General features: G+C 72.2%; 52 protein-coding genes and 2 pseudogenes (1 of these 54 cut by a window edge). 29 read left to right on the top strand and 25 right to left on the bottom strand.

The features are described from left to right. The 5 genes from G3I78_RS27075 to rhaI all read right to left on the bottom strand — a co-directional run. Window positions 1-1,285, bottom strand: partial view of a LutB/LldF family L-lactate oxidation iron-sulfur protein gene (locus G3I78_RS27075; protein WP_164429107.1) — the 5' portion only. It extends 203 nt beyond the left edge of the window; only the first 1,285 of its 1,488 coding nucleotides appear in the window; its start codon is at window positions 1,283-1,285; the stop codon falls past the left edge of the window. Continuing rightward, a complete protein-coding gene (locus G3I78_RS27070) occupies window positions 1,282-2,037 on the bottom strand; it encodes a (Fe-S)-binding protein (RefSeq protein ID WP_164429105.1) in 756 nt (251 codons plus the stop codon). The genes G3I78_RS27075 and G3I78_RS27070 overlap by 4 nt, the downstream gene beginning before the upstream one ends. A gap of 71 nt (window positions 2,038-2,108) precedes the next feature. Then, window positions 2,109-3,545: a rhamnulokinase family protein gene (locus tag G3I78_RS27065; protein WP_164429103.1), complete on the bottom strand. Its 1,437-nt coding sequence runs from the start codon at window positions 3,543-3,545 to the stop codon at window positions 2,109-2,111. Further along, entirely contained in the window at window positions 3,542-5,581 is a 2,040-nt protein-coding gene (locus G3I78_RS27060; protein ID WP_164429101.1) for a bifunctional aldolase/short-chain dehydrogenase, read from the bottom strand. The genes G3I78_RS27065 and G3I78_RS27060 overlap by 4 nt, the downstream gene beginning before the upstream one ends. Window positions 5,582-5,695: 114 nt before the next feature. Next, complete coding sequence (rhaI, locus tag G3I78_RS27055) at window positions 5,696-6,856, bottom strand: L-rhamnose isomerase (protein WP_164429099.1); 1,161 nt, start codon at window positions 6,854-6,856, stop codon at window positions 5,696-5,698. 275 nt (window positions 6,857-7,131) lie between these two features. Here rhaI and G3I78_RS27050 point away from each other — a divergent pair, with 275 nt between their 5' ends. The 11 genes from G3I78_RS27050 (at window position 7,132) to G3I78_RS27000 (ending at window position 18,546) form a co-directional block, all read left to right on the top strand. Beyond that, entirely contained in the window at window positions 7,132-8,649 is a 1,518-nt protein-coding gene (locus G3I78_RS27050; protein ID WP_164429097.1) for a sugar ABC transporter ATP-binding protein, read from the top strand. Then, window positions 8,646-9,686, top strand: coding sequence for an ABC transporter permease (locus tag G3I78_RS27045; protein ID WP_164429095.1), 1,041 nt, complete (start codon window positions 8,646-8,648; stop codon window positions 9,684-9,686). The genes G3I78_RS27050 and G3I78_RS27045 overlap by 4 nt, the downstream gene beginning before the upstream one ends. Then, a complete protein-coding gene (locus G3I78_RS27040; protein ID WP_164429093.1) occupies window positions 9,679-10,689 on the top strand; it encodes an ABC transporter permease in 1,011 nt (336 codons plus the stop codon). The genes G3I78_RS27045 and G3I78_RS27040 overlap by 8 nt, the downstream gene beginning before the upstream one ends. A gap of 53 nt (window positions 10,690-10,742) precedes the next feature. Next, on the top strand, window positions 10,743-11,822 hold the full coding sequence (rhaS, locus tag G3I78_RS27035) for a rhamnose ABC transporter substrate-binding protein (protein WP_164429092.1): 1,080 nt from the start codon (window positions 10,743-10,745) through the stop codon (window positions 11,820-11,822). 17 nt (window positions 11,823-11,839) lie between these two features. Next, a complete protein-coding gene (locus G3I78_RS27030) occupies window positions 11,840-12,160 on the top strand; it encodes an L-rhamnose mutarotase (RefSeq protein ID WP_164429090.1) in 321 nt (106 codons plus the stop codon). Window positions 12,161-12,192: 32 nt separating this feature from the next. Continuing rightward, the gene (locus G3I78_RS27025) at window positions 12,193-13,617 is read left to right on the top strand and encodes a BNR repeat-containing protein (protein WP_164429088.1); all 1,425 of its coding nucleotides are present in this window, start codon (window positions 12,193-12,195) and stop codon (window positions 13,615-13,617) included. 82 nt (window positions 13,618-13,699) lie between these two features. Next, the gene (locus G3I78_RS27020) at window positions 13,700-14,725 is read left to right on the top strand and encodes a LacI family DNA-binding transcriptional regulator (RefSeq protein ID WP_164429086.1); all 1,026 of its coding nucleotides are present in this window, start codon (window positions 13,700-13,702) and stop codon (window positions 14,723-14,725) included. Between the two features lie 101 nt (window positions 14,726-14,826). Then, complete coding sequence (locus tag G3I78_RS27015; RefSeq protein WP_164429084.1) at window positions 14,827-16,128, top strand: alpha/beta fold hydrolase; 1,302 nt, start codon at window positions 14,827-14,829, stop codon at window positions 16,126-16,128. 28 nt (window positions 16,129-16,156) lie between these two features. Continuing rightward, a complete protein-coding gene (locus G3I78_RS27010) occupies window positions 16,157-16,900 on the top strand; it encodes a PIG-L deacetylase family protein (protein WP_164429082.1) in 744 nt (247 codons plus the stop codon). A gap of 92 nt (window positions 16,901-16,992) precedes the next feature. Further along, on the top strand, window positions 16,993-17,604 hold the full coding sequence (locus G3I78_RS27005) for an FxLYD domain-containing protein (protein WP_164429080.1): 612 nt from the start codon (window positions 16,993-16,995) through the stop codon (window positions 17,602-17,604). A 54-nt stretch (window positions 17,605-17,658) separates the two neighbouring features. Continuing rightward, on the top strand, window positions 17,659-18,546 hold the full coding sequence (locus G3I78_RS27000) for a sigma factor (protein ID WP_164429078.1): 888 nt from the start codon (window positions 17,659-17,661) through the stop codon (window positions 18,544-18,546). 1 nt (window position 18,547) lies between these two features. Here the strand turns inward: G3I78_RS27000 and G3I78_RS26995 are convergent, their stop codons facing one another. After that, window positions 18,548-18,748 carry a DUF5999 family protein gene (locus G3I78_RS26995; RefSeq protein ID WP_164429077.1) on the bottom strand — a complete coding sequence of 67 codons (201 nt, stop codon included), beginning with the start codon at window positions 18,746-18,748 and terminating at the stop codon, window positions 18,548-18,550. Between the two features lie 145 nt (window positions 18,749-18,893). On the opposite strand from G3I78_RS26995, the gene G3I78_RS26990 reads away from it, so the two are divergent. After that, the gene (locus G3I78_RS26990; RefSeq protein WP_164429075.1) at window positions 18,894-19,721 is read left to right on the top strand and encodes a pentapeptide repeat-containing protein; all 828 of its coding nucleotides are present in this window, start codon (window positions 18,894-18,896) and stop codon (window positions 19,719-19,721) included. Here the strand turns inward: G3I78_RS26990 and G3I78_RS26985 are convergent. Then, window positions 19,683-21,197, bottom strand: a complete 1,515-nt coding sequence (locus tag G3I78_RS26985; RefSeq protein WP_164429073.1) for a cytochrome P450 — start codon at window positions 21,195-21,197, stop codon at window positions 19,683-19,685. The two genes, G3I78_RS26990 and G3I78_RS26985, sit on opposite strands and share 39 nt — an antisense overlap. Window positions 21,198-21,304: 107 nt before the next feature. Here G3I78_RS26985 and G3I78_RS26980 point away from each other — a divergent pair, with 107 nt between their 5' ends. Further along, on the top strand, window positions 21,305-21,913 hold the full coding sequence (locus tag G3I78_RS26980; protein WP_164429071.1) for a TetR/AcrR family transcriptional regulator: 609 nt from the start codon (window positions 21,305-21,307) through the stop codon (window positions 21,911-21,913). Between the two features lie 90 nt (window positions 21,914-22,003). Next, complete coding sequence (locus G3I78_RS26975) at window positions 22,004-22,729, top strand: DUF2470 domain-containing protein (protein ID WP_164429069.1); 726 nt, start codon at window positions 22,004-22,006, stop codon at window positions 22,727-22,729. On the opposite strand, the gene G3I78_RS26970 is transcribed toward G3I78_RS26975, so the two are convergent. The 4 genes and pseudogenes from G3I78_RS26970 to G3I78_RS26955 all read right to left on the bottom strand — a co-directional run bounded on the left by G3I78_RS26970 (window position 22,697) and on the right by G3I78_RS26955 (window position 27,079). After that, a complete protein-coding gene (locus G3I78_RS26970) occupies window positions 22,697-23,905 on the bottom strand; it encodes a lactonase family protein (RefSeq protein ID WP_164429067.1) in 1,209 nt (402 codons plus the stop codon). The genes G3I78_RS26975 and G3I78_RS26970 overlap by 33 nt on opposite strands. A gap of 92 nt (window positions 23,906-23,997) precedes the next feature. Then, window positions 23,998-25,019 (bottom strand): annotated as a pseudogene (locus tag G3I78_RS26965) (hypothetical protein). 30 nt (window positions 25,020-25,049) lie between these two features. Next, window positions 25,050-26,327: an aromatic acid exporter family protein gene (locus G3I78_RS26960; protein ID WP_164429065.1), complete on the bottom strand. Its 1,278-nt coding sequence runs from the start codon at window positions 26,325-26,327 to the stop codon at window positions 25,050-25,052. 164 nt (window positions 26,328-26,491) lie between these two features. After that, window positions 26,492-27,079 (bottom strand): ABATE domain-containing protein, encoded by a 588-nt coding sequence (locus tag G3I78_RS26955; RefSeq protein ID WP_239158071.1) that lies wholly within the window; start codon window positions 27,077-27,079, stop codon window positions 26,492-26,494. A gap of 141 nt (window positions 27,080-27,220) precedes the next feature. Here G3I78_RS26955 and G3I78_RS26950 point away from each other — a divergent pair, with 141 nt between their 5' ends. Both G3I78_RS26950 and G3I78_RS26945 read left to right on the top strand, forming a co-directional pair. Next, window positions 27,221-28,225, top strand: a complete 1,005-nt coding sequence (locus tag G3I78_RS26950; protein WP_164429062.1) for a zinc-binding dehydrogenase — start codon at window positions 27,221-27,223, stop codon at window positions 28,223-28,225. A gap of 106 nt (window positions 28,226-28,331) precedes the next feature. Continuing rightward, window positions 28,332-29,261 (top strand): DUF3626 domain-containing protein, encoded by a 930-nt coding sequence (locus G3I78_RS26945; protein ID WP_164429060.1) that lies wholly within the window; start codon window positions 28,332-28,334, stop codon window positions 29,259-29,261. Here G3I78_RS26945 and G3I78_RS26940 read toward each other — a convergent pair. Continuing rightward, window positions 29,180-29,788, bottom strand: coding sequence for a PAS domain-containing protein (locus G3I78_RS26940; RefSeq protein ID WP_164429464.1), 609 nt, complete (start codon window positions 29,786-29,788; stop codon window positions 29,180-29,182). The genes G3I78_RS26945 and G3I78_RS26940 overlap by 82 nt on opposite strands. Window positions 29,789-29,977: 189 nt before the next feature. On the opposite strand from G3I78_RS26940, the gene G3I78_RS26935 reads away from it, so the two are divergent. From G3I78_RS26935 to G3I78_RS26920, 4 genes are all read left to right on the top strand, one after another. Next, complete coding sequence (locus G3I78_RS26935; RefSeq protein ID WP_164429058.1) at window positions 29,978-33,142, top strand: cytochrome P450; 3,165 nt, start codon at window positions 29,978-29,980, stop codon at window positions 33,140-33,142. A gap of 31 nt (window positions 33,143-33,173) precedes the next feature. Next, complete coding sequence (locus G3I78_RS26930) at window positions 33,174-34,160, top strand: aminoglycoside phosphotransferase family protein (protein WP_164429049.1); 987 nt, start codon at window positions 33,174-33,176, stop codon at window positions 34,158-34,160. Window positions 34,161-34,224: 64 nt separating this feature from the next. Next, window positions 34,225-35,529 carry an ROK family transcriptional regulator gene (locus G3I78_RS26925; RefSeq protein ID WP_164429047.1) on the top strand — a complete coding sequence of 435 codons (1,305 nt, stop codon included), beginning with the start codon at window positions 34,225-34,227 and terminating at the stop codon, window positions 35,527-35,529. Window positions 35,530-35,611: 82 nt separating this feature from the next. Next, window positions 35,612-35,860: a hypothetical protein gene (locus G3I78_RS26920; RefSeq protein ID WP_164429045.1), complete on the top strand. Its 249-nt coding sequence runs from the start codon at window positions 35,612-35,614 to the stop codon at window positions 35,858-35,860. Between the two features lie 17 nt (window positions 35,861-35,877). Here G3I78_RS26920 and G3I78_RS26915 read toward each other — a convergent pair. Further along, window positions 35,878-36,473, bottom strand: a pseudogene (locus G3I78_RS26915) (NAD-dependent epimerase/dehydratase family protein); the annotation flags it as partial. An 81-nt stretch (window positions 36,474-36,554) separates the two neighbouring features. Between G3I78_RS26915 and G3I78_RS26910 the strand changes: the two are divergent. Beyond that, entirely contained in the window at window positions 36,555-37,238 is a 684-nt protein-coding gene (locus tag G3I78_RS26910) for a M15 family metallopeptidase (protein ID WP_164429043.1), read from the top strand. An 11-nt stretch (window positions 37,239-37,249) separates the two neighbouring features. Here the strand turns inward: G3I78_RS26910 and G3I78_RS26905 are convergent, their stop codons facing one another. The 4 genes from G3I78_RS26905 to G3I78_RS26890 all read right to left on the bottom strand — a co-directional run bounded on the left by G3I78_RS26905 (window position 37,250) and on the right by G3I78_RS26890 (window position 41,424). After that, the gene (locus G3I78_RS26905; RefSeq protein WP_164429041.1) at window positions 37,250-38,209 is read right to left on the bottom strand and encodes an SDR family NAD(P)-dependent oxidoreductase; all 960 of its coding nucleotides are present in this window, start codon (window positions 38,207-38,209) and stop codon (window positions 37,250-37,252) included. A 304-nt stretch (window positions 38,210-38,513) separates the two neighbouring features. Beyond that, complete coding sequence (locus G3I78_RS26900) at window positions 38,514-39,683, bottom strand: aromatic acid exporter family protein (protein ID WP_164429462.1); 1,170 nt, start codon at window positions 39,681-39,683, stop codon at window positions 38,514-38,516. An 8-nt stretch (window positions 39,684-39,691) separates the two neighbouring features. Then, window positions 39,692-40,348 carry an HAD family hydrolase gene (locus G3I78_RS26895; protein WP_164429039.1) on the bottom strand — a complete coding sequence of 219 codons (657 nt, stop codon included), beginning with the start codon at window positions 40,346-40,348 and terminating at the stop codon, window positions 39,692-39,694. A gap of 38 nt (window positions 40,349-40,386) precedes the next feature. Beyond that, a complete protein-coding gene (locus tag G3I78_RS26890) occupies window positions 40,387-41,424 on the bottom strand; it encodes a PHP domain-containing protein (protein WP_164429037.1) in 1,038 nt (345 codons plus the stop codon). A gap of 135 nt (window positions 41,425-41,559) precedes the next feature. Between G3I78_RS26890 and G3I78_RS26885 the strand changes: the two genes are divergently transcribed. Next, the gene (locus G3I78_RS26885) at window positions 41,560-41,796 is read left to right on the top strand and encodes a hypothetical protein (RefSeq protein ID WP_164429035.1); all 237 of its coding nucleotides are present in this window, start codon (window positions 41,560-41,562) and stop codon (window positions 41,794-41,796) included. A gap of 9 nt (window positions 41,797-41,805) precedes the next feature. Here the strand turns inward: G3I78_RS26885 and G3I78_RS26880 are convergent, their stop codons facing one another. Beyond that, window positions 41,806-43,026 (bottom strand): RICIN domain-containing protein, encoded by a 1,221-nt coding sequence (locus G3I78_RS26880; protein ID WP_164429033.1) that lies wholly within the window; start codon window positions 43,024-43,026, stop codon window positions 41,806-41,808. 111 nt (window positions 43,027-43,137) lie between these two features. After that, entirely contained in the window at window positions 43,138-43,701 is a 564-nt protein-coding gene (locus G3I78_RS26875; RefSeq protein WP_164429031.1) for a VanZ family protein, read from the bottom strand. A 216-nt stretch (window positions 43,702-43,917) separates the two neighbouring features. Here G3I78_RS26875 and G3I78_RS51270 point away from each other — a divergent pair, with 216 nt between their 5' ends. Continuing rightward, complete coding sequence (locus tag G3I78_RS51270; protein WP_239158070.1) at window positions 43,918-44,418, top strand: monovalent cation/H+ antiporter complex subunit F; 501 nt, start codon at window positions 43,918-43,920, stop codon at window positions 44,416-44,418. Then, a complete protein-coding gene (locus tag G3I78_RS52180; RefSeq protein ID WP_164429005.1) occupies window positions 44,415-44,615 on the top strand; it encodes a hypothetical protein in 201 nt (66 codons plus the stop codon). The genes G3I78_RS51270 and G3I78_RS52180 overlap by 4 nt, the downstream gene beginning before the upstream one ends. Here G3I78_RS52180 and G3I78_RS26860 read toward each other — a convergent pair whose 3' ends face one another. Beyond that, window positions 44,616-45,278 (bottom strand): DUF4230 domain-containing protein, encoded by a 663-nt coding sequence (locus G3I78_RS26860; protein WP_164429029.1) that lies wholly within the window; start codon window positions 45,276-45,278, stop codon window positions 44,616-44,618. Between the two features lie 152 nt (window positions 45,279-45,430). Between G3I78_RS26860 and G3I78_RS26855 the strand changes: the two genes are divergently transcribed. Then, on the top strand, window positions 45,431-46,624 hold the full coding sequence (locus tag G3I78_RS26855; protein WP_164429027.1) for a cytochrome P450: 1,194 nt from the start codon (window positions 45,431-45,433) through the stop codon (window positions 46,622-46,624). Here G3I78_RS26855 and otr(A) read toward each other — a convergent pair. Next, window positions 46,607-48,463, bottom strand: a complete 1,857-nt coding sequence (otr(A), locus tag G3I78_RS26850; RefSeq protein WP_164429025.1) for a tetracycline resistance ribosomal protection protein Otr(A) — start codon at window positions 48,461-48,463, stop codon at window positions 46,607-46,609. The two genes, G3I78_RS26855 and otr(A), sit on opposite strands and share 18 nt — an antisense overlap. A gap of 199 nt (window positions 48,464-48,662) precedes the next feature. Here otr(A) and G3I78_RS26845 point away from each other — a divergent pair, with 199 nt between their 5' ends. After that, complete coding sequence (locus G3I78_RS26845; protein WP_164429023.1) at window positions 48,663-49,616, top strand: ribose-phosphate pyrophosphokinase; 954 nt, start codon at window positions 48,663-48,665, stop codon at window positions 49,614-49,616. 66 nt (window positions 49,617-49,682) lie between these two features. Here the strand turns inward: G3I78_RS26845 and G3I78_RS26840 are convergent, their stop codons facing one another. Further along, window positions 49,683-50,063, bottom strand: coding sequence for an anti-sigma factor antagonist (locus tag G3I78_RS26840; RefSeq protein ID WP_343243856.1), 381 nt, complete (start codon window positions 50,061-50,063; stop codon window positions 49,683-49,685). A 233-nt stretch (window positions 50,064-50,296) separates the two neighbouring features. Next, window positions 50,297-50,734: a MarR family transcriptional regulator gene (locus G3I78_RS26835; protein ID WP_164429019.1), complete on the bottom strand. Its 438-nt coding sequence runs from the start codon at window positions 50,732-50,734 to the stop codon at window positions 50,297-50,299. A 103-nt stretch (window positions 50,735-50,837) separates the two neighbouring features. Here G3I78_RS26835 and G3I78_RS26830 point away from each other — a divergent pair, with 103 nt between their 5' ends. Together G3I78_RS26830 and G3I78_RS26825 are read left to right on the top strand one after the other, a co-directional pair. Then, entirely contained in the window at window positions 50,838-52,292 is a 1,455-nt protein-coding gene (locus G3I78_RS26830) for an aldehyde dehydrogenase family protein (RefSeq protein WP_164429017.1), read from the top strand. Between the two features lie 23 nt (window positions 52,293-52,315). After that, window positions 52,316-53,422 carry an NAD(P)-dependent alcohol dehydrogenase gene (locus G3I78_RS26825; protein WP_164429015.1) on the top strand — a complete coding sequence of 369 codons (1,107 nt, stop codon included), beginning with the start codon at window positions 52,316-52,318 and terminating at the stop codon, window positions 53,420-53,422. A gap of 1 nt (window position 53,423) precedes the next feature. Here the strand turns inward: G3I78_RS26825 and G3I78_RS26820 are convergent, their stop codons facing one another. Further along, window positions 53,424-54,374, bottom strand: a complete 951-nt coding sequence (locus G3I78_RS26820; RefSeq protein WP_164429013.1) for an NADP-dependent oxidoreductase — start codon at window positions 54,372-54,374, stop codon at window positions 53,424-53,426. Window positions 54,375-54,444: 70 nt separating this feature from the next. Here G3I78_RS26820 and G3I78_RS26815 point away from each other — a divergent pair, with 70 nt between their 5' ends. Next, on the top strand, window positions 54,445-55,395 hold the full coding sequence (locus G3I78_RS26815) for a helix-turn-helix domain-containing protein (protein WP_164429011.1): 951 nt from the start codon (window positions 54,445-54,447) through the stop codon (window positions 55,393-55,395). A gap of 144 nt (window positions 55,396-55,539) precedes the next feature. On the opposite strand, the gene G3I78_RS26810 is transcribed toward G3I78_RS26815, so the two are convergent. Then, on the bottom strand, window positions 55,540-56,044 hold a 505-nt coding region (locus G3I78_RS26810; protein WP_164429009.1), incomplete at its 5' end, for a TetR/AcrR family transcriptional regulator.

Here is a 56,044-nt window from a genome sequence, read left to right as displayed (position 1 = left end):
GGGCCGCCCGCATCGCCGCACGCTCGGCCGCGTGCCCCTTGGCGGGCTTCAGCACCACCTTGTTGCCCTCACGGACCACCGGCCCGCCCTGCACGACCCGCTCCCGCAGATGCACCAGCACCTCGGGGATGTCGATGGCGACCGGGCAGACCTCGTAGCAGGCCCCGCACAGACTCGACGCATACGGCAGGGAGGCGTCGATCTCGCTCGCCGTGCCCCGGAGTTGGGGGCTCAGGATCGCGCCGATCGGACCCGGGTAGACCGAGCCGTAGGCGTGGCCCCCCGCCCGCTCGTACACCGGGCAGACGTTCAGACAGGCCGAGCAGCGGATGCACCGCAGCGCCTGGCGGCCGACCTCGTCGGCGAGGGTGTCGGAGCGGCCGTTGTCGAGCAGGACGAGGTGGAAGTTCTGCGGGCCGTCCTCGTCCGTGGTGCCGGTCCAGGTGGACGTGTACGGGTTCATGCGCTCGGCCGTCGAGGAGCGGGGCAGCGTCTGGAGGAAGACCTCCAGGTCCTGCCAGGTCGGCACGATCTTCTCGATGCCGACGACCGAGATCAGCGTCTCGGGCAGGGTCAGACACATCCGACCGTTGCCCTCGGACTCCACGACCACCAGGGTCCCGGTGTCGGCGACCATGAAGTTGGCGCCGGAGACGCCGACCTTGGCGCGCAGGAACTTCTCCCGCAGGTGCAGCCGGGCCGCCTCCGCCAGTTCGGCGGGCGTGTCGGTCAGGCCCTCGGGGGCCGGGCGGCCCCACTCGCTCATCTCGCGCTCGAAGATGTCCCGGATCTCGCCCCGGTTGCGGTGGATGGCGGGGACGAGGATGTGCGAGGGCCGGTCCTTGCCCAACTGCACGATCAGCTCGGCGAGATCGGTCTCGTAGGCGCGGATCCCCGCCTCTTCCAGCGCCTCGTTCAGCCCGATCTCCTGCGTGGCCATCGACTTGACCTTGACGACCTCCGACTCGCCGGTCATCTTGACGAGCCGGGTCACGATCTCGTTCGCCTCGTCGGCGTCGGCGGCCCAGTGGACCGTGCCGCCCGCCGCCACGACCGACTCCTCCAACTGGACGAGATAGCGGTCGAGATGGGCCAGCGTGTGGTCCTTGATCCGCTTGCCCGCCTCGCGCAGCTCCGCCCAGTCGGAGACCTCGGCGACGGCGTTCGCCCGCTTGGCGCGGATCGTGTGCGTGGCATGGCGCAGATTGCCGCGCAGCGTCTGGTTGCTGACCGCCTCGTGCGCGGCCTTCGGGAAGGCCGGCATCCCTACGAACGTTCCGCTCATACGGCCGGTTCCTCCTCCGTGCTCGCCAGGATCTCCGCGATGTGCACCGGCCGCATGCCCGACTCCAGCCGGCCCATCGTGCCCCCGATGTGCATGAGGCAGGAGTTGTCGGCCGCGCACAGCACCTCGGCGCCCGTCGACTCGGCGTTGCGCACCTTGTCCGCGCCCATCGCCGCCGAGACATCGGAGTTCTTCAGTGCGAAGGTGCCACCGAAACCGCAGCACTCGTCGGCACCCGGAAGCTCCTTCAGCTCAAGCCCCTTGACCGCCTGGAGCAGCCGCCGGGGCCGGTCGCCGAGCCCGAGACCGCGCAGTCCGTGACAGGTCGGGTGGTAGGTCACCGTGTGCGGGTAGTACGCCCCGACGTCCGTCACCCCCACCACGTCCACCAGGAACTCCGTCAGCTCGTACGTCTTCGGCACCACCGGCGCCAGCGTCGCCGCGAGGCTCTCCCCGCGCCCCTCGGCCCGGGCCCGCTCACCCATCCGCGGATACAGCTCCCGCACCATCGCCCCGCACGAACCGGACGGCGTCACGATCGCCTCGTACTCCCGGAAGACATCGGAGAAATGCCGGGCCAGCGGTTCCGCCTCATGCCGGTAGCCGGTGTTGTAGTGCGCCTGCCCGCAGCAGGTCTGGGACATCGGGAAGTCCACGTCGACGCCCAGCCTGGTCAGCAGTTTCACCACAGCGCGCCCGGTGTCCGGATAGAGCGTGTCGTTGACACAGGTCAGGAACAGGGCGACACGCATCGCGGCTCCTTGTGGTCGATCATCGGATGAGTGAAGCGTAGTCCGGGGGCGAGGCCCGGGGGAGACCCCGGTCAGGCCCCGGCGAGCCGGGCCTGCGCCTCGCGCCACCGCCCGGTGTCGCCCTGGGGCTCGTACCGGGTGAGCGGCTGGGTCCGGGTGAGCAGTTCGCGCCCGCCCGCGAGGTCGCCGACGAGCCCGTGGGCCCGCGCCTGGACCAGGACGTTCCCGAGCGCGGCGGCCTCGGTCGGCCCCGCCACCACCGGCAGCCCGCAGGCGTCGGCGGTCAGCTGGCAGAGCAGCGCGTTGCGCGTCCCGCCCCCGACGACGTGCACGACGTCCACGGGGTGGTCGGCCAGCCGCTGCGCCTCCTCGACGGCCTTGCGGTGAGCGAGGGCCAGCGAGTCGAGGATGCACCGGGTGACGTCGGCGGGCGTCCGCGGCACCGGCTGCCCGGAGGCGCGGCACGCCTCGGCGATCCGTTCCGGCATCCGGCCCGGTGCGAGAAAGGCCGCGTCCCCCGCGTCCACCACCGACCGCAGCGCCGGCACCTTGGCCGCCTCCAGCAGCAGCTCGCCCAGATCCGGGTCGCCCCAGGCCCGTACGCACTCCTGGAGCAGCCACAGCCCCATGATGTTCCGCAGATACCGGACCGTGCCGTCGAGCCCCAGCTCATTGGTGAAGTTGGCGGCCCGGCTCTCCTCCGTCAGCACCGGCGCGTCCAGTTCGAGTCCGGCGAGGGACCAGGTGCCGGTGCAGATGTAGGCGAACCGCTCACCGACCGCGGGCACGGCGGCCACCGCGGAGGCGGTGTCGTGCGAACCGACGGCCGTGACCGGGACGGGCCCTCGCAGACCCGCTTCCTCCAGCACCTCGGGCCGTAGCAGCCCCGCCGGGTCGCCCGGTTGCCGCAGCGGCGCGAACAACTCCAGGTCGATGCCCAGCCGTTCGGCGATCCCGTACGACCACTCGCGCGTCCGGGGATCGATCAGCTGGGTCGTCGAGGCGTTGGTCAGCTCCGTGCCCTGCTCGCCGGTGAGCCAGTAGGTGAGCAGGTCGGGGACGAGCAACAGCCGCTCGGCGCCCGCGAGTTGATCGGCCACGAGCTGGTACAGGGTGTTGAAGGGCGCGTACTGGAGCCCGGTCGCCCCGTACAGCTCCGGCGCGGGCACGGACGCCCACACCTTCTCCGCGACGCCCTCGGTGCGGGAGTCGCGGTAGTGCACGGGGTTGCCGAGCAGCCTGCCGTCCGCGTCCAGCAGCCCGTAGTCCACGGCCCAGCTGTCGATGCCGACGGAGTCGACCTGCCCGGCCGCCCTGAGCCCGTCCAGGACACCGCCGTAGAGCGAGAGGATGTCCCAGCGCAGCCCCTCCGGGAGGCGCACCGGACGGTTCACGAACCGGTGCGCCTCGGACAGCTCCAGGCTGTCCGGGCCGACGCGGCCGACCATGACACGTCCGCTGGACGCGCCGAGGTCGACCGCGGCGTACGACTTCACGGACCCGCTCATCGCAGGAAGGCGGCCGCGACGCCGGCGTCGACGGGGACGTGCAGACCGGTGGTGTGGGTCAACTCCCCACCGGTCAGGGCGAAGACGGCGTTGGCGACATGCTCGGGGAGCACCTCGCGCTTGAGGATGGTCCGCTGGGCGTAGAACTCGCCCAGCTTCTCCTCCTCCACGCCGTACACGGCCGCCCGCTTGGCGCCCCAGCCGCCGGCGAAGATGCCCGAGCCGCGCACCACGCCGTCCGGGTTGACCCCGTTGACGCGGATGCCGTGCTCACCCAACTCGGCGGCCAGCAGCCGGACCTGGTGAGCCTGGTCGGCCTTGGTCGCGGAGTAGGCGATGTTGTTGGGGCCGGCGAAGACGGCGTTCTTGGAGGCGATGTAGACGACGTCGCCGCCCAGCTTCTGCGCGATCATCACCCGGGCCGCCTCACGCGAGACCAGGAACGAACCGCGCGCCATGATGTCGTGCTGGAGGTCCCAGTCGCGCGCCGAAGTCTCCAGCAGGGGCTTGGAGATGGAGATACCGGCGTTGTTGACGACCAGGTCCACCCCGCCGAACGCGAGCAGGGCCGCCTTGAAGGCCGAGGCGATCTGCTCCTCGTCCGTCACGTCCACGGTCACCGCGACGGCCTTGTCCGACCCACCCAGCTCCTCCGCGACCGAGGCCGCGTTCTCGGCGTTGAGATCGGCGACGACGACACACGCGCCCTCGGCGACCAGCCGCTGCGCGATGGCCTTGCCGATCCCGCTGCCGGCCCCGGTCACGAGCGCGACCCGCGTCGCGAGCGGCTTGGGCTTCGGCATCCGCTGGAGCTTGGCCTCCTCAAGGGCCCAGTACTCGATGCGGAACTTCTCGGACTCCTCGATCGGCGCGTACGACGAGACCGCCTCGGCGCCCCGCATCACGTTGATCGCGTTGACGTAGAACTCACCCGCGACCCGGGCGGTCTGCTTGTCCTTGCCGAAGGAGAACATGCCGACACCCGGGATCAGCACGATCGCCGGGTCGGCGCCGCGCATGGCGGGGGAGTCGGGCAGCGCGTGCCGCTGGTAGTAGGCGGCGTACTCCTCGCGGTACTCGGCGTGCAGTGCGTCCAGCCGCGCGACGGCCTCCTCCAGCGGAGCGGTCGGCGGCAGGTCGAGGACCAGCGGCCGCACCTTGGTGCGCAGGAAGTGGTCCGGGCAGGAGGTACCGAGCGCGGCGAGCCGCGGGTGCTCGGCACGGGCCAGGAACTCAAGGACCGGCGCGGAGTCGTTGAAGTGCCCGACCTGCGGCTTGTCCTGGGAGGCGATGGCCCGGACGTACGGCGCGAGCGCGGCGGCCCGCTCCTTCCGGTCGGCCTCGCCGAGGGCGCCGTACCCCTCGACGACCGGCCCGAAGGGCTCGGCCTTGCCGCGCTCCTCCAGGAACCTCTCGGCGGTCCTGATGATGTGCAGCGAGTTCTTCTCGCACTCCTCGGCCGTGTCACCCCACGCGGTGATCCCGTGTCCGCCGAGCACGACCCCGATCGCCTGCGGGTTGGCCGCCTTGATCGCGGCGATGTCCAGCCCCAACTGGAACCCGGGCCGCCGCCACGGCACCCACGCCACGGTGTCCCCGAAACACTCGGCGGTCAGCTTCTCCCCGTCGGCCGCACAGGCGAGCGCGATACCGGAATCGGGGTGCAGATGATCGACATGAGCCGCCTCGACGAGCCCGTGCATGGCGGTGTCGATGGACGGAGCGGCACCCCCCTTCCCGTGCAGGCAGTAGTCGAACGCGGCGACCATCTCGTCCTCGCGCTCCACACCCGGATACACATCGACGAGCGCCCGCATCCGATCGAGCCGCAGCACGGCGAGCCCCGCCTCGGTCAGCGTCCCGAGATCCCCGCCGGACCCCTTGACCCACATCAGCTCCACATCACCCCCGGTCACGGGGTCGACGGAGGTGCCCTTGGCGGACGCGTTGCCACCGGCGTAGTTGGTGTTGCGGGCATCGGAGCCGAGCCGATGGGAACGTGCCAGGAGAGCGGCGGCTTCGGGATGGGTTGCCATGAATTTCGGTTCCTTACTGGGGATAGGGCGGGGATATGCCTTTAGGGGCGCGGGGAACTGCGCGACCAGCCACAGACGGCCGGCAGCCCGCAGACTTCAGGACGAGGCAGACGCTTACGCCCCCCAACCGGCCTGATGTCCACCCACTCGCTCGGACACGATCTTCTCGGCCCACCCGGACCGCTTGTACGCAGCGATGGGGTTGGCATCGAGCCCCATCTCCTCACGCACCTCGCCAAGCAGCGGCCGCACATCCGTGTTGTACGCGTCCATCAACACCGCGTTCGCCTCAAGAACATCCCCCTCGCGCTGAGCCACACCAAGAGCATCCCGGTCGACCAGCAGAGCCTTCGCCGTCGCTTCCTGCACGTTCATCACCGACCGGATGATCGCCGGAATCTTCGCCTCGATGTTGTGGCACTGGTCGAGCATGAACGCCACGTCGGACGAGAACCCGCCCCCACGCACCACCTCGTACATGATCCGAAACAGCTGGAACGGATCAGCCGCCCCCACCATGAGGTCGTCGTCGGCGTAGAACCGCGAGTTGAAGTCGAACCCGCCGAGCTTCCCCTCCCGCAGCAGCGTGGTGACGATGAACTCGATGTTGGTCCCCGGAGCGTGGTGCCCGGTGTCGACGACGACCTGCGCCTTCTCGCCGAGCTTGAGGCAGTGCGCGTACGCCGTCCCCCAGTCCGGCACGTCCGTGGAGTAGAAGGCGGGCTCGAAGAACTTGTACTCGAGCAGCATCCGCTGTCCGTCACCCAGACGGTCGTACACCTCGGAGAGACCTTCGGCGAGCCGGTCCTGCCGGGCGCGCAGATCGTCCTGGCCGGGATAGTTCGTCCCGTCGGCGAACCACAGCTTCAGGTCCCGGGACCCGGTCGCGTCCATGATGTCGACGCACTCCAGCAGATGATCGAGGGCCTTCCGGCGCACCGCGGCGTCCGGATGGCAGATGCTGCCGAGCTTGTAGTCGTCGTCCTGGAACGTGTTCGAGTTGATGGCGCCCAGCTTCACGCCCCGCTCGGAGGCGAACTTCGCCAGCGCGGCGTAGTCCTCGACCTTGTCCCAGGGGATGTGCAGCGCCACGGTCGGGGCCACGCCGGTGAACGCGTGCACCTGCGCCGCGTCCTCCAGTTTCTCCTGCGGGGTACGCGGTACGCCCTGCTGGGCGAACACCTTGAAGCGGGTCCCCGAGTTCCCGTACGCCCACGACGGCGTCTCGACGGCCTGTGTCTTGAGCGCGGCCTTCACCGCGGCGAGCTCGGTCACTTGAGGGCTCCTGTGACGTCGGGTCCGAAGGGCTGTGTGAACTGCTTCTCTGTGAAACGATTCAAGACGGGAAAATATGAGGACCCGGCAAGGGTGTCAACCCCTGCGACCAAGGCTGTTGCTCGTGACCCGGCTGTGACCTGAGTTCATCGAAAGATTTTCGACACGGACCCATTGACGTGACATGCGCTCCATGCCTAACGTCCCGGCAACCAAGTTGAAACCTTTCACGACGCCGTGAGGGCCGTCCCGCCGGCGTCGTCGAGGAGCCCCCAATGACCCACCCGTCCACCACGGGTCCGGCCCCGGTTCTCGCGCTCAGGGACATCTCGAAGTCCTTCGGCGCGGTTCGCGCCCTGCGGGACGTCTCCCTGGAGCTGTTTCCCGGGGAGGTGCACGCCATCGCCGGCGAGAACGGCGCGGGCAAGTCGACCCTCATCAAGACCCTCGCGGGAGTGCACCGGCCGGACGCCGGCCAGGTGCTGCTCGACGGCGAGCCGGTCGCCTTCCACGGTCCCGGTGACGCCCGCGACGCCGGCATCGCCGTGATCTACCAGGAGCCCACGCTCTTTCCCGACCTGTCGATCGCCGAGAACATCTTCATGGGCCGCCAGCCCAAGCGCGCCCTCGGCCGGATCGACCACAAGGCCACGCACGCCGCGACCCTCGCCCTGATGCAGCGCCTCGGTGTCGAGCTCGACCCCGACCGCCCGGCGCGCGGACTGTCCATCGCCGACCAGCAGATCGTCGAGATCGCCAAGGCGCTGTCCTTCGAGGCCCGCGTCCTGATCATGGACGAGCCGACCGCGGCCCTGACCGGCAGCGAGGTGGCCCGCCTCTTCGGCGTCGTCAAGACCCTGCGCGAACAGGGCGCCGCGATCCTGTTCATCTCGCACCGCCTGGAGGAGATCTTCCAGATCTGCCAGACGGTCACCACCCTGCGCGACGGCGCCTGGATCTCCAGCGAGCCGATCGACGGCATGACCGAGGACGACCTCGTCCGCCGCATGGTCGGCCGTGATCTCGAAGAGCTCTACCCGAAGCAGGACGTACGCGCCGGAGAGGTCGCGCTCACCGTGAGCCGGCTGACCCGGGAGGGCGTCTTCACCGATGTCTCGTTCGAGGTCAGGCGCGGCGAGATCGTCGGACTCGCGGGGCTCGTCGGCGCGGGCCGCACCGAGGTCGCCCGAGCGGTGTTCGGCATCGACCGCTGGGACGCCGGCGAGGTCTCCGTGGACGGCAGGACACTGGTCAACGGCGCCCCCTCGACCGCGATGGCCGCGGGCCTCGCCCTGGTCCCCGAGGACCGGCGCGCCCAGGGCCTGGTGATGGACATGTCCATCGAGCGGAACATCGGCCTCACCGGCCTCCGTACGACCGTCAAGGCCGGCCTGATGGACCGCGGCGCCGAACGCAGCCGCTCCCTCGACTGGGCCGTCAAGCTCCAGGTGAAGTACGCCCGGATCGCCGACACCGTCAACACCCTGTCGGGCGGCAACCAGCAGAAGGTCGTGCTCGCCAAGTGGCTGGCCACCGGCCCCAAGGTGCTCATCGTCGACGAGCCCACCCGAGGCATCGACGTCGGCACCAAGGCCGAGGTGCACCGGCTGCTCAGCGAGCTGGCCGCCGACGGGGTGGCCATCCTGATGATCTCCTCCGACCTGCCCGAGATCCTCGGCATGGCCGACCGCGTGCTCGTGATGCACGAGGGCCGCCTCACCGCCGAGATCCCGCGCTCCGACGCCACCGAGGAAACCGTGATGGCCGCAGCCACCGGGAGGGCCGCCGCATGACGGTGACGACTCCCAACCAGGCCCCTGTGACCGACGTACCCAAGTCCAGCGGCACCCGCCTGGTCGACCGTGTCTTCAAGATGCGCGAGCTGGCCATCCTGGTCGTCTTCCTGGTGATGATCGTCGTCACCCAGATCGGGAACAGCGACTTCCTCACCGAGCAGGGCATCAAGGACCTGCTGCTGAACGCCACGATCCTGGTCCTGGTGGCCACCGGCCAGTCGCTGGTCGTCATCACCAGGAACGTCGACCTGTCGGTCGGCTCCACCCTCGGCATCAGCGCCTTCGCCGCCGGCACCTATCTGCACGGCGGCGGCAACGCGGTCGTCGCGATCCTCCTCGCGGTCCTGCTGGGCATCGGCTTCGGCCTGCTCAACGGCCTGCTCGTCAGCCTCGGCCAGGTGCCCGCGCTCGTGGTCACCCTCGGCACCCTCTACATCATCCGCGGCATCGACTCGATCTGGGTCGGCTCCCGCCAGATCACGGCCGCCGACCTCCCCGACGGCTTCGTCGACTTCGGCTCCGGCGGCATCTCCGCGGTGCCCTACCTGGCCCTCATCGCACTCGCGGTGCTCATCGCCACCGCCTACTACCTCAAGCACTTCGGCAGCGGACGCGAGCTGTACGCGCTCGGCTCCAACCCCGAGGCCGCACGGCTCGCCGGCATCCCGGTGCGCAAGCGGATCCTCGCCGCCTACACCTTCTGCGGCGGCCTCGCAGGACTCGCCGGCGCGATGTACCTCGCCCGGTTCGGCAACGTCGACTCCGGGACCGGCAACGGCTACGAACTGACCGTCGTCAGCGCGGTCGTGGTCGGCGGCATCGTCTTCACCGGCGGCTCCGGCAGCGTCTACGGCGCGGCCCTCGGCGCCCTCCTGCTGACGTCCATCAACAGTGTGCTGCCCGCTCTCGGCGTCAGCTCGGTCTGGGTGCTCGCGATCAACGGCATCCTGCTCATCCTCGCCATCGCGGTCGACCGGGTCGTCGCGCTGCGGGTGGCCTCCGCCCTGAAGAAGAGGAACGCCCGCCATGCCTGACTCCCTGACGCGTGCGATCCGCTGGGACACGGTGGTCGGCGCGCTCCTGATCGTCGTCCTGCTGCTGTCCTTCGGCACGGTCGACGGCTTCGGCAACGCGCTGAACCTGTCCTTCCTGATCGGCAACACCCTGCCGATCGCGCTGATCGCCCTGCCCATGACCCTGCTCGTGGTCTCCGGCGAGATCGACCTGTCCGTCGCCTCCACCGCCGGTCTGTCCGGAGCGGTGATGGGCGCCCTGTGGAACCAGGGCCTGACGATCGAGGCGATCATCCCGATCTGCCTGCTGCTTGGCGTGGTCTGCGGTCTCGTCAACGGGCTGCTCGTGACCCGGCTCGGGCTGCCCTCCCTCGCCGTCACCATCGGCACCCTCGCCGCCTACCGGGGCATCGCGCAGATCGTGCTGGGCTCCGACGCGGTGACCGACTTCCCGACGCAGTACCTGGACTTCGCGGCCGGGCGGATCGGGGACACGTTCCTCCCGCAGGCCTTCCTGCCGTTCCTGGTGCTCTTCGCGATCGCCGTGGTCGTCCTGCACGCCACGCCGTTCGGCCGGTCCACGTTCGCGACCGGAGCCAGCGAGGAGGCCGCGCGGTTCGCCGGCATCCGGGTCAAGCGGCAGAAGCTGATCCTGTTCACGGTGACCGGCCTGATGGCCTCGCTCACCGGCATCTTCTGGGCCCTGCACTACGCCAGCGCCCGCTACGACAACGCCACCGGTCTCGAACTCTCCGTCATCGCCGCGGTGCTGCTCGGCGGCATCGACTTCGACGGCGGCAAGGGAACCCTGGGCGGCGCCATCGCCGGTGTCTTCCTGCTCGGCGCCCTCCAGAACGTGATGAGTCTCCAGGACGTCTCCGCACAGTCGCAGATCGTCGTGACCGGCGTCCTGCTCGTCCTCTCCGTGCTCGGCCCGCGGGTCGCACGGCAGATCTCGGTTGCGAGGGCCGGCCGCCGGGCCGCCTCGACGCCGGCGTCCAAGGCGCCCACACCGGCCGCGTAGGCCGGGCGCACAAGGAAACCTCGTATCCGCTCACCTCGTAAGGAAGTTCCGTCATGCGCAAGTCATCGCTCCGCCGTACCTGTGCGGCCCTCGCCGCCGGCACCTCCCTCGCCCTCGCCCTGACCGCCTGCGGCGGCACCACCAAGAAGGACGTGGAGAACGACGGCGCCTCGGCCGCCTCCACCGCCAAGGCCGACCCGAACGCGGCGACCAAGAAGGGCCTGACCGTCGGGTTCCTGCCCAAGCAGGTCAACAACCCGTATTTCACCTCCGCCGACAAGGGCGGCGAGGCGGCCCTGAAGGAGCTGGGCTCCAAGTACAAGGAGGTCGGTCCCTCCAGCGCCACCGACACCGCCGGTCAGGTCTCCTACGTCAACACGCTCACCCAGCAGCAGGTCAACGCGATGGCCGTGTCCGCGCAGGACCCGGGCGCCCTGTGCACCGCGCTCAAGCAGGCCATGAGCAACGACATCAAGGTCGTCACCTACGACTCCGACACCAAGCCGGAGTGCCGCAACGCCTTCGTCTCGCAGGCCTCCGCCGAGGACCTCGGCCGTACCGAGGTGCAGCTGCTCGCCGAGCAGATCGGCTACAAGGGCGAGATCGCGATCCTGTCCGCCGCGCAGACCGCGACGAACCAGAACACCTGGATCGACTTCATGAAGGACGAGCTGAAGGACGCCAAGTACAAGGACATCAAGCTCGTCAAGGTCGCGTACGGCAACGACGACGCCCAGCAGTCCTTCCAGCAGACCCAGGGCCTGCTCCAGGAGTACCCGAACCTGAAGGGGATCATCTCCCCGACCACGGTCGGCATCAAGGCCGCCGCCCAGTACCTCTCCGGCTCCAAGTACAAGGGCAAGGTCAAGCTGACCGGCCTCGGCACCCCCAACGACATGCGCAAGTACGTCAAGAACGGCACCGTGGACGCCTTCGAGCTGTGGGACCCGGCGAAGCTCGGCGCGCTGGCCGCGCAGACCGCCGTCGCCCTGTCCTCCGGTCAGATCACCGGCGCCGAGGGCGAGACCTTCAAGGCCGGCGGCACGACGTACACCATCGGCAAGGACGGCGTGATCAACCTCGGCAAGCCGACCGTGTTCAACGCCAAGAACATCGACCAGTTCAACTTCTAGTACGGGAGCGGTACTTCATGCAGCGCGTCTGTTTCCTGCTCAAGGTCCGCCAGGACAAGCTCGCCGAGTACCGCGAACGCCACGCCGCCGTGTGGCCCGAGATGCTCGAAGCACTCTCGGCCACCGGCTGGCACAACTACTCGCTCTTCCTGCGCGACGACGGCCTGCTCGTCGGCTATCTGGAGACCGAGGACTTCGCCGCCGCGCAGGCCGGCATGGAAGCCACCGAGGTCAACGCCCGCTGGCAGGCCGAGATGGGCGAGTTCTTCGAGTCCCTCGACGGAGCCCGCCCCGACGAGGCGATGAAACCGCTCACCGAGGTGTTCCACCTCGCCTGACCCTCCCCATCAGGACATCAGGAGCCGCATCCATGAGAAGACGCACCCTGCTGGCAGGTGCCATCGTGTCCGCCATGTCCACCTCCGCGCTCACCGGCGGCACGGCCCGCGCCGCCGACCCCGGCCCCTCCGTCACCCGGACCGGAACCACCACGCTCGACAGCACGGCGATCTTCTTCGTCTCCTACGACGGCCTGGTCAACAACAACTCGTTCCAGAAGAACGGCCTGCTGACCTACAAGGGCTACCAGTACGCCGTCTGGTACACCTCCACCGGCAACGCGGTCGTAGGCCGCCGGGTCCTCGGCGGTACCACCTGGTCCAAGGTCACGCTCTCCCACGTGCTCAAGTCCAGCGACTCCCACAACGTCATCTCCATGGGCGTCTCCAAGGTCGACGGCCGGCTGCACCTCAACATGGACTCGCACAGCGACGGCTACTTCTACGTGAAGTCGATCGCGGGCCTCGTCGACAACCCGGCGTCCACGTCCTGGACCTCGGCGGTCTTCGGCGCCGTACAGACGAGCCTGGACGGCGTGGCCCTCACCTCGCAGTTCACCTACCCGCAGTTCGTCGCCACCCCCGACGGCAGGCTCCAGCTCAGCTACCGGGTCGCCATATCCGGCAACGGCCGCAACGCCCTGGCGGAGTACGACGGTTCGACCTGGACCAACCTCGGGGAGTGGTCCAGCGCCACCGGCACCTACACCAGCGAGCACGGCTCCTCGACGGCCCGCAACATGTACCTGCACGGCATCGACTACGACAAGAACGGCCGGCTGCACTCCTTCTTCACCTGGCGTGAGCAGAGCGGCGCCGTGATGTGCAACAGCGGCGGCATCACCAACCACGACACCGGCTACGTCTACTCCGACGACCGCGGCCGCACCTGGCGCAACAACGCCGGGACCGTCGTCGGCACCACCGGCGGCTCCGACAAGGTCGCCGTCACCGACAGCGGTCTGGTGATCGACTCCCTGAACCCGGACCACTCCCTGATGAACCAGGAGAGCCAGTTCACGGACTCCTCGGGCCTGCCGCACGCGATCATCAGCTACGTCCCCGGCCGCTTCGGTCAGTGCACGACGAACTACGTCGCCGACCGCACCGCCAACGGCCGCGCCTTCCACGTCCGCAAGAACTCCTCGGGCACCTGGCAGAAGACCGAGATCCCCGTCGTGCTCGGCTCCAGCCAGCGCACCAAGCTGATCCTGGACAAGTACGACAACGCCTACGCGATCTTCCCGTTCGGCCGGATCGCCGGCGCCTCCAAGGCGTCCGGGTACACCGACTGGACGGTCCTGTTCGACGGCAGCGGCCTCAACGCCTTCGGCGAGGTCGTCATCGACGAGATGCGGATCGCGCAGGACAACGTGCTGTCGTTCATGTACCAGGAGAAGTCGAGCGGTACGACCCCCTCGGCGCTCCACGTCGTGGACTTCGCGCTGCCCGCCTGACCGGAAATCGGTGTGGGGGCGGCCTGACGATAATGTGAAGGCCGTCCGGCCGCCCCCTCGTCTACCTGGAGGTCCCTGCCCGATGGCCCAGTCGGTGGGTATCAAGGACGTCGCCCGCGCCGCCGGAGTCTCCGTCGGCACGGTCTCGAACGTCATCAACCGCCCGGACTCCGTCGCCACCGAGACCCGGGCGCGCGTGCTGTCCGCGATAGACCGGCTCGGCTATGTCCGCAGCGAGTCCGCGCGCCAGCTGCGCGCCGGGCGCAGCCGGATCATGGGGCTGCTCGTCCTCGACATGGGCAACCCGTTCTTCGTCGACGTCGCCCGCGGCGCCGAGCGGGCCGCCCGCGACGACGGACTCGGCGTGATGGTCTGCAACAGCGCCCAGAGCGCGAGCGAGGAGGCCGAGTACCTCTCGCTCTTCGCCGAGCAGCGGGTCCGCGGGGTGCTGCTGACCCCGGCCGACGCGACCGGCCGCAACATCGAGACCTTCCGGCGCCACGGCATCCCCTTCGTGCTGGTCGACCGGGTCGCCGAGGGCACCACCGAGTGCTCGGTCTCCGTCGACGACGTCGCGGGCGGCGCCCTGGCCGTACGCCATCTCGTGGACGCCGGACACCGCTCCATCGCCTACGTCAGCGGCCCGCCGGGACTCAACCAGGTCCGCGACCGCCGTACCGGCGCCCTGAACGCGCTGGCCGAGGCGGGGCTGGGCCCCGAGCACCTGCGCGAGCTGCCCACCGAACGGCTCGACGTGGCCGCCGGCCGGGACGCCGGTGCCCGCCTCCTCGGCCTCGCGGACCGCCCGACCGCGGTGTTCTGCGCCAACGACCTGCTCGCCCTCGGCGTCCTTCAGGCCATGTACGCGGCCGGCATCACGGTCCCCGACGACCTCGCCATCGTCGGCTACGACGACATCGAGTTCGCCGCCGCCGCGGCCGTCCCGCTCACCTCGGTCCGCCAGCCCGCCGTCACCATGGGCGCGCTGGCCGCCGAGCTGCTGCTGGAGGAGACCGAGGCGGAGACCACCGGCAAGCGGCACGAACACCGCCGGGTGGTGCTCCAGCCCGAACTGGTGGTCCGGCGCTCCAGCCTCGCGGCCCGCTGATCCGGGATTCAGCAGGATTACATGATCGAAGGGGTCGGACGGCGGACGAACCTGTGCTGAACTGGGACGCGTCCGAAAATCCGTCCGTCCCGGGAGCCCTGTTGACCGCGACCTACCGCCAGCCCGGCCTCGTCCTCACCGACCGCCGCTTCACCGTCCCCCTCGACCACGCCGACCCGGCCGGGGAGACCATCGAGCTCTACGCCCGTGAGGCCGTGGCGAGCGACAAGGCGGGCCAGAACCTGCCGTGGCTGGTCTATCTCCAGGGCGGTCCCGGCTTCGGGGCGAACCGTTTCATCGGCAAGGGCGCCTGGTTCGGCCGTGCTCTGAAGGAGTACCGCGTCCTGCTGCTCGACCAGCGCGGCACCGGCCACTCCAGCCCCGCCAACCGCCAGACGCTCCCGCTGCGCGGCGGACCCGCCGAACAGGCCGACTACCTCAGCCGCTTCCGGGGCGACTCCATCGTCCGGGACTGCGAGGCGATCCGCGCCCAGGTCACCGGCGGCGCCCCCTGGACCGTCCTCGGCCAGAGCTTCGGCGGCTTCTGCGCGACGAGCTATCTGTCCCTGGCCCCCGAGGGCCTCGCCGCCGCCGTCATCACGGGCGGCCTGCCCTCCCTCGACGCCCACGCCGACGACGTCTACCGGGCCGCCTACCCGCGCGTCGAGCGCAAGGTCGCCGCGCACTACGCCCGCTACCCGATGGACGTCGAGCGGGCCCGCCGGATCGCCGAGCATCTCCTCACCCGCGAAGTGACCCTGCCGAACGGCTACCGCCTGACCGCGGAGGCCTTCCAGTCCGTCGGCATCCTCCTCGGCGGCAGCGAGGGCACGCACCGGCTGCACCACCTCCTCGAGGACGCCTTCGTCCGCACCCCGCGCGGCCACGAGCTGTCCGACGCGTTCCAGGAGGAGATCCAGGGCCTCCTCTCCTACGCCGCCCACCCGCTCTACGCCCTCGTCCACGAGATCATCTACGCCCAGGACGAGCGCCCCACCGACTGGTCGGCCGAGCGGGTGCGCGCCGAGTTCCCGCAGTTCGACGCGGCCAAGGCGCTCGCGGGCGACGAGCCGCTGCTGTTCACCGGCGAGTCCGTCCACCCCTGGACGTTCGAATGCGACCCGGCCCTGCGCCCGCTGCGCGAGACCGCCGAACTGCTCGCCGCCCGCACCGACTGGCAGCCCCTGTACGACTCGGCCCGCCTCGCGGCCAACGAGGTCCCGGTCGCCGCCGCCGTCTACCACGACGACATGTACGTCGACACCGTCCACTCCCTGCGCACGGCCCGCACCGTCCGCGGTCTGCGCAGCTGGGTGACGGACGAGTTCGAGCACGACGGCGTCCGCGCGGGCGGCCCCCGGGTCCTGGACCGGCTGCTCGCCCTCACCCGCGACGAGGCCTGATGTCAGTGGCCCGGACTAGTCTCGGGACATGACCGAGCCGCGCATCACCCCGCTTCAGCCCATGCCCGAGGACTGGCACCGCGCCCTCGCGGTGGTCGCCCACCCGGACGACCTGGAGTACGGCTGCTCGGCGGCGATCGCCGCCTGGACCGACGCGGGGCGAGAGGTGACCTACGTCCTCGCGACCCGCGGCGAGGCCGGCATCGACACCCTGGACCCCGCGACGTGCGGCCCGCTGCGCGAGCGGGAGCAGCGGGCGAGCGCCGCGGTGGTGGGCGTGTCGGCCGTGGAGTTCCTCGACCACAAGGACGGAGTGATCGAGTACGGCACCGCACTGCGCCGGGACATCGCCGCCGCGATCCGCCGCCACCGGCCGGAGCTGGTCATCACCCTCAACCACCGCGACACCTGGGGCGGCGTCGCCTGGAACACCCCCGACCACGTGGCCGTGGGCCGGGCCACTCTGGACGCGGCGGGGGACGCGGGCAACCGGTGGATCTTCCCGGAACTGACGGAACAGGGCCTGGAGCCGTGGGACGGCGTCCGCTGGGTCGCCGTGGCCGGCTCCGCCACCCCCACCCACGCGGTCGACGCGACCCCAGGGCTGGAGCGGGCGGTGCGCTCGCTGCTCGAACACCGCACCTACATCGAGGTGTTGACGGACGAGGACCCGGAGACGTACGTCCGGACCTTCCTGACCGGACACGCCACGACGACGGGGGAGCGGTTCGGCGGAAAGCCGGCCGTGGCCTTCGAGGTCTTCGCCAGATAGCCCCGCGGGCGACGACATGCCCCGCCCGGCATTCCGGCATATGGTTCATTTCGACCTTGTGTCGCTGCCGGAGGCCGAGAGGACGTCACCCGATGAGCACACCGTCACCCCACGGACGGTCCCGGATCACCGCCCTCGCCATGGCCCTGGCCGCCGCGAGCGCGCTCACCCTGACGGCGTGCGGTGGCGACGACGACTCCGGCGACTCCTCGACCCCCTCGGCGACGCCCACCGCCCCGGCCACGGCGTCCTTCTCCGGCAACGCGGCCTCCGCCCTTGCGTCGGCCGAGGCCTCGGTGCGCGCGGAGGTCTCCGAGCGCGCCGCGTCCGCCTCGGCGGCAGCCTCCGCCTTCGAGGCCTCCGTCTCCGCCGAGGTGGAGCGTGCCAACAAGGCGGCGCGGACCGAACTGGCCGAGGTCGACGGGCAGGGCAACGCGATGTCCGACGTCACCATGACGGGCAAGCCGCGCTCGGAGACCGGCGGGCTGCTCGCCGTGGTCGTCACCATCACCAACAAGACCGACAGCACGGCCTCGTACGCCGTCCAGGTCGACTTCCTCGACTCCTCGGGCAAGACCGTGGAGACCCGGTACGTCGGCGCCGAGGACCTGAAGCCGGGGGAGAAGGCCCAGCCCGTCGCCGTCAGCCGCAAGCCCGCAGACTCGGTGCTGACACCCAAGCTGGCGAAGGCACAACGCTATTGACCGTCGCCGTGCATGATGTGATCGTCTCGCTTTCACGGACGACACGGGGGTGGCGTGAACGGAACGGAACCGCTCGCGGAGCGCTTCCAGGAGCACCGCGAGCATCTGCTGGCGGTGGCCTACCGGCTGCTCGGCTCGCTGAGCGGGGCGGAGGAGGCGGTCCAGGAGACCTGGCTCGGACTCGACCGCGACGAGGGGGAGCGCAGCGAGGACCTGAGGGCCGGGCTCACCACGGCAGTCGGCCGGATCTGCCTCGACCGGCTGCGCTCACGCACCTCGGCCCCTGAGGCTTCCCAGGGGGACGCCTTCGTCCCCGACCCCGTGATCGGCCCGCTGTCCTGGACCGACCCGGAACAGGAGGCCGCGCACGCAGACGCGGTCGGCCTCGCGCTCCTGGTGGCGCTGGAGGACCTGGAGCCCGCCGAGCGCCTCGCGTTCGTGCTGCACGACATGTTCGCCGTGCCCTTCGCCGCCGTCGCGCCGATCCTGGGGCGCACCCCGGCCGCCACCGCGCGACTGGCCGGCCGAGCCCGCAGCCGGGTCCGGGGCGCCGCTCCGGCCACGGAGCCCGACCTGGGCAGACAGCGCGCGATCCTGGAGGAGTTCCTGGCCGCGTCCAAGGCGGGCGACCTCGCGGCCCTGATCGCCGTGCTCCACCCCGACGTCGTCCTGCGCGCCGACTCCGGGGTGCCGACCGGCGCCGCCGCCTCCAGGGTGGTGCGCGGCGCCGAAGCGGTGGCCGAACAGGCCCTGCTGTTCCCGGAGTTCGCCCACAGCGCGCGGCTCGCCCGGGTCAACGGCGGGGTCGGGGTCGTGAACGTCCCGGAGGGCAGGCCGCTGTCGGTGGTGGGCGTCACCGTCACCGAGGACCGGATCGCCGCCCTGCACGTCCTGGCCGACCCTGACCGGCTCGCCCGTCTCCGGCTGCCGGGCACCGGCTGACTCAGGCGGCCACGGCCAGCGCGCCGAGCGTCCGGTGCGGGCCCACGACCCGTCCGTCGGGCCGCAGCTCGCCGGTGTCGTCGAAGACGATGGTGCCGTCGCACAGCAGGCTCCAGCCCTGTTCGGGATGGGCCGAGACGACCACCGCGGCGCGACGGGCCGGACGGTCGACGGTGGGGCACGGGGGCTGGTGGGTGCACATGACGTCTCCTCGGTACGGTCGGCTCCTGCCTCCTACGGCCTGTCTCCGGGGCAGCCGAGCCTGTATTCCGTCGTATGTGCAGACCCCCACATCGCAGCGAACTCATCGGTGAGTCCGGCTCCGGCGGCCCGTTAGGCTTGCGGTGATGCCTGAACAAGTGACCGACCTGCGCGGCGACTGCGAGCGCTGTTTCGGACTGTGCTGTGTGGCCCTGCCCTTCACCGCCTCCGCGGACTTCGCCCTCGACAAGCCGGCCGGCAAGCCCTGTCCCAACCTCCGCGGCGACCACCGCTGCGGCATCCACGCCAGGCTGCGCGCCGAGGGCTTCAGCGGATGCACGGTCTACGACTGCTTCGGCGCCGGACAGCGGGTCTCGCAGGTCACCTTCGGCGGCCGGGACTGGCGTACCGGCACCCCCGAGCAGGCCCGGCTCATGACCGACGTGTTCCCCGTGGTGCGCCAGCTCCACGAACTGCTCTGGTACCTCACCGAGGCCCTGACCCTGCCCGCGGCCCGCCCGGTCCACGCCGACCTGCGCCGGTTGCGGGAGCGGACCGAGGCGCTGGCTCAGGGGACGCCTGAGGAGCTGACCGCGCTGGACGTGCCCGCGCACCGGCAGGAGGCCAACGTCCTGCTCCTGAGGACCAGCGAACTGGCGCGGGCCGGAACCGGCACCAAGGGCAGGAAGAGGAACCGCCGGGGCGCCGACCTGATGGGCGCCCGCCTCAAGGGCGCCGATCTGCGCGGGGCCACGCTCCGCGGTGCCTACCTCATCGCCGCCGACCTCACCGGCGCCGATCTGCGCGACGCGGACCTCATCGGTGCCGACCTGCGGGACGCCGACCTCACGGACGCGGACCTGACCGGCGCGTTCTTCCTCACTCAGCCCCAGCTGAACGCGGCCAGGGGCAGTGCGGGCACCCGGCTGCCGGGCTCAGTCACCCACCCCGTGCACTGGGCAGCGCGACCCTGAGGGCGAGGTCTCGTCGAGGTCCGCTCCGGGAGCGGCCTCGGCACCCCGGGCCTCCCGTCGCTCCAGGTTCAGCCGCAGCCCCTCCGGCATCAGCGTCAGCCGCTCCGTCACCTTGAGCTGATAGCCGGGGTCGGCGACCAGCTCGTAGCGGCGCAGCAGCAGCCCGAGGACCAGCGTGGCCTCGTGCAGCGCGAACTGCCGTCCGATGCAGGCCCGTGCCCCGGTGCCGAACGGCTTGAAGACGTGCGGGGGCCGGGACCGTACGGCCTTGGGGTCGAAGCGGTCCGGGTCGAAGAGCTCCGCGTCGGCGCCCCACACCCCGGGATCGCGCTGGAGCATCGGCGTGAGCACCAGCGTCCAGGCGCCGCGGCGCATCGGGTGCCTGCCGGCCAGCACGGTGTCCTCGACGGCCTCCCGGGCGAATGCGGGCGCGGTCGGCCACAGCCGCAGCGACTCGTCGAGCACCCGGCGCACGTACCGCAGCTTCGCGACCTGGTCGTAGTCCGGCACGGCGGTGGAGCCCCAGACGCGGTCCACCTCCGCACGCGCGCGTGCCGCGACCTCGGGGTGGTGGGAGAGGTAGTGCAGGGCGAAGGAGAGCGCGCCCGAGGTGGTCTCGTGGCCCGCCACCAGGAAGGTGATGACCTGTCGGCGGACGTTCTCCGGCGACAGCCGCTCACCGGTCTCCGGGTGGGCCGTCTCCAGCATCCGGTCCAGCAGATCACCGTCCCCGCCGGCCGCACGCCGGGTCCGGACCAGGTCGTCGACCATGCGGTTGAGGTAGGCGATGTCGTCCGCGTTGCGCTGCGCGGCACGTCGTAGCAGAGCGGGGAACGGCACGGAGTTGAGACGCTGCGCGTAGGACAGGGTGCCCACCATCGCCGTCACGAAGGGATGCGGCCGGTCCCGCTCGAAGGAGCCGAAGTCATGACCGAAGCCGGTCCGCGCGATGGTCTCCAGGGTCAGCTTGGTCATGTCCCCGGGGACGTCCACCGACCGGCCCGCCGCCTGCTCGCGGTCCCAGGCGTCCGTCAGCCGGCCGGCCACGGCCAGCATCATCGGGTGGTAGGCCGCCATGGCCTCCCGGCTGAAGCCCGGGGCGAGCACGTCGTGCGCCAGCTGCCAGTTCGGCTCGTGGTTGTACGCGGTGAAGAGGCCGTCCCCGGCGACCGGCCGCAGATTCGCGACCCCGAGGCCCACGTGCTTGGCGAACCGTGACTCGTCCGCGAGGTCCGCCACCAGATCGGCGCCCCAGGTGAACACGAACTCCCGGCCGAAGGCCTTGCGCCGGTAGATCGGCCCCAACTGGCGGGCGAACCGCAGGGAGTCCTGGAGCGGGGTGGCCCGGTCGACCCCCAGGACGTCACCGAGCAGGGGGAGCCGGCGCGGCGGATGCGGAATGCGGTCCAGCTCCGGCCAGCCCAGCTCGGCACTGCGGAATCCCCTCGGCCGCGTGGCCGTCGTCGTCTCCGCCATGACGCGATCTCCCTTGGTCCAGCGGCAGTTCAGCGCGTTGTACGTGGGTTCAATAGCGCGGCTCAGTCTGGTCCCCTTGTTGAACCGACGTCAAGTAAAGTGCGGGCATGGCCGGGAAGCAGGGCGAGCGCACGCGCCGCAGGCTCAGCACCGGGGAGCGCCGCGAGCAGCTCCTGTCGGTGGGGGCGAGGCTGTTCTCGGAGAGTCCGTACGACGACGTGTGGATCGAGCAGGTCGCCGAGATCGCCGGCGTCTCGCGCGGACTGCTCTACCACTACTTCCCGACGAAGCGGGACTTCTTCGCGGCCGTCGTCGAGCGGGAGAGCGAGCGGATGCTGGCCATGACCGCGGCCGTGCCCGGCATCCCGGTGCGCGAGCAGCTCACCGCGGGCCTCGACACATATCTGGAGTACGTCCACGCGCACGCACACGGCTTCCGCGCCTTCCATCGCGCCGATGCCGCGGGGGACCAGGCGGTGCGCCGGGTCTATCAGCGGGCGTTGGCCGCACAGGAGCGGCAGATCCTCGCGGCGCTGGCCGCGGACCCGGAGTTCGGGCCGGCGGCGGACGAGCGCCCCGACCTCCCACTCGCCGTCCGGGGCTGGCTGGCCTTCACCACCGCGGTCTGCCTGGAGTGGCTGCGCGGCCAGGATCTCTCTCGGGAGCAGGTGCGGGACCTGTGCGCCCGGGCCCTGTTGGGCGTTCTCAGGCCCTGATCGGAATTCACCCGTCCGTTGTCCCCACCGAGGTTGGCTTCGTCGCCGATCTTCGATAGGTTAGGCAAGGCTTACCTAAGGAGGCAATGGATGGGTGACAGCCAAACCTGGACGGCCGCGCCTTCCGCGGCGGAACACGCCCGGTCGGTGCTGGCCGCCGCGTGGTCCTGCGCGGTGACCGCGGAGGGCGGGCGCGAGGAGTTCGTCGGCGCGCACACCGTCGCCGAGGACGGGCGGGTGCTGCTGCACGTGCCCGAGGACAGCACCCTGCTCGCGGCCGCGATCTGCGCGCCCCGCGGCGAGCCGTCCGCCGTCCTGGAGTTCGCCGACGTGGCACCCGTCCCCGTGCGCGGCCGGATCCGCGCCCGGCTGTGGATCGCCGGCTGGTTCGTCCCCGGGGACGGCCACCTGGAGTTCAAGGCCACCCGCGTGGTGCTGCGCAGGCCCTCCGGGGCCGTCGTCATCGACCTCGACGACTTCGCCGCCGCCGCACCGGACCCGCTCGCCACCGCCGAGGCCGGTCTGCTCACCCACCTCGCCGACTGCCACCCCGACGCGATCGAGCGGCTCACCCGGCTCGTCGACTCCGACAGCCTGCACGGCGCGGTCCGCGTCCAGCCCCTCGCCGTCGACCGGCACGGACTGACACTGCGCATCGAACGCGCCCGCGCCCACGGCGACGTACGCCTGCCCTTCCACGCGCCCGCCGACGACGTCGCACGGCTCACCGAGCGCATGCACGTCCTGCTCACCCAGGCGAGCGCGGCGTCCTGCCCGCGCGCCCTACAGCGGCAGCGCACAGACGGCGACGGGTGAGGCGAACGGCTCCGCGGCGCGCCGGAGTTCACCGCTCGCCTGGTCCACGTGGAACACGCTGACGGTGCTCGACCGCTGATTCGCCGCGAACAGCAGCGTGCCCTTAGGCGAGAAGGCGATCTGCCGCGGGAAGTCACCACCCACCGGCACGGTGTCGAGCAGCCGCAGCCGGGCCCCGTCTGCCTCCACCGCGTACCGCGTCAGGCTGTTGTGGCCCCGGTTGGCGAGATAGGCGTAGGAGCCGTCCGCGGTGACCAGGAGCTGCGCCGGGTAGCTGGTGCCCGAGCCCGTACCCGTGGACTGCGCCGCCCCGACGGAGAGACGGCCGGTCCTCGGGTCGTAGCCGCAGACCGCCACCGTGTTGTCGACCTCGTTGGCCAGGTACGCGTACCGGCCGCCGGGGTGGAAGGTGAGGTGCCGCGGTCCGGCCCCCGCCCGGGTGTGCGCCCGCGAGACCTCCGTGAGCGCCCCAGTCCGTTCGTTGAGGCGGTAGCTGTAGACCGTGTCCGTGCCCAGGTCGACGGCGAGCACATGGCCGCCGTCGGGACTGGTGACGAACTGGTGGGCGTGCGGCCCCTCCTGGCCCGGCCCGGGCGCGGGGCTGGAGTGCGTGACCGACTCCCTGCGCTCGCCGAGCGTGCCGTCGGAACCGATCGGGTGCACGGCCACGCTCCCGTCGGCGTAGTTCGCGCTGAGCAGCCAGCGCCCGCCCGGATGCACCGACAGATGACACGGCCCCGCCCCGCCGGTGCTCCGGCTCCCCAGGACCTCCCGGTCGGACAGGCGTACGGCGGTCACGGCACCGGAGTCCTGCTCGGCGACCGCGTACAGGGTGCGGCCGTCGGGGTGCAGCGCGAGATAGGACGGGTTGACGACGCCGGTGATCGTTCCCTTGCCGGTGATACGGCCGCTCGTGGCGTCGTAGGTCGCCAGGCCGATGCCGGTGCCGCCGCCCTCGGCGGAGGTGTAGGTGCCGAGGTAGAGCGGGCGGGGGCCGGCCGGGGCCGCCGCGGAGGGAGTACCGGCCGGGCCGGGTGACGTGGCCGACGGGGCCGGGGACCGTGGCGGAGCCGCCGTGGAACCTCCGGAGGACGAGCAGCCGGTGACACCCGCCGCCGCTCCCGCCAGGACGCCGACGAAGCGGCGCCTGCTCCAGCCGCCGTTCGTACTGCCCATCCCTGCGCACTCCGGTGATCGATCGTCGCGGTCGTGAACAGCCACCTTCGCCCGGATCACCCGGCCGACGCAACCCGGGCACCGGCGCCCCGCTACCAGTCCCCGTCCTCGACCGGCTTGCCCGGCGCGTCCCCCAGCGGCTTGACCTGCTGTGACGTGGGCGCCTGCCAGGGCTCGTGGTCGTCCCCGAGCCATTCGCCGACCGGCTTCACGCCCTCCAGCGCGTCCGTGGGGGCCAGATCCTCGGCGTCCTGGTCGTAGTAGTCGAACCAGGGCAGTCCCGCCCTGGTGTAGGCCGCGCGGTCCACGGGGGACGGCGGCGGGGCCTCGCCGGTGATGCGGCGCCACTCCGGCGGGGTCACCAGGTGCACGAAGACCCGACCGGCCGGTGTGCCGGCCCAGTCGGACAGGGGCCGGTCGTCCTGGTAGACCTCCTGGCGCATGGAGCCGCCGACGCCGAGGCCCATCGCCGGAGCACTGCGCGGCGCGGCGGTCGGAGCGGGGGGCGCCGCCATCGCCATGGGCACGGCGGCGCCGTAGGCCATGGCGGGCCCGCCCGCCGACCGTGTCCGACGCTGCGCCTCGCGCCACTCGGCCAGCCGCTCCTCGACCAGCCCGAAGGCCTGGAGCTGCACCCCGCCCCAGACCTCCTCGCCGGTGACCTGCCCCTCGACGGTCGCGCCGAGCCCGAGCGGCACCGCCACGAACTGGCGGACCGTCCCCTTGCCGGAGTTGATGCCGTCCAGCCACGGCTGGCGGGGCAGCACCACGTAGTTCTGCGGATCACGGCGAGCCGGTCGCTCCACGGCTTCCCCGAGACCGCGCACACCTTGCCCACCCCGACCTGGAGCGCGGCGGGCTCGGTGGTGCCGCCGAAGCTCAGCCACATCGCCTCCCGCAGATACACCGGCAGCATCACCCCGCCCCGGGCCCGCCACCGCTCCGGCACGGTGTCCGGGTAGTCGGAGACCCGGCGCACCGGGAACTCGCCGAGCCCCGGCGGCAGCGGATGCGTGCCCGTCTCGGGCAGCCGCAGCGTGCGGACGAACCGCACCGCCGCACCGCCCGGCAGCCGCAGCGTGTTCCCGTCGATCCGCACGGTCGTGTCGGTCATCGGACCGCCCCCTTGGTCGTCGCGTCTGTCTCACTTGGAACGACGGGCGAGTGTCGGACGGTTCCGGCCCCACCGCTCCTGGAGCCGGGTCAGCTGCGGCATCCGCTCCCGCTGCTCACGGGCGGCCCGGTCCAGCTCCTCCAGGAGCCGGCGGGAGCGGTGCTCGGTGTCCAGCTCGTCGAGGATGCGGTTGACCTCGGTGAGCACGGCGCCGTGCAGCTGCCAGTGCCGGGCATCGCGCTGGACCTCTTCGAGCAGCAGCTGGGCCAGCTTGTCCCGGGTCGCCGTGGCCTGGCGCAGCTCGGCGGTGAGCCGGGCCTCCGCGGACTCGGCGCTCACGCTGACATGGGTGGTGACCAGCACCGCGAAGCTGACCACCGCGTCCCCGATCTCGGACAGCAGCTGCTCCACGGCCCGTCCGGTCTCCGGACCGAACAGCGGCTCGGGGTCCGGCCCCTCGTCGAGCGGGTCCGGCTCGTCCGCGAAGGGATCGCGCTCCTTCGCCAGGTCGGTCAGGGTACGGGCGAGGACCCGCAGCACCACCGTGCAGATCTCCAGGGTGTCCAGTCCGGTGCGCAGGACCACCCGGTGCAGCAGGCCCTCCTTCACCCTGGGGTTGAGTTTGAGGCTGTCCTCGGCCTGCTGGAGGGCCGCGTCCACCTCGACGATGTCGTGGTCGAGCTCGCGCGCCTCGTACAGCCGGGCCGTCGCGATCTCCACGGGCGTACGGCCCGCGGCCTCCTCGCCCATCCGCAGCAGCAGCTTCCGCACCCGGCGGGCCAGCCCCTCGATCGACTCGCCCGCCTCGTCGACCCACACCGGGGGAGCGAACAGCAGATTGCAGGCGAGGCCCACCACCGCGCCGATCAGGGTCTCCACCACCCGGGCCCAGGCCGTGTCCCCGACGGCCGTCACCCCGAGCACCAGCATCGCGCTGATCGCCACCTCGGGCACGAACTCCTCGACCCGCACCAGCCGTCCGACCACCAGCGAGGCCACGATCAGCAGGGCCAGGCTCCACCAGGTCAGACCCACCAGCAGACTGAACGCGATGGCGACCAGGACCCCCGCCACCACCGCGTTCACCCGGCGGATGCCGGTGGTGAGCGTGGCGTAGAGGGTGACCTGCACGACCAGCAGCGCGGTCAGGGGTGCGGTGAGCGGGGCCGCCTCGGGGCTGAGCCGCAGCGCGATGACGTACGCGATCGTCGCCGCGGCCGCCGACCGCAGCGTCCGCACGACCACAGGGTCCCGGCGCCGCTTCACGAACCGCACCAGGGACGCCGTCCACTCACGTACATCTCGCATCCTCAGGGTGTTCCTCTTCCACAGAAGCGTCCGGTGCACTCTTTGCGGACCGTAACTGTCCGCAAGCGTGCCCAGACTGTGGGGTGCGGCCGGTCCACGGCAAGGGGCCGGGACAGTGACGGCAGACACCCGGAGTTGCCCCGGGGGAAGGGAGTTCCCGCGCTTCAGCGGCCGGACGCGGCCCGGCTGCGGGACCGGTACCCGGCGATCTTCGCGAGGTTGCCGCAGCGGTCCATCGAGCACCAACGGCGGCGCCGGGCCTGCGAGTCGTCGAGGAACAGCAGCGAACAGTCCGGGTTCTCGCACTCCTTGACCCGCTCCAGGAGCGGCCCCCGCACCAGGAGTACGGCGTCCCGCGCCACCGTGGAGAGGGCCGCGCGGGCCGGAGTGCGCGCCGTCCAGCGGACCGGGCCCAGCTGGGGCGCGAGGTCCGGCTGGGCGGCGACGGCGTTGACCCGCTCCACGTCGGCGGGGTCCGGCCGCTGCCCGGCCATTGCCGCGCGGACCAGGCCGTACAGGGCCTCGCGCAGCAGGCGGGCGTCCGTGAGCTCGCGGGCGGTGACCCGCGCCGGGGTGTCGGCGGCGGTCAGCTCCGCCTCCGTGAACCAGCGCGCCAGGGCCCCGGCGTCGGGGATCCGCTCCAGGGGGGTGGCGTGCCGCTTGCCCAGCGTGGCCACGAAGTCCAGGCAGGGGCGACCGCCGACGAACGGGAACGCGAGCGCCGGGTCGGCGGGGGCGGGGCTGCCGGTCATGCCGTCGAGCGTACACCGGTTCATCCGGTGTCGACTCCGGGCGTGAGCCCCCTTGACACCGGTTGAGGTGGTGTCCGATGGTGACACCAGTTCAACAGGTGTCAGTCGCTTCGGGCGGCTGTGGCAGAGAGCGGGTGCGGTATGCGTGCGGTACGGATCGACGAGTTCGGCGGACCCGAGGTCCTGGTGCCGGTCGAGGTGCCCGACCCGGTGCCCGCCCCCGGCGAGGTGCTGGTGCGGATCGTCGCGGCCGGGGTGAACCGGGCGGACGCCCTGCTCCGGGCCGGCGTCTACCACGCGGCCGGACGCCCGCCGCTGATCCCCGGGATCGAGGCCGCAGGGGTCGTCGAGGCGGTGGGGGACGGCGTGACCGGCTTCGCGCCCGGGCAGCGGGTCATGGCCCTCAACGGCGCCAAATCACCCGGCTACTACGCCGAGTTGGCGGCCGTGCCCGCCACCCAGCTGGTCGCACTCCCGGACGGCCTGGACCTGACCAGGGCGGCCACCCTGCCGATCGCCTGGCTCAGCGCCTGGTACTGCCTGCGCGACCTCGCCCGCGTCGGCAAGGACGACACCGTGGTGGTGAAGGCGGCCGCGAGCGGGGTCGGCAGCGCCGCCGTGCAGATCGCCGCCGAGACCGGGGCACGGGTGATCGCGCTCGCCGGCTCGGCGGAAAAGGCAGCCTGGGCGGGGGAGTTCGGCGCCCAGGTCACCGTCGACACCTCCGCCCACCCCGACGACGCCGAGGTCGAGGAGGTGCTGCGGCTCACCGACGGCCGGGGCGCCGACGTCGTCCTGGACACCGTCGGCGGAGCCGCCTTCGCGCGCAGCCTGCGCCAGGTGGGCCACGGCGGCCGGGTCGTCTCCCTCGCCAACGTCGCCCTCGCGCCGAGCACCGTCGACACCCGCGACTTCTATCCCAAGAACGTGTCGATCCTCGGCTTCCAGCTCACCAACCTCCAGATACACGGCTACGACCCCCGCCCCGACCTGCGCGAACTGGCCGACCGGGTCGCCGCCGGCGTCTATCGCGTGCCCGTCGAGACCGTCGTACCCCTGACAGAGGCGCGGGCCGCCCACGAACGGCTGGAGCAGCGCGACAACCGGGGGAAGATCGTGCTGGCTGCCGGAGCGGAGGAGGCGTAGCCGTGCCGGGCTTCGGAGAGGGAGAGGCGTAGCGGCCCCGGAAACGAGATGCGGGCACCCTCCTCGACGGGTGATCATCCAGTGAGCCGTCGAGGAGGGGGAGCAGATGAGTCCGGTCGAGTCGGCACGCGCGCGTGCGGCGCTGCGTCATGTGGCCGCGGTCTCGGAGGGGCCGGCCGTCGCCCCCGGCCTGCGCGTCACGCTGAACTTCCACCCGGACCGCCGCACCCGCGGCCTGACCGTCCTGGAGGCGCTCGCCCAGGACGGCGTCTACCACTCGCAGTTCGTCACCGGCACCAGCAACGGCGGGCTGACCGCGCACCCCGGCGGAGACCGCACGCGCTGGGAGAGCCGGATCTTCGGGGGCGCCTACGACGACGCGGACGCCCACGAGCGGCCCGTGTACGGCGCGTTGAACTTCCGCCGCCAAGTGGTCGGCGCGGCCCCGAGGTTCGGCTCCTCGCACTTCCGGCTGACCGGCGAGCCCCTCGCCCGCACCACCTTCTGCTACCCCGACAGCGCGGCCGAGCCGGTCCACTTCGGGGTCGCCGCCGGCATGTCCCTGATCGCCCGTGCGGAGGCGGACCAGCGGGACGCCCTCGACGACTACATCGAGGCCCAGGTGCACGGCGGTGTCGACCTCGCCCGCCATGTCGAGGCCCTCGTCCTGGACGCGAGCTACCGGAACACCCCCGTCGAGGCGGCGGCCCGCCTGCTGCCCGTCCCCGTCGAATGGCACCCCGGCTACCGGATCACCGTCGCCGAACTGCGCGCCCACGCCGACTACCGGGGCCAGGAGTACGCCGACCTGGGCGCGGCCGTCGCCGAGGACGGGCTGGTGGACCCGCGGATCATCGGCGACGCGGCACGGACCGGCCGGTACGAACTCCAGGACCTGAAGAAGGTCTGGCACACGCTGGCGCGATTCGGGGCGCCGGAGGGCGCGGGGACCGCCTACGCGGGAGCGGCCGAGGGAGGGACCGGGGGAGCGGCCGCGGGCGGCCAGACGCCGGTGGCCAGAATCCCCAGCGCGTAGGCGCGGGCGACCAGTTCCGTACGGTTTCCCGCGCCCCACCGCGCCGACAGCCGCCGCAGGTGGTAGTTGACCCCGTCCACCGTGAGGCCGGTCTCCCGGGCCGCGTGCGCGGTGGTCGCGCCGCCCGCGAGCAGCGCCAGGACGCGGGCCTCGACCGGCGTGACCGGCACGGGCTCGGCGGGAGAGTGCTCCCGCTCGCCCTCGACCCTGAGCATCACCAGCAGCGAGGGCGTCTCCCCGGCGGTGTCGCTCACCGGGTCCGCCGTCAGCTCCCCGAACCGCTCAGCGCCCGAGGGCGCCCGCCAGCACACCGAGACCTGATAGCGCGACCGGTGCCGCAGCCGCAGCGCCTCGGCGATCCGCTCCACCTGCGTGGCCTCCTGCGGCCGGAACAACTCCAGCACGTCCTCGCCGCGCAGCCGCCCCGGAGTCGTACCGCACTCCGCCGCCATCGCCGGGTTGGCCAGCAGGACGGCGCCGTACACATCGCACACCGCGACCGGCACCGAGACCCGGTCGAAGAGCATCAGGGCACGGTTGCGCCACACCACCGTCTCCGGGTGGGACCGGTCCACCAGCACCTCCAGCCGTCGCACGCAAGCGCCACACGCGTACGTGCACTACACAATCATGTAGGGGGCGGGGCCGGGCGGCCGGGACCCGGGGACCAGGCTTGACCGCAGTACTCCCGTACCGCGAAAGGCAGTTGTCGCGCCATGCCCCCCACCGCGCAGCCCACCACCCCCACCGGCCTCCCCGTCGTCGACATCACCGCCACCGGCCCAGGCCGCACCCCGCTCCAGCAGGTCATGGGCCTGATGCGCGAGCACGGCCCGCTGCTCGTACGGCGGCTGCACGGGCGGGACGTCACCTTCGTCGCCGATCTCGACCTGGTCACCGAACTCGCCGACGAGACCCGGTTCGCCAAGGCGATCGGGCCCGCGCTGGAGAACGTCCGGGAGTTCGCCGCCGACGGGCTCTTCACCGCCTACAACGACGAGCCGAACTGGGCCAAGGCCCACGACATCCTGATGCCCGCCTTCGCGCTGGGCTCGATGCGCACCTACCACCCGGTGATGCTGCGGGTGGCCCGGCGGCTCATCGGCTCCTGGGATCGCGCCGCCCACGACGGACGGCCGGTGGACATCGCCGACGACATGACCCGGATGACCCTCGACACCATCGGACTCGCCGGGTTCGGCTACGACTTCGGCTCCTTCGGCCGGGACGAGCCGCACCCCTTCGTCGAGTCGATGGTGCGCTGCCTGGAGTGGGCCATGACCCGGCTCGCCCGCACCCCGGGCGGCGACTACAGCGCGGCCGACGAGGCATTCCGTGCCGACGCCGGCCATCTGGCGCAGGTCGTCGACGACGTGATCAGCTCACGCCGGGCGTCCGGCGAGAACGGCACCGACGACCTCCTCGGGCTCATGCTCAGCGCGACGCACCCCGCCGACGGCACCACGCTCGACACCACCAACATCCGCAACCAGGTGATCACCTTCCTGATCGCGGGCCACGAGACGACCTCGGGCGCGATGTCCTTCGCCATGTACTACCTGGCCAAGCACCCGGCCGTGCTCGACCTCGTCCGGCGCGAGGTCGACGGGCTGTGGGGCGACACCGCCGACCCGAAGCCCACCTTCGACGAGGTCGGACGCCTCACCTGCACCCGCCAGGTCCTCAACGAGGCGCTCCGCCTCTGGCCCACGGCCGCCGCCTTCAGCCGCCAGGCCCGCGAGGACACCCTGCTCGGCGGGCGCATCCCGCTGCGCGCCGGACAGGCCCTCACCGTGGTCGCCCCGATGCTCCACCGGCAGCCCGTCTGGGGCGACAACCCCGAGCTGTTCGACCCCTCACGGTTCACCCCGGAGGCCGAGGCCGCCCGCTCCCCGCACGCCTTCAAGCCCTTCGGCACCGGCGAACGCGCCTGCATCGGGCGGCAGTTCGCCCTGCACGAGGCGACCATGCTGCTCGCGCTCCTCGTGCACCGCTACCGGCTGCACGACCACGCCGACTACCGGCTCACGGTGAAGGAGGCGCTCACCCTCAAGCCCGACGGCTTCACCCTCGAACTGACCCCCCGCACCCCGGCCGACCGCGCCCACACGCCCCTGCCCGGTGCCGTGCCGCAGAACACGGCCGCCCCGACCGCCGACAGCACCCTGCCCGCGCGGGTCCTGCCCGGCACCCGTGCCCTCTTCCTGCACGGCAGCAACTACGGCACCTGCCGCGACTTCGCGGCCGGACTCGCCGACGAGGCCGCCGCGCTCGGCTGCGACACCGAGGTCGCCCCCCTCGACGCCTATGCCGACGGCCTCCCCACCGACCGCCCGGTCGTCATCACCGCCGCCTCCTACAACGGCCAACCGACCGACGACGCCCGGGAGTTCGCGGCCTGGCTGGATGGCGACCACGACCTCACGGGCGTCTCCTGCGCCGTCCTCGGTGTCGGCGACCGCAACTGGGCTGCCACCTACCAGCACTTCCCGACCCGCGTCGACGAGCGCCTCGCCGAACTCGGCGCCACCCGCCTCCTGGACCGCGCCGCCGCCGACGCCTCCGGCGACCTCACCGGCACGGTCCGCACCTTCACCGGCGACCTGCGCACCGCGCTTCTCCAGGCGTACGGCGACCCGGACGCCACCGGCGCCGAGCCCGAGCAGGCAGCCGCGGCCTACGAGGTCCGCACCCTCACCGGCGGTCCCCTCGACGCCCTCGCCGAACGCCATGACCTGGTCCCGATGACCGTCACCGAGGCCCACGACCTCACCGCACCCGGCCACCCCCGCCTGAAGCGCTTCGTACGGCTCGCCCTGCCCGAGGGCGTCACCTACCGCACCGCCGACCACGTCACCGTGCTCCCGGTCAACGACAAGGTGCTCGTCGAGCGGGCCGCCGACGCGTTCGGCGTCGACCTCGACGCCGTACTGGACATCCGCGCCGCCCGCCCGCGCCGCGACGGACTCGCCGTCGACCGGCCCCTCACCGTGCGCCAACTCCTCACCCATCACGTCGAGTTGCGCCAGCGCCCGACCGCCGGGCAGCTCACCGCGCTGGCCGAGGCCAACCCCTGCCCGCCCGAGAAGGCCCGGCTCGCTGCCCTGTCCGACGACCCGCGCACCCTCGTCGAGATCTTCGAGACCCACCCCGCGCTGCGCGGCGCCCTCGGCTGGCCGGCCCTGCTCGACCTCCTGACACCCCTGCGCCCGCGCCACTACTCGGTGTCCTCGTCACCGCAGGCCGACCCCCGCCACCTCGACCTCATGGTCTCCCTGCTGGAGGCGCCCGCCCGCTCCGGCAACGGCACCTACCGCGGGACCGGCTCGGGACACCTCGTCGACGTCCAGCCCGGCGACACCGTCCTGGCCCGTGTGCAGCCGTGCCGGGAGGCCTTCCGGGTCGACCACTCCGCGCCGGTCGTGATGATCTCGGCCGGTACCGGCCTCGCCCCCTTCCGCGGTGCGGTCGCCGACCGGGTCGCCGCCCTGGGCCGGGGTGAACAACTCCCGCCCGCCCTCTGCTACTTCGGCTGCGACGCCCCGGACGCCGACTATCTGCACGCCGAGGAGCTGCGATCCGCGGAGGCCGTGGGCGCCGTCCGGCTCCGCCCCGCCTTCAGCCGGGCGCCCGAGGGCCCGGTGACCTTCGTGCAGCACCGCATCGCCGCCGAGGCCGCCGAGGTCTGGGAACTGCTCGACGCGGGCGCCCGTGTGTACGTCTGCGGAGACGGATCGCGAATGGCACCCGGAGTGCGGGACGCGTTCCGTACCCTGTTCCGGGAGCACACGCCGGACGCCGACGACACGGCCGCCGAGCAGTGGCTGGACGGACTGGTGCGGGACGGGCGTTACGTCGAGGACGTGTACGCCGCGGGCTGATCCGCGCGAACGCGAGGGAAGGGGCGGGGCCTTGGTGGACTCCTGGGAACGGGGAAAGCGCGTTCTGGAGAGTGCGGGCCTCGCACCCGGCCTGCTCGCCGGGGTGCGCGCCCTGACCGGCGGCACCTACAACACCGTCGAGGAACTCCTCCTCGCCGACGGCACTCGGTACATCCTCAAGGTCCCGCCCCCGTCCACCGTCCCCGGCCTGCGCCACGAGCGGGAACTCCTCGTCTCCGAGGTGGAGTTCTACCGCGCGGCCACCGCCGCCGAGGTCGCCGCCCCGCGCGTGGTGGCCGTCGGCGAGGACGGGGGCGTACCGCACCTGCTGATGACGGCGTGCCCCGGAGAGCCGTGGGACGCCTCGGTCACCGAGGGCGAAAAGGGGCCGCTGCGGCGGGAGTTGGGCCGTCAGGTGGCCCGGCTGCACACCGTGACCGGACCGGGCTACGGCTACCCGTCCGGCGCCCTCGGCCCGCTCGCCCCGGACTGGCGGACCGCGTTCACCACCCTCGTCGGAGCCGTCCTGGACGACGCCCGGGACTACGGCCCCCGACTGCCCCGCCCCCTCGACCGGGTGGCCGCCACCCTCGCCGCCGCCTTCCCCGCCCTCGACGACGTCACGGTGCCCGCGCTGGTCCACTTCGACCTGTGGGACGGGAACATCCTGCTGCACCGCCCGGACGGCGGGGAGCCGCGCATCGGCGGGCTCATCGACGGGGAGCGGATGTTCTGGGGCGACCCCCTCGCCGACTTCGTCTCCCTCGCACTGCTGGGCGACATCAGGAAGGACGAGGCGTTCCTCGCGGGCTACCGGGAGGCCGGCGGCCACGCCGAGTTCGACGACTCGGCCCGGCTGCGGCTGGCCCTCTACCGGGCCTACCTCGACCTGATCATGATCACCGAGACGATCCCCCGCGCGTACGACGCCGACCGGGTCCGCTGGGTCCAGGAGACGGTCGGTCCGGACCTGGTGGCCGCCCTGGACGAGATCGCGGCCCTCACCGCCGGTCCGTGATCGCCCTTGAATCGACCACCCCTTACCTCATAGTGTGAATTAAGGGTTCGAGGAAGGGAGCCGCATGACGGAGCGGAACGGGCGCACGGTACGCGACCTCAGACGGGCCAACCGCACGGCCGTACTCCAGCGCCTCTACTTCGACGGCCCCCTCAGCCGCTTCGAGCTGGGGCCGGTGACCGGGCTGAGTTCCGGCTCGGTCAGCAACGTCGTCGCCGACCTGGTCGCCGACGGGCTGGTGGAGGAGGCGGGCAGCGTCGACTCCGACGGCGGCCGTCCGCGCACCCTGCTGCGGGTGGCGCCCGACAGCGGCCACATGATCGGCGTCGACGTCGGCGAGACCCGGGTGCGCATCGAGCTGTTCGACCTCACCCTCACCGAACTCGCCCGCGCCGAAAGGCCGTTGACCGGGCGCCGGTACGACGTCGACGTCATCGTCGAGCACATCCGCGACGGCATCGCCGAAGTGCTCGCCGCCGCGGGCACCGCGCCCGAGCGGCTGCTCGGCGTCGGCATCGGGGTGCCGGGCATCGTCGAGCACACCCCCCACAGCGGGGCGGTCGTGCACGGCCAGACCATCGGCTGGGACGCGATCCCCCTCGAAGCCCTGCTGCGCACCGGCTCCCCGCTGCCCGAGAGCGCCCGGTACTTCATCGACAACGGCGCCAAGACCCTCGGCCAGGCCGAGATGTGGTTCGGCGGCGGACGCGGCGCCCACAACGCCGTCGTGGTCCTCTTCGGCTCCGGCGTCGGCGCCTGTCTGGTGACGCCCGAGGTCGAGCACGGCCGGGCGGTCGAATGGGGGCATCTGACCGTACGGGTCAGGGGGCGCCGCTGCCGCTGCGGGGCGCTGGGCTGCCTGGAGGCCTACGCGGGCGCCGAGTCCCTGCTGGATCGCTGGCGCGAGGAGGGCGGCCGTCCGCCCGAGGGCGCCGACGAGGAGACCGCGCTCACCGCGATGCTCGCCGCCGCCTACCCGGACGAGGACACGGCAGCCGACGACGCCTCGGCCGACCCGGTGGCCCTCGCCGTCCTGGAGGAGACCGCCGAGTACCTGGGCGCGGGGCTGTCCGACCTGATCAACCTCTTCCAGCCCGAGCGGATCATCGTCGGCGGCTGGGCCGGGCTCCAGCTGGGCGCGCGGTTCCTGACCGCCGTACGGCGCCACGCGACGTCGTACGCGCTCCGGTACCCGGCCCAGAAGGTCACCGTGGACCTCGGTCGCCTCGGCCCCGACGCGGTCACCGTCGGCGCGGCCATCCTCCCGCTCGCCGACTTCTTCGCCCGCGGCGGCCGGCGCCCCTCCCCGGCACCCGAGGGACCGGCACCCGCCTGGCGGACGGCCCTGGAGGAGCGCGCCCCGCACTGACGTTTCGCCGACCTGGCCGGAGGTACTCGCGCTCCCGCCGAGAGAGCCGAGTGCCGAGAGGCCGAGAACGCGAAGGGAGGCCGTGGTGGAGCACCGTCACGAAGGACCCGGTGAGAACGGGGACCCCGTCCCGCGGGATCTGCCGGACCAGCAGGAGGGCGAGGGCGAGGACCCGTGGGAGGTCGCCACCGTGCCGGGCGACCCGGACGACGGGGCCTCCGAGTCCGACGACGTCCCCGACACCGACGAGGCGGGGACGAGCCGGCAGGGGGCGCCGCGGTCGGACACCGTGCACCCCGAGCACCCGGGAGCCGAGGAGTCCACGGGCTGAGGCACCGGCGGCGCGGCTCAGCCGACCTTGCGGCCCGCCATCGGCACGGTCCGCGCCCCCGCTCCCTGCCGCATCCCGCGCAGGAACTCCTCCAGGACCTCGCCCGCCGAGTGCTCCGGGCGCCAGCCCAGTTCCGTACGCGCACGCGTGCAGTCCATCAGGGGCAGACGCAGGACCGCGTCGAAGAGGTGCGGGGACGCGGGCAGCAGGTGCAGGCCCCAGGCGGCCGCGATGGCCGAACGGGCCGCGGTGCGGGGGAGCCGTACGGGACGGGCGTCGAGCAGTTCGCCCAGCATCTCCGCGTCGACCGGCGGCTCACCGGCCAGGTTGAAGGCGCCGCGGACATCCGAGCGCAGCGCGAGCCGGTAGGCGAAGGTGTCCAGGCGCGCTCCGGATACACCTTCTCCCGGCAGTACGCCGCGTCCGGCCAGCCGTGCGTCGGCCAGGACTCGTCCACCGCGTGGTCCTTCGGGCCCGGCGAGTACGCGCCGACGGACGAGGCGTGCACGAGGGCCGGCACCTCGGCCGCCGCCACCGCCTCGAACACCCGGATGGAGCCGAGGACGTTGGTGCGCCAGGTCGCCGCCGGGTCGTGCGTCGGCTGGAACGCCCACGTCGGCCGCCGGCGTCGCGCCCGGCCCCCGGTGATGCACCCGGTGCCCGGCGCGGTCGCCGGCCGCGAGATCATCGGTCCATGAGTGAGATCATCCTGATGTCCGACGACCGCGTGGCCGCCGTTCCCGTCGAGGAGAACGGGGAACCCCTCGTGGACGTCCGTGACCACCTCCTCGTCGACGGCCGCAAGCACGAGGACTCCCTGGGCGCCGAGATCCTGCTGCGCCGGGGCGTCCTCGACCGGCTGCTCGCGGCCGAGGCCCTGCTGCCCGCGGGACTGCGCTTGCTCTTCGTCGAGGGGTACCGCCCGCCCGCGCTCCAGCGCCACTACTTCGAGGAGTACGCCGACGAGCTGCGTACCGCGAACCCGGACTGGTCCGCCGACCGGATCCGCACCGCGGCCAGCCGGTACGTCTCCCCGCCGGAGATCGCCCCGCACAGCGCCGGCGCGGCCGTCGACCTGACCCTCGCCGACGCCGACGGCCGTGAACTCGACCTGGGCACCGCGATGAACGCCAACCCGGAGCAGAGCGACGGCGCCTGCTACACCGGCGCCGGGAACATCACCGAGGAGGCGAAGGCCAACCGCACCGTGCTGGGCGAGGCCCTGGGCGCGGCGGGCCTGGTCAACTACCCGACCGAGTGGTGGCACTGGTCGTACGGCGACCGCTACTGGGCGCTGGAGACCGGGGCACCGGCCGCGCTGTACGGGCCGAAGGAAGCGGCGTCGGTCCAGCCGCCGTCGGCTCCGGCGTCGCTCTAGCCGCCGCAGGCTCAGGCGAACGCGTTCTCGCCCGTGAGCTGTGCCGACAGCGTCCACAGGCGCTCCCCCTGCTCCGGGTCGGTCGCCCAGGCGCGGACACCGTTGCTCTGGTCGCCGTCGACGGCGGGCTCGGCGATGTCGCAGTCCTCCAGATAGACACCGCCCATCCCGGCGAGCTGCGGTGAGGTCGCGGCCCACACCTGCGTGGCCGCGCCCTGCTCCGGGGTCTTGAACAGGTCGGGGTACCGAAGCTCACCCCGCTCGTCGATCCAGCCGCGCTCGACCATCTCCTCCTTGGTGAGGTGGCGCTGCAACGGGGTGAGGATGCCGCCGGGGTGCAGTGAGAAGGCGCGCACACCACGGTCCCTCGCGAGCCGGTCGAGGTGGACGGCGAACAGGACGTTCGCCGTCTTCGCCTGGCCGTACGCCTGCCACTTGTCGTAGCCCTGTCGCCAGTGGACGTCGTCCCAGCGGATACCGGAGTTGTGGTGGCCGCGCGAGGACACCGAGACCACGCGGGCGCCGCCGGGCTCGATGGCCGGCCACAGCCGGTTGACCAGGGTGAAGTGACCGAGGTGGTTGGTGGCGAACTGCGCCTCCCAGCCGGGCCCGACCCGGGTCTCGGGGCAGGCCATGATCCCGGCGTTGTCGATGACGAGGTCGACCGTGCGGCCGGTGGCCAGGAAGCGGTCGGCGAAGGCGCGGACGCTCTCCAGGTCGCCGAGGTCGAGCTCGTCCAGCTCGACATCGTCGAGGCCGGCGAGGGCCTCCTTCGCGGTGTCGGGGCGCCGGGCCGGGACCACGACCCGGGCGCCGGCCTTCGTGAGGGCCCTGGTGGTCTCCAGGCCGAGCCCGGAGTAGCCACCGGTGACGATCGCGAGCTTGCCGGACAGGTCGATGCCCGAGAGGACCTCGTCGGCGGTGCTGTGGGCGCCGAACCCCGAACCGATCTTGTGCTGTGCAGTGCTCATGACGGGAACGCTACGAATTGGAGCGCACTCCAAGTCAAGCCCGGCCCGCGGGCCCGGCCCAAAGTCCGGTCCGGACATGAGGAAGCCCCGACCGGACGGGGGAATCACGGTCGGGGCGGTCTTGTGGTGGGCACGGACGGCGGTCGCCTCTCGGCGAAAGGCTCCACAGGGCTTCAGCCGAACGATCGTCCCTGTGGGCAAAAGGTGAGGCCCGGGGACACTGTCCCGTCCGTACCCACGGTCTGTTCAACGGGCAACCGCCCTGTGGTGTTCCTCCACGGCGGGCGTTGCGGGGTGATACGTGTCACGCGTTCCGACCGGCCGGAACGGTCTCGCTCCACAGGTTCTCCGCCTGGAGCAGCAGGGTCCCCAGGACCGCCGTACCGGCGGCCCCCTGCCCGGCGTGCTCCCGCAGCCCGTCCTGGAGCCGCCCGCGCAGCTCCCGCATCGCCGCCTCGGCCGCCTCGTCCGGAAGCGCGTCGTCACCGGACCCCAGCAGCCGGCGGCTCTCCGCGCGGCAGGCGTCGCCGACCAGCTCCAGCAGCCCGGCGTACGCCTCCAGCACCGGATCGGAGGGCGGTACGGGGGCCCGGTCGGCGTCGGCCGCGACGGCCAGGGTCCGGGTCAGCGCGCGGATGTGCCCGGTGACCCGGCTCCAGCGCTCGTCGTCCCGCTCCGGCGGGGCCGGCCCGGGAGGCCGCCGTACGGCCCGCAGCGGGGCGGCGGTCAGCCGCAGGCTCTCCCGGCTCCAGCCCCGCGCGGACCGCAGCGCCTCAAGACGGTGCTCCAGCCGCGCCGAGGCCGCCGACCAGGCCGGGGTGTCCCACGCGCCGTCCCGGAGATCCCCGGCCACGGCGTGCAGGACGTCCCCCGCCTCCCTGGCCAGCGCGGCCAGGTTCTCCCGCACGTCCCGCAGATGGATCGGCGGCAGCACGAACGCGTTCACGGCGACACCGATGACCGCCCCGAGCGCGGCCTGCCCCATCCGATGGCCGGCGGAGGACAGCCCGGCGGCGCCGGTGGCCAGGGTGAACAGGGCCGTGGTGGCACCGTGGATGCCCTGGTCGCCGAAGCGCGGCCAGTTCGCCAGCAGCACCAGCAGGGGCACGGACAGCGCCACCGCGCCCAGGGTGTTCCCGGTGACGGCGAGGGCCACGGAGGCGAGGAGCGTCCCGCAGCAGATCGCTCCGAACTGCCGGGCGGCCTGCATCAGCGAGCTGTACACGGTCGCCTGCATCAGCACCACCGCGACCCAGGGCGCCATCAGCGCCATCGGATCGCCCAGCCACACGCCCGCCACGAGCCAGGCCAGCAGTGCGGCGGCCGATGCCTTCAGCGATTGCACCACCAGATCGCGCTCACGCCCCGGCCCGCGCCAGGCGGCCCCGGCGGCCCTGCCGACCGCACCGGCCTCCTGCCGCAGGGCGTGCGCGGCCCGGGACCGCCGTCGTACGGTTCGCGTGCCCCGGGACATCGCCGGTGTCACGCCAGGGGGCTGTCCGCCAGGGAGGCCAGCAGCTGGGCGGGATCGTCGTAGACGGCCTGCGCGCCCGCCGCCACCAGGTCGGCGCGGGGGATGCCGCCGCACAGCACGCCCACACAGCGCACCCCGGCCCGGCTCCCGGCCTTCATGTCCCACACCGTGTCGCCCACGAACACCGCGTGCCCGGCGGGCACCCCGGCCAGCTCCAGGGCGCGCTCGACGGGCTCGGGGGCTGGCTTGCCGTGCTCCACGTCGTCGGCGCTCGCGGTGGCCGTGATCGCGTCGTCCGCCGAGATCGCCCGGCGCAGCGCGGACAGCTCGGCGCCGCCCGCCGAGGTCGCGAGGACCACCCGCCAGCCGTCCCGGTCGAGCCGGCGCAGCAGCCGTCCGGCGTCCTCGAACGGGGGCAGCCGGTCGAAGTACTGCGCGTACAGGGTCTTGTGGGCGGCGCTCAGCTCGGCGTCCCGGTCCTTGTCGCGGTCCTCGCCGAGGAGCCGGGCGATCAGGTCGTCGGAGCCGAGCCCCACGGCCCGGTGCACGGCGTGCGTCGGCACCCGGTGCCCCGCCTGCCGGAAGGCCTCCCACCAGGTCGTCACATGCAGATGGTTGGTGTCGACGAGAGTGCCGTCGACGTCGAACACTGCCGCCCGTGCCATGAACCTCCCCTTTCCTGTCGTGCGGCACGAGTACCACGTCAGGCGCCCGCCACTCGGGACGGCACCCACCCTTCCCGGGACCAGCCCAGCAGCTCCTCCCTGCTCCACGTGGTCACCACCCGCTCGTCCGGCACCCCGCACTCCTGGGCCCTGGCGCAGCCGAGGATCTGCCAGTCGAGCTGCCCGGGCGCGTGCGCGTCGGTGTCGACGGAGAACAGCACGCCCGCCTCGACGGCCCGGCGCAGCAGCCGGCGCGGCGGGTCGAGACGCTCGGGGCGGCTGTTGATCTCCACCGCCGTGCCCGACTCGGCACACGCGGCGAACACCTCGTCCGCGTCGAACTCCGACTCCGGCCGCCCCCGCCCGGTCACCAGCCGTCCCGTGCAGTGCCCGAGGACGTTCGCGTGCGGATCGCGTACGGCGGCCACCATGCGCCGGGTCATCGCGCGGGCGTCCATGCGCAGCTTGGAGTGCACGGAGACGACCACGACGTCCAGGCGCTCCAGGAGTTCCGGCTCCTGGTCGAGCGAGCCGTCGTCGAGGATGTCGCACTCGATGCCGGTCAGCAGGCGGAAGGGCGCCCAGGTGTCGTTGAGTTCCGCCACCACGTCCAGCTGGTGGCGCAGCCGCTCAGGGGACAGCCCCCGGGCCACGGTCAGGCGGGGCGAGTGGTCGGTCAGCACCGCCCACTCGTGGCCCAGCTCCGCCGCGGTGCGGCCCATCTCCTCGATCGGGCTGCCGCCGTCCGACCAGTCCGAGTGCAGATGGCAGTCACCGCGTAGCAGCGCCCGCAGCCGCTCGCCGCCCTCGGGCCGCGGCGCGGCCGACTCGCCCTCAAGCTTCTCCAGATAGCCGGGCACGTCCCCGGCCAGCGCCTCCCGCACCACCTGGGCCGTCTTCGGGCCGATCCCCTTGAGGGACTCCAGCGACCCGTTCCCCGCTCGCTCGCGCACCTCGTCGGCGGGCAGCCCGGTCAGCACCCGGGCCGCCGTACGGAAGGCGCGCACCCGGTAGGTCGGCGCCAGGGACCGCTCCAGCAGGAAGGCGATTCGCTCCAGGGCCTCGACGGGATCCATCGCCACCTCCTCCTCCAGGGTTCCCCAGGGCGACGGGGGCCGCACGGCGGGGGAGCGGACCGGCCGCGGAGCGCGGACGGCTCGGCGGAGGACGTACGACTCTCCCTCCCGCGGGATGCGCTCTACGCTCTATCCATGACCGAAATCGCGAGCCCGCACATCTCGAACCCGCGGATCATGGTGCTCGGGGTCCAGCCGACGACACCGCCCTTCCGGATCGTGGAGATCGACGGTCAGGTCGTCGGCGAGGCGAAGACCGTCACCGACGTCCTGGAGGCGGCCGCCGCCTTCGGGATCATCGTCCACGACCTGGACGACCCGGACGTGGTCCGCTGGGTCGGCGGCGACAAGTTCACCTGGACCCGGCACTGACGCGGCGGCTCAGCCGACCGTCCACTTCTGGTTGGCGCCGCCCGTGCAGGTCCACAGCTGGAGCCGGGTGCCGTCGGCCGAGCTGTTGCCGGTCACGTCCAGGCACTTGCCGGCCTGCGGATTGACGATGTCGCGCGCGCCCGTGACGGTCCACCGCTGGGCTCCGGAGCCGTTGCAGTCGTAGAGCTGCACCGGTGTACCGTCCGCGGTGCCGCCGCCCGTCACGTCCAGGCACTTGCCGAGCGCGCGGACCGTGCCGTCGGCGCCGACCGTCCACTGCTGGGCCGCGGTGCCGTTGCAGCCGTAGAGCTGTACGGCCGTCCCGTTCGCCGGGTTCGCTCCGGCGACGTCCACGCACTTGCCCGCGAGGCCCCGGATCGCCGTCCCGGTGGCCGAGTCGCCGGTGGTCACGGACACGTGGTCCACCACGAGCTGCTGCGGGAAGGCCGTCGAGCCGTCCGGGTCGCCTGGCCAGTAGCCGCCGACGGCGAGGTTGAGGATCAGGAAGAACGGCTTGTCGAACACCCAGGTCCGGCCGCCCAGGTCGGCGGGGGTGCGCCGCTGGTAGACGGTGCCGTCCACGGACCAGGTGATCGAGCCGGGCGCCCAGTCGACGGCGAAGGTGTGGAAGGCGTCCGCGAAGGCCTGGCCGTTCGGCAGGGAGTAGCCGGCGCCTATGCCGCCCGAGCCGGAGTAGCTCGGGCCGTGGATCGTGCCGTGCACGGTGGAGGGCTCGAAGCCGACGTTCTCCATGACGTCGATCTCGCCCGAGTCCGGCCAGTTCACGGGCGTGCCCAGCATCCAGAACGCCGGCCACATGCCCTGCCCGCGCGGGATCTTCATGCGCGCCTCGACATGCCCGTACTGCGCGGTGAACTTCCCGGAGGTGTTCAGCCGGGCCGAGGTGTACTGGCAGGTGCCGTACCAGCACGGGTAGTTGGCCGGGTTCTCCTTGCGCGCCGTGATCACCAGGTGCCCCTGGCCGTCCAGCGCCGCGTTCCTGTTGCCCGCCGTGTAGTACTGCCGCTCGTGGTTGTTGACGTTGTCGCCGGTCTCGATCTGCCACTTCGAGGAGTCGACGGCGGCTCCGGCGGGCCCGTCGAAGGAGTCGGAGAAGGTCACCGCGGCGGCGGAGACGGAGGGCGGGTCGGCCGCCGCGGTACCGGACGAGACCAGTACCGCGGACAGGGCGGCGAGCAGACATCTGCGCAGCAGGCGTGAGGCGGCCACGGCTCTTCCTCCGAGGTGGGGGGTGAAGGTGTCGCCTCTTGATTTAAGAAGTGAGCTAAGGGGTCGTCAATACTTTGGTACAGACCAGAAGTGGAGCGAAGTCCCGCCTCCTTACGACTTCTTCGCCGGCTTGTGCACGGCCCGGCTCAGCCGCCGCCCCAGCAGGAGATAGCCGATCAGCGCTCCGGACGTGTTCAGGATGACGTCGTCGATGTCGAAGGCGCGCCCCTCCACCAGGGCACCCTGCGCGAACTCCACCAGCAGCATCACCACGGCCGTCAGCAGCAGGATCCGCAGCGGCCCGCGGGTCTTGGGGGCCACGATCGGCACCAGGATCCCGAACGGCACGCCCAGCACGATGTTCCCGCCGATCTGCTTGACCGCGTCCCGCATCTCGGGCTGGTCCAGATAGGCCTTGAGGGAGGCGCCGGGATGCAGGTTGGTGTGGGTCAGATCCACCGACGCCGGCGAGGGCTCCAGGGTCAGCCGGGCCAGCACCACGGCGAACGCCACCATGAAGGCGAACGCGAACACCATCGCCACGAAACGGACGACGAGGGAGAGCGGATTGCGCCGGGGCCGGGCGGCGGCCTTCGGCGTGGGCTTCGCCGCGGGTTCCGTCTTGGCGGTGCCGGCGTCCGACCTCGCCCGCGAACGTGAGAGCACCCAGGCCATTGGTTCCTCCACTCTTCAACTTCCCTGTGTCGTAGGGCGGTTACCCCTGAACAGCCCGAGAATGCCGCCGCCCCACCGTCTCCTCGCGTTTCTCTTCGTACGGTCGGGGCACTCCGGGCTGAGAACCGCGCGCGTCGCCACCGCACGCCCCCGGCGCGGTGTTTGGATGGCCCGCGTCGGACGAGCCACGCGGTCGGAACCCGGAGGAGGCGGCGCATGGACAGGCGTCCCGCACTCCTCGCCACCGCCGAACTCCTCACCTGGTGGGCCGCGCTCACCGCGACCGGCCTCCTCGCCGGGGGAGTGGGCGCCACCGTGTGGGGCGTCGCCACCGGCCCGCTGCGCCGCCGGGTCGTGGCCCAGAACCTGTGCACCGCGTTCGCCTGCCCCGCCCTCCTGCTGCTCTCCCAGGGTTACGACCGTCCCTCCTACGTCGATCTCGCCCTGGTCCTCGCCCTGCTGGGCCCCGTCGGCACTCTCGTCCTCGCCGTGCTGTTCACCCTGGGAGCCCTGGGCCTCGCGGGACTTCCCCCCTTCGGCACGGCGCTCGGCAAGTCCCTGGCCGAGGAGGCGGTGGGCGGTCCGCTCACCGTGCTGTACGTGGCCGCGTCCGCCGTGACCGCCGCCGCAGTGCTGAGGTCGCCGCCCGGGTGTTCCTGGGCCTCGGACCGCGGCCCGAGACCCGGCACCGGGTCAGCCGGATTCCGGACACCATGACGGCGGTGCCCGCGGTGCTGCTCACGGGGGCCCTCGCCTTCCTCGCCGTCACCCACCCGGAGCCGTTCGCCGCACCGGACCGGGCGCTGTGGCTGCGGCGCCTGCAGTCCGGGCACGTCGGCGACTATGTGGCATGGATACTGGTCGGCACCACCGTGCTCGGTGCCCTCACCCTGCCCGGGATGCTCGGCGGCTGATCAGGTGCCGTAGGTGACCTCGACCTTCTTGAAGCCGAGGGAACCCAGCAGACCCTTCAGCATGTTGGTGGTGTTGGTCTCGGCCCGCTTGGTCAGCTCGCTCTCCTTCGCGGCCTCGGTGATGTGCTTCACCGCCAGTTTCTGCACCGCCTGTTCGCTGTTGGGGTTGTCGGAGAACAGATCGCCGAGCCGGTCGAGCAGACCGCGCTGCTTGGACACCGCGTAGGAGCGGTCCGCGTCCAGCGTGGCCTTGCCCAGCTGGGCGTGCGGCAGATGGAGCGTGGCGGCCGTGCGGTCCCCGTTGACCGTCACGTCGTTCTTGGCGACCTTGCCGAGGTCGACATAGGCGTCGACGGCACCCGCCCCGACGTACAGGGTGCGGGAGCCGCGGATCGCGTCGGGCAGGTACTTGGTGTCCTTCTCCAGGTCCACGACGACCTGGAAATTGCCGGAGGCCGCGTCGTAACGGCTGATGTCCTGGATGGACTCCAGAAGTGCGGGACCCGAACGGTCGTGGGTCTCGGTGCCGAACAGGTCCTTGAGGCCAGGGAGCACACTGAACCGGATACCGGCGAAGAACACCACGAGCACCACCACGACGGCGGTGAGTATCTTCGCCCAGCCGGGCATGCGCCTGGACACGCGCCTGATGGGAGTCGTCATGCGACGGCCCTCCTTCCTAGATGCACGGATGCCCAGGGATGACTCCCAAAAGCCTTGCCGGTCCCTCTTGTTGACCGATTGGGACACTCCCGGAGGCGCGAGCGGCGCACTAGCGTGGACGACTCTCCGTACCGGCGTGTCTGGAGACCCGCATGAGCGCAGACCACACGTCCCCGGCCCTTCGTCCCATGCACCGCATCCCCCTCCCCGAGTCCGGCCCGCCCCGGCTCACCACCCTCGCCACCGGCACCCCGGTGTGGCTCGTGACCCGCTACCCCGAGGTCCGCCAGGTCCTCATGGACCCGCGCTTCGACAGGAGGTCCCTCAAGGACGCGGACGCCCCGCCGCTGCTCGTCGTCCCGAACCTGCTGGACTCCCCGGACGGCCTCCTCAATCAGGACGGCCCGCCCCACCAACTGCTGCGCGGCACGGTCCAGCGGGCCTTCACGCCCCGCGCGATCGCCCGCTGGCGGCCCTGGACCGCCGCCGTGGTGGAGACCCTCCTCGACGACCTGGCCCGGCAGCCGCGCCCCACCGACATCGTCGAGGGCTTCACCCGCCGCCTGCCGGTGTCGGTCATCTCCCGGCTCATGGGCCTGGAACACGCCGACTGGGAACGCATCCGCGACTGGGCCGACCACGCCCTGTCCGGCGGCGCCCACACCGCCGCGGAGGTCGGTGCGGCCATGCGGGAGTTCGGCCTGTTCTGCGCGGAACTCGTCGCCGAGCGGCGCGAGAATCCGGGCGACGACCTGGTGAGCGCCCTGGTCGTGACGGGCGACGGCCTCGGCATCGAGGAACCGCGACTGGTCATCCTGGTCCTGGGCCTGGTGGTCGCAGGACACGAGACGACCATGACGGCCCTCGGCAACATCGTCGTCCACCTCCTCACCGACGGACGGGCGTCCTGGCCCGGCCTCGCCCAGAGCCAGGAAGCGGCCGAGACCGCGGTCGAACAGCTGCTGCGGACCATCCCGTTGAGCGAGGGCAGGGTGCTGCCCGGCCTGATCCGCCGGGCCGTCGAGGAGGTCGAGATCGGCGGGGTGACGATCCCGGCGGGCGCGGTGGTCGCCGTACAGACGAACGCGGCGAACCGGGACCCGGACGTCTTCCCCCAGCCGCAGGAGACCGACCTGTTCGCCCCTCTGACGACACCGAGCGTGGTCTTCGGCGCCGGCCCCCACCACTGCCTCGGCGCGTGGCTGGCCCGACTGGAACTCGGCCTGGCCCTGCACCGCCTGGCGGTCCGTTTCCCGGGGCTGCGGGCGGAGTTCACCCCGGAGACGATCGAGTGGCGGGAGGGCCGGATGACACGGGGGCCGCGGCGGCTACCGGTGTCCTGGTGAGGGCTGGTCGAGTTCCCGGTCGCCACCGAGCCTCGACCACCACACCCCCTCCCCGCGCGTGAGCCCCGGCAACCGCACCTCGATCTCCCGCACCCGCCCGGCAGGCAGCTCACCGGTGATCACCCACGCCGGGTCCCCGCCCGACGTGCCCGTGAACGAGGCGCCGAGTGAGGCGAGTCGAGCCGTGACCGAAGCCAACGCGTCCACCGGCACCTCCACCTCGAACGCGTGGCACGGCTCGAACACCCGCGTCCCCGCCCGCTCCAGCGCCCGCCGCAGCACGATCGGCGTCAGCCCGCGGAAGTCGGCGGCGGTACTGAGCGGCCCGACGAAGCCGGAGCGGATCAGCGTGACCCGGTAGTCCGTCACCGTCGCGCCGGTGAGCCCGGTCCGCATGCTCAGGTGCACCGTCTCCTCGACGGCCTGGTGGAACGCCCGGGGGAGCGCCCCGAGTTCCGTCTCGTACGCGAACACCCCGCCGGAACCGCGCTCGCCCGGCTCCACCCGCAGCCCGATCGTCGCCCAGTACCGCACGCGCTCGTGCCAGGGCAGCTCGTCACAGGCTTCGCCGGTGCCGGCGGGACGCTCCAGATACCGGACCCGGGCCGGTGTGAAGTCCGCCTCGACGCCGAAGTCCTGGGCGAGGGTCGCCGCGAGCACCTCCATCTGGACCTCGCCGTACAGGAGCAGTGACGTGGCACCCCCGGCCTCGGGCCGGGCGTGGATCAGCGGGTCCTGGTCGGCGAGGGCCAGCAGCGCCGAGCGCAGCCGGGCCGCCTGGCCGGGGCGGCGGGCGGTGACCAGGGTCTCCAGGGTCGGGGGCGCGAACTGCGGTGCGCGGTCCGTGAGTTCGCCGAGCCGGTCGCCCACGCGCAGGGCGGAGGAGAAGGTGAGCGCCGCGATGCCGCCCGCGCCGAGCGGACCGGTGAGGCGGGTGACCCGTCCGGAGACCCGGCCGGTGACGCCCTCGGCCTCACGCCGGAGAAAGGTGAGGCGCTGACGCTCCGTCACCTCACCGTCGTAGAGCCGCAGATACGCGGTGCGCTCGCCGCCGGGGCCGGGGCGTACGGCGAACACCGTCCCGCGCGGTGCGCCCCCGCAGGTCACGGGTGCGGGCGGGATCAGCCGGGTGACGCCCTCCACCAGGTCGGGGACGCCCTGGCCGCCGAGGGCGGAGCCGAAGTACACCGGGTGGAAGGAGGCGTCGGCGGTGCGTGCGGCGAGTGCCTTGCGCAGGTCGTCCGGGGTGGGCTCGGGGCCGTCCACGACCGCCCGCAGGATGCCGGCGTCCACGTCGGCGAGGGCCTCGGCCAGGTCCCCGGTGGGGCGGGCCGTCACGCGGGCCTCGGACGTGCCGAGACCCATCACCTCCGTCAGCGGGGCTACGTACGGCGTCAGCCGGCGCCGGATGTCGGCGAGCAGGTCCTCGTCGCGGGCGCCCGCCCGGTCGATCTTGTTGACGAAGATCAGCGTGGGCAGCCGCAGCCCGCGCAGGGTCCGCATCAGGACACGGGTCTGCGCCTGGACGCCCTCCACGGCGGACAGCAGCAGCACCGCGCCGTCGAGGATCTCCAGGGCGCGCTCGACCTCGGCGACGAAGTCGGAGTGGCCCGGGGTGTCGACGAGGTTGACGCGGGTGTCGCCGACGGTGAAGGAGGCGACCGCGGAGCGGATGGTGATGCCGCGCTGCCGCTCGATCGCGCCGTCGTCCGTGCGGGTGTCGCCGGTGTCGACGCTGCCGAGCCGGTCGATCGCGCCGTGGTCGAACAGCAGCCGCTCGGTGAGGCTGGTCTTACCCGCGTCGACGTGGGCCAGAATGCCGATGTTCAGGGTGCGCATACGGGATGGAGTCCTCGGAAGCCGTGGGCCGAAGGGGGCACTGGGTGACTTCGAGGAGTCGGCGCATGCGAGGGGTCCTGACGTGAGGGGGCTCGGACCCCGCCATGATGGCGCCCCGCCTCCGGGGGACCGCAACCGAATTTCGGCGGCCAGTAGCATGACCGCGGCAGCCCGAGATGATCATCCGAGGAGCGGATCCGTGCGAGACATCGCCGTGTTCAGCGGTAGTGCCCACCCCGAGCTGGCGGCGGAGGTCTGCGCGCATCTCGGTGTGCCGCTCAGCCCCACCCGGGTCAGCCGCTTCGCCAACGACTGCCTGGAGGTGCAGCTCCAGGCCAACTGCCGGGAACGGGACGTCTTCCTCGTCCAGCCGCTGGTCAGGCCGGTCCAGGAGCACCTGGTGGAGCTGCTGCTGATGTGCGACGCGGCGCGGGGTGCCTCCGCGCGCCGGATCACCGTCGTGATGCCGCACTACTCCTACGCGCGCTCCGACAAGAAGGACGCGCCCCGCATCTCGCTGGGCGGGCGGCTCGTCGCCGACCTGATGGTGTCGGCCGGTGCGAGCCGTGTCCTGGCCATGACCCTGCACTCGCCGCAGGTCCACGGCTTCTTCTCGGTGCCCGTCGACCACCTGCACGCACTGCGTGAACTGGCCGCGCACTTCCGGCAGTACGACCTCTCGCGCACCACCGTCGTCTCCCCGGACCTCGGCAACGCCAAGGAGGCGGCCGCCTTCGCCCGGCTGATCGGCGCCCAGGTGGCCGCCGGCGCCAAGCAGCGGTTCGCGGACGACCGGGTCAGCATCAGCGACGTCATCGGCGAGGTCGCAGGGCGGGACGTCATCGTGCTGGACGACGAGATCGCCAAGGGCTCGACGGTCCTCGAACTGCTGGGCAGGCTGCGGGAGTTGGGGCCGCGCTCGATCCGGGTCGCCTGTACGCACGGGCTCTTCGCCGACGGTGCCCTCAAGCGGATCGGCGAGCAGCCCGACGTGCTGGAGATCGTCTGCACCAACACCGTGCCGGTCCCCGACGAGGAGCGCACCGACAAGCTGCGCATCCTGTCCATCGCCCCGGCGCTCGCCGAGGCCGTACGGCGCATTCACAACGGTGAGTCCGTCAGCGCCCTGTTCGACGCGCCGCGGAGCGAATAGACGGGTGTGCAGGGGCGGGCCGGGGAGAACTTCGGGCTGCGGCACCACCATGCATGCCGAGCGGGGTCATAACGTCTCGGACGTGGCCTCGGGCTGTTCCAGGGCCGCGTCCACCGACGGCTGCGGGGGCAGCAGCCGGGACAGACCGGTCACCCGGATGATCCGCAGGGTGAGCGGGTGGGTGCAGACCAGGAGCAGCCGGCCGTCGTTGTCGAGGACGCGTGCCCGAGCCCGGTACAGCAGCCGCAGTCCGGAGCAGTCGAAGAACTCCACACCGCTGAGGTCGATCACCAGCCGCGGCTCCGGGCGACCGGTGACCCGGTCCAGATAGGGCAGGACCTCCATGGCCGCGGCGATGTCGATCTCCCCGCGGAACTCCAGGACCGTGTGACCGCGGTCCTGGTGGACGCGCAGATGCCGGGACAGCGGTGCAGGTTCCTGCTGCACGACGACATCGCCTCCAACCGGCTCCACGGACGGCAAAGGGTGCAGGTCACCGGGGGCCGGGGTGACGACGTGCTGTGAGCGTAGACGTGTCACCGTGCCCGGGGTGCGCGCAAATCCCTTCCCCGCCCTGCAAGTTACCCTCGATGGAGTGAATTTGAGCATGTTCGATTGACATATGTCTTTGAATTGTGGCCGCCGTTTTGTCACAAGGTCGCGCCGGGCTCACGCCGGGCTCACGACAGGGCGTGCCAGGCCTTGGTGAGCGCCTGGCGAAACTGCTGGGTCTGGTGCGTGGTGAGGTCCCGCACCATCCGCTCCTCCAGCTCCCGCACGGCGTTCTCGTGGCGCGCGAGCAGCTCGCGGCCCGCGTCGGTCAGCAGGATCAGCAGCTCCCGGCGGTTGGCCGGATTGCGCTCGCGGCGCACCAGTCCGCGGGTCTCCAGGGAGCGCACCAGGTCGGCGATCGACTGGGCGGTGACGAAGGAGTCCCGGGCCAGCTGCGCCGCGGAGAGCCCGTCGTGCCGCTCCAGGACGGTCAGGGCCGTGTACTGGAGCGCGGTGATCCCGGACGGCCTGACCAGCTCGTCCAGGTGGGAGCGGACAACGAGCTCCACCTGCTTCACCATGTAGAGGAGCGACGGGGGCGCCTTGGTCACCTGTGTGTCGAGCATGGGTTCAGGCTAGAGCATTGACAGGAAACCTGTCTGTAAAGAGACTGCGAACCAACAGGAATCCTGTTAGTTGAAATCTTGGCGACGATGCTGAGGAGCGGTGATGTCCCCCATCGAGATCGAACCCGGACGGCTGTTCGTGGGAGGCCAGTGGCGCGAGGCCGCCGACGGCGCCCGCACCGAGGTAGTCGACCCGTCCCGGGGCGTGGCCCTCACCACCGTCGCGGAGGCCGGCGCAGCCGACGTGGACGCGGCCGTGCGCGCCGCCCGGGAGGCCTTCGACGGAGGCACCTGGTCCGGACTGAGCGGCCGCGAGCGGGGCCGGATCCTGTACCGGGTCGCCGAGCTGATCCGCGAGAACGCCGATGAACTCGCCCAGTTGGAGAGCCTCGACGTCGGCAAGCCGATCTCGCTGTGCCACGCCGTGGACGTGACCAACGCGGCCAACGACTACGAGCACTTCGCCGCCCTCGCCCACTCCCTGGACGGCGCCGTCCGCGACACGCCCATGAACGCCCTCGCCTACACCAAGCGCGAGCCGCTCGGCGTGGTCGCCGCCATCACCCCCTTCAACTTCCCGCTGATCCTGGCCGGTTCGAAGATCGGCCCCGCGCTCGCGGCCGGCAACACGGTCGTGCACAAGCCGGCCGACGAGACCCCGCTCAGCGCCCTCTACATGGCCGGGCTGCTCCAGCGGGCGGGCGTACCCGACGGCGTGGTCAACGTCGTCACCGGCGCCGGACCGGTGGCCGGTGACGCCCTGCTGCGCCACCGCGGCATCGACAAGGTCGCCTTCACCGGCTCCACCGCGATCGGCCGGCACGTCGCCGCCACCGCCGGCGAGGCCCTCAAGCCCGTCACCATGGAACTCGGCGGCAACGCGGCCAACCTCGTCTTCGAGGACGCCGACCTGGAGAAGGCGGTCGGCGCGATCATCAAGGCGTTCGTCTTCAACACCGGCCAGTTCTGCATGGGCGGCCCGCGCCTCCTCGTGGCCCGACCCGTCCTCAGCACGCTGCTCGGCATCCTCGCCGAAGCCGTCCCCGGCGTGCCGGTGGGCGACCCGCGCGACCCGGGGACCGTCGTCGGGCCGATGGCGGGGGAGAAGCACCTCAAGAAGGTCGAGGAGTACGTCGACCTCGCCCGCAAGGAGGGCGGCCGGATCGTCTGCGGCGGTGAGCGCCTCGACCTCGACGGCGGCTACTACTACCGGCCCACCGTCATCGCCGACCTCTCCAACGACTCCCGGGTCGTGCAGGAGGAGATCTTCGGGCCGGTCCTCACCGTGCAGCCCTTCGACACCGAGGACGAGGCGGTCGCCCTCGCCAACTCGACGCCGTACGGCCTGGCCTCGGGCGTCCAGACCACCAACCTGGCCCGTGCGCACCGGGTCGCCGACCGGCTCCAGGCGGGCATCGTCTGGGTCAACGACTGGGCGATGCTCGACCCCGCGGTGCCCTTCGGCGGGGTCAAGGACTCCGGCTACGGCCGCGAGTACGGCCCCGAGGCGCTGGACGCCTACACCAAGGTCAAGTCCGTCGTTGTCTCGCTCGGCTGAGCGCTTCCAGAGGAGTTCCACCGATGTCCATCACCACCCGTGCCGCGGTCGTCGAGTCCGGCGGCGCGCCCTTCACCCTCTCCGACGTCACCCTCGACGAGCCCGGACCGCGCGAGGCGGTCGTCCGCATGGTCGCCACCGGGCTGTGCCACACCGACCTGGGCGTGGCGAGCGGCGGCCTCCCCTTCCCGCTGCCCGGAGTCCTGGGCCACGAGGGCGCGGGAGTCGTCGAGGCCGTCGGCCCCGCCGTCACCGGCGTCGCCCCCGGCGACCACGTCGTGCTGTCCTTCACGTCCTGCGGCGACTGCCGCAACTGCGACGGCGGCCACCCCGCCTACTGCGCGACCTGGCTGCCGCTCAACCTCCTCGGCGGTCGCCGGGCGGACGGCACCAGCACCATCAGCCGGGACGGCGAGCCGCTCGGCGGCCACTTCTTCGGCCAGTCCTCCTTCGCCGAGCGCGCCCTGGTCGACGAGCGCAGCCTCGTCAAGGTCGACCGGGACGTACCGCTGGAGTCCGTCGCCCCGCTCGGCTGCGGAGTGCAGACCGGAGTCGGCGCGGTGTGGAACGTACTGAAGCCCGGCACCGGGTCCACCATCGCCGTCCTCGGCGCCGGAGCCGTCGGACTCTCCGCCGTCATGGCCGCCGCCCTCACCCCCGCCACGACGATCGTCGCCGTCGACCGGGTGGCCGAACGCCTCGAACTGGCCAGGGAGTTGGGCGCCACCCGCACCGTCAACGCCGGCGAGGAGGACCTCGGCGAGGCGCTCGCCGCGATCACCGGCGGACAGGGTGCCGACGGCATCGTGGAGACCACCGGCAACGTCGGCGTCCTGCGCCAGGGTGTCGACGCGCTCGCCGCCCGCGGCACGGTGGTCGTCGTGGGCGCCCCGCCCTTCGGCACCGAGGTCTCCCTCGACGTCAACGGGCTGCTCGGCGGCAAGAAGGTCGTCGGCCTCACCCTCGGCGACGCCGAGACCCAGAGCTTCATCCCCGCCCTGGTCCGCCTGGTGAAGGAGGGGCGGCTCCCGCTGCACCGCCTGATCAGCACCTATCCGTTCGCGGACATCGACCAGGCGGTGCGGGACATGGGAGCGGGCAAGGCCATCAAGCCGGTCCTGACCTTCTGAGTCAGTCGACCGTGAGGACCAGCTTCCCCGTGGTGCGGCCGGTGTCGCCGAGCGCGTGTGCCTCGGCGGCAGCGGCCAGCGGGAAGGTGCCGGCGATCGCGGGGCGCAGCTTCCCCGCGTCCACCAGCTCCGCGATCGCCTTCATCCCGGCACGGTCGGCGTCCACCAGCATGTTGAGGGCCCGCACCCCGAGCCGCTCGACCTCCTCGCGGAACCCGTCCGCGCCCACCGGCAGGATCGACACCACCAGACCGCCCGGACGCAGCACCCGCAGCGAGCGCAGCGCGGTGTCGCCGCCCAGGGTGTCGAGGACCACGTCGACGTCCTTCACGGCCTCGGCGAAGTCGCTCTCCCGGTAGTCGATCAGCTCGTCCGCGCCCAGCCCGCGCAGGAACTCGTGCTTGCCCGCGCTGGCCGTACCGATCACGTACGCGCCCCGCGCCTTGGCGATCTGGACGGCCACGTGCCCGACGCCACCGGCCGCCGCGTGCACCAGGACCCGCTGCCCCGGCCGGAGGCCGGCGTGCTCCACCAGGGCCTGCCACGCGGTCAGGGAGACCAGCGGGAGCGCTCCGGCCTCGACATGGCTGAGCGTGGCAGGCTTGTGCACCAGGGCGCGGCCCGGGGTGATGACGTACTCGGCGTGCGAGCCGTGGCCGTACGGGTAGGGCAGCATCCCGAAGACCTCGTCGCCGGGCGCGAGGTCCGCGACGCCGAACCCGACCGCCTCGACCACGCCCGACACGTCCCAGCCCAGGACGAACGGCGGCTCGCCCAGGAAGAGGCCGAGCGCGCGGTGCTTCCAGTCGGTGGGATTGAGACCGGCGGCCCGCACCCGCACCAGCACCTCGTTGGGCCGCGGCTGCGGACGCTCCACCTCGACTTCCTTCAGGACCTCGGGACCGCCGAGGACGTCCTGGCTGATGACTCGAATCGTGTTCACAGTGCTCATGCTGTTCAGCCTGCCGGGGGCCGCCCGACGGGGAAATGGCATGATTGCCAACATCCGATAGAATCGTGCCATGGCACATGTGGAACGAGTGGTGGTCCTGGCGCTGGACGGCGTCTACCCCTTCGAACTGGGCATCCCGGCCCGGATCTTCAACGCCGCCGACGGCAGGTACGAAGTGCTGACCTGCACGGTCGACGGCCGTCCGGTGCGCAGCAACGCGGACTTCACCATCGGCGTCGACCACGGCCCCGAGATCCTCGGCACCGCGGACACCGTGGTGATCGCCCCCGTCGACCCCTCCCGGGTGAGCGGAGACCTGCCGGACGCCGTCCGGGCGGCCCTGGAGCTGATCCGCCCCGACGCGCGGGTCGTCTCCATCTGCACGGGCGCCTTCGTGCTCGCGGCCGCGGGGCTCCTCGACGGCCGCAGGGCGACCACCCACTGGGCCGTCGCCGATCATTTCCGGCGGATGTTCCCGCGCGTCGACCTGGACCCGGACGTGCTCTTCGTCGAGGACGGCCGGATGCTCACCTCGGCCGGGGCGGCCTCCGGCGTCGACGTGTGCCTGCACATCGTCCGCACGGACCACGGCGGGGAACTCGCCAACTGGGTGGCCCGCTGCTGTGTCGTCCCGCCGTTCCGGGACGGCGGCCAGGCCCAGTACATCGCCCAGCCCGTCCCCGAACCGGGCGCCGCGAGCACGGCCGGGACCCGGATGTGGGCCCTGGAGCGCCTCGACGAGCCCCTCGCCCTGGCCGACCTCGCCGGCCACGCCCGGATGAGCCTGCGCACCTTCGCCCGCCGCTTCAACGACGAGGTCGGCCTCAGCCCCGGCCGCTGGCTGATCCAGCAGCGCGTGGTCCGGGCCCGGCACCTCCTGGAGTCCAGCGACCTGTCGGTCGACCAGATCGCCGGCCAGGTCGGCTTCGCCACCGGCGCGTCCCTGCGACAGCACCTGCACGCCGCGATCGGGGTGTCCCCGCAGGCGTACCGGCGGACGTTCCAGACGGCGGCACGCTGACGTTGCGGGAGGTACCGGCCGGGCCGGGCGCTGGAGTGCGGGGGGCCCACCTGGGCGACGACCCCTGAGGTCGGCGGGACGTGCGTGTCCTCGAAAGGAGTGCACGGACGTACGTGGAGACCCTGGCCTGCGAGTGAGCGGACCTCACCGGCTCGCATGCAGCGCGACCAGCAACTGCCAGACCTGGTCGGCGATGTCGGCCGCGCTCGCGTCCAGCAGGCCGTGCAGCCAGTCGCCCAGCACGCCCGCGAAGGTCGCCGCGACCGCCGAGGCGACCAGCGGGGCGTCGGCGGCGCCCGCGAGATGGCGTTCGCGCAGGCTGTAGGCGCGCAGGTCCCGGTGCAGGACCCGGCCCAGCGGCCCGCCGCCACCGGGCGCCAGCAGGGACCGGTACAGGGCGGCGTGCGGGGTCAGCGAGGCGAAGAACTCCGCGAGCGCGGGCGGCGCGTGCACCGGGTCGGGCCGCCCCCGCCAGGCGTGCAGCGCCTCCACCGCGTCCCGTACGACATCCGCGCAGGCGTCGACGGCGAGCGCCTCCAGGCCGTCGTAGTGGACGTAGAAGGTCGCCCGGCCGACCCCGGCCCGCCGCACCAGCGCGGCCACCCCGACCTCCGCCAGCGGCCGCTCGGCGCACTCCGCGAGCAGCGCC

The organism is Streptomyces sp. SID13726, assembly GCF_010548375.1.
GTDB lineage: Bacteria > Actinomycetota > Actinomycetes > Streptomycetales > Streptomycetaceae > Streptomyces.
The sequence above is the reverse complement of the archived record's forward strand: the minus strand, read 5'-3'. Positions and strand labels throughout refer to the sequence as shown.

Bases quoted from the DNA above. Each gene is read 5' to 3' on its own strand.
- G3I78_RS27070 (WP_164429105.1), bottom strand. From the start codon at position 2,037: ATGCGTGTCGCCCTGTTCCTGACCTGTGTCAACGACACGCTCTATCCG.
- G3I78_RS27065 (WP_164429103.1), bottom strand. From the start codon at position 3,545: ATGAGCGGGTCCGTGAAGTCGTACGCCGCGGTCGACCTCGGCGCGTCC.
- G3I78_RS27060 (WP_164429101.1), bottom strand. From the start codon at position 5,581: ATGGCAACCCATCCCGAAGCCGCCGCTCTCCTGGCACGTTCCCATCGG.
- G3I78_RS27050 (WP_164429097.1), top strand. From the start codon at position 7,132: ATGACCCACCCGTCCACCACGGGTCCGGCCCCGGTTCTCGCGCTCAGG.
- G3I78_RS27045 (WP_164429095.1), top strand. From the start codon at position 8,646: ATGACGGTGACGACTCCCAACCAGGCCCCTGTGACCGACGTACCCAAG.
- G3I78_RS27040 (WP_164429093.1), top strand. From the start codon at position 9,679: ATGCCTGACTCCCTGACGCGTGCGATCCGCTGGGACACGGTGGTCGGC.
- rhaS (WP_164429092.1), top strand. From the start codon at position 10,743: ATGCGCAAGTCATCGCTCCGCCGTACCTGTGCGGCCCTCGCCGCCGGC.
- G3I78_RS27030 (WP_164429090.1), top strand. From the start codon at position 11,840: ATGCAGCGCGTCTGTTTCCTGCTCAAGGTCCGCCAGGACAAGCTCGCC.
- G3I78_RS27025 (WP_164429088.1), top strand. From the start codon at position 12,193: ATGAGAAGACGCACCCTGCTGGCAGGTGCCATCGTGTCCGCCATGTCC.
- G3I78_RS27020 (WP_164429086.1), top strand. From the start codon at position 13,700: ATGGCCCAGTCGGTGGGTATCAAGGACGTCGCCCGCGCCGCCGGAGTC.
- G3I78_RS27010 (WP_164429082.1), top strand. From the start codon at position 16,157: ATGACCGAGCCGCGCATCACCCCGCTTCAGCCCATGCCCGAGGACTGG.
- G3I78_RS27005 (WP_164429080.1), top strand. From the start codon at position 16,993: ATGAGCACACCGTCACCCCACGGACGGTCCCGGATCACCGCCCTCGCC.
- G3I78_RS26995 (WP_164429077.1), bottom strand. From the start codon at position 18,748: ATGTGCACCCACCAGCCCCCGTGCCCCACCGTCGACCGTCCGGCCCGT.
- G3I78_RS26990 (WP_164429075.1), top strand. From the start codon at position 18,894: ATGCCTGAACAAGTGACCGACCTGCGCGGCGACTGCGAGCGCTGTTTC.
- G3I78_RS26985 (WP_164429073.1), bottom strand. From the start codon at position 21,197: ATGGCGGAGACGACGACGGCCACGCGGCCGAGGGGATTCCGCAGTGCC.
- G3I78_RS26980 (WP_164429071.1), top strand. From the start codon at position 21,305: ATGGCCGGGAAGCAGGGCGAGCGCACGCGCCGCAGGCTCAGCACCGGG.
- G3I78_RS26975 (WP_164429069.1), top strand. From the start codon at position 22,004: ATGGGTGACAGCCAAACCTGGACGGCCGCGCCTTCCGCGGCGGAACAC.
- G3I78_RS26970 (WP_164429067.1), bottom strand. From the start codon at position 23,905: ATGGGCAGTACGAACGGCGGCTGGAGCAGGCGCCGCTTCGTCGGCGTC.
- G3I78_RS26960 (WP_164429065.1), bottom strand. From the start codon at position 26,327: ATGCGAGATGTACGTGAGTGGACGGCGTCCCTGGTGCGGTTCGTGAAG.
- G3I78_RS26955 (WP_239158071.1), bottom strand. From the start codon at position 27,079: ATGACCGGCAGCCCCGCCCCCGCCGACCCGGCGCTCGCGTTCCCGTTC.
- G3I78_RS26950 (WP_164429062.1), top strand. From the start codon at position 27,221: ATGCGTGCGGTACGGATCGACGAGTTCGGCGGACCCGAGGTCCTGGTG.
- G3I78_RS26945 (WP_164429060.1), top strand. From the start codon at position 28,332: ATGAGTCCGGTCGAGTCGGCACGCGCGCGTGCGGCGCTGCGTCATGTG.
- G3I78_RS26940 (WP_164429464.1), bottom strand. From the start codon at position 29,788: ATGCTCTTCGACCGGGTCTCGGTGCCGGTCGCGGTGTGCGATGTGTAC.
- G3I78_RS26935 (WP_164429058.1), top strand. From the start codon at position 29,978: ATGCCCCCCACCGCGCAGCCCACCACCCCCACCGGCCTCCCCGTCGTC.
- G3I78_RS26925 (WP_164429047.1), top strand. From the start codon at position 34,225: ATGACGGAGCGGAACGGGCGCACGGTACGCGACCTCAGACGGGCCAAC.
- G3I78_RS26910 (WP_164429043.1), top strand. From the start codon at position 36,555: ATGAGTGAGATCATCCTGATGTCCGACGACCGCGTGGCCGCCGTTCCC.
- G3I78_RS26905 (WP_164429041.1), bottom strand. From the start codon at position 38,209: ATGAGCACTGCACAGCACAAGATCGGTTCGGGGTTCGGCGCCCACAGC.
- G3I78_RS26900 (WP_164429462.1), bottom strand. From the start codon at position 39,683: ATGTCCCGGGGCACGCGAACCGTACGACGGCGGTCCCGGGCCGCGCAC.
- G3I78_RS26895 (WP_164429039.1), bottom strand. From the start codon at position 40,348: ATGGCACGGGCGGCAGTGTTCGACGTCGACGGCACTCTCGTCGACACC.
- G3I78_RS26890 (WP_164429037.1), bottom strand. From the start codon at position 41,424: ATGGATCCCGTCGAGGCCCTGGAGCGAATCGCCTTCCTGCTGGAGCGG.
- G3I78_RS26885 (WP_164429035.1), top strand. From the start codon at position 41,560: ATGACCGAAATCGCGAGCCCGCACATCTCGAACCCGCGGATCATGGTG.
- G3I78_RS26875 (WP_164429031.1), bottom strand. From the start codon at position 43,701: ATGGCCTGGGTGCTCTCACGTTCGCGGGCGAGGTCGGACGCCGGCACC.
- G3I78_RS51270 (WP_239158070.1), top strand. From the start codon at position 43,918: ATGGACAGGCGTCCCGCACTCCTCGCCACCGCCGAACTCCTCACCTGG.
- G3I78_RS52180 (WP_164429005.1), top strand. From the start codon at position 44,415: ATGACGGCGGTGCCCGCGGTGCTGCTCACGGGGGCCCTCGCCTTCCTC.
- G3I78_RS26860 (WP_164429029.1), bottom strand. From the start codon at position 45,278: ATGACGACTCCCATCAGGCGCGTGTCCAGGCGCATGCCCGGCTGGGCG.
- G3I78_RS26855 (WP_164429027.1), top strand. From the start codon at position 45,431: ATGAGCGCAGACCACACGTCCCCGGCCCTTCGTCCCATGCACCGCATC.
- G3I78_RS26835 (WP_164429019.1), bottom strand. From the start codon at position 50,734: ATGCTCGACACACAGGTGACCAAGGCGCCCCCGTCGCTCCTCTACATG.
- G3I78_RS26830 (WP_164429017.1), top strand. From the start codon at position 50,838: ATGTCCCCCATCGAGATCGAACCCGGACGGCTGTTCGTGGGAGGCCAG.
- G3I78_RS26825 (WP_164429015.1), top strand. From the start codon at position 52,316: ATGTCCATCACCACCCGTGCCGCGGTCGTCGAGTCCGGCGGCGCGCCC.
- G3I78_RS26820 (WP_164429013.1), bottom strand. From the start codon at position 54,374: ATGAGCACTGTGAACACGATTCGAGTCATCAGCCAGGACGTCCTCGGC.
- G3I78_RS26815 (WP_164429011.1), top strand. From the start codon at position 54,445: ATGGCACATGTGGAACGAGTGGTGGTCCTGGCGCTGGACGGCGTCTAC.